This window comes from Pseudomonas sp. IT-196MI5 (assembly GCF_949767415.1).
Lineage (GTDB): Bacteria > Pseudomonadota > Gammaproteobacteria > Pseudomonadales > Pseudomonadaceae > Aquipseudomonas.
In genome coordinates, this window is record NZ_CATKPZ010000022.1 from 56,512 (window position 1) to 112,059 (window position 55,548).

At 59.3% G+C, this 55,548-nt stretch carries 56 protein-coding genes, 1 other RNA gene and 1 riboswitch (2 of these 58 cut by a window edge); of the genes, 37 read left to right on the forward strand and 20 right to left on the reverse strand.

Translation table 11 applies throughout. From position 1 onward, the window contains the following. Together ACM6IK_RS14630 and upp are read right to left on the reverse strand one after the other, a co-directional pair. Positions 1-604, reverse strand: the 5' portion of a protein-coding gene (locus tag ACM6IK_RS14630) for a uracil-xanthine permease family protein (protein WP_414874906.1). The gene continues 671 nt to the left of window position 1, outside the view; 604 of the gene's 1,275 nt are visible here — the first part of the coding sequence; it begins with the start codon at positions 602-604; the stop codon falls past the left edge of the window. Positions 605-606: 2 nt separating this feature from the next. Then, positions 607-1,245 (reverse strand): uracil phosphoribosyltransferase, encoded by a 639-nt coding sequence (upp, locus tag ACM6IK_RS14635; protein WP_108214877.1) that lies wholly within the window; start codon positions 1,243-1,245, stop codon positions 607-609. Positions 1,246-1,420: 175 nt separating this feature from the next. On the opposite strand from upp, the gene ACM6IK_RS14640 reads away from it, so the two are divergent. From ACM6IK_RS14640 to ACM6IK_RS14655, 4 genes are all read left to right on the forward strand, one after another. After that, a complete protein-coding gene (locus ACM6IK_RS14640; RefSeq protein WP_008045996.1) occupies positions 1,421-1,978 on the forward strand; it encodes a hypoxanthine-guanine phosphoribosyltransferase in 558 nt (185 codons plus the stop codon). 3 nt (positions 1,979-1,981) lie between these two features. Then, positions 1,982-2,455: a WbuC family cupin fold metalloprotein gene (locus ACM6IK_RS14645; protein WP_218426678.1), complete on the forward strand. Its 474-nt coding sequence runs from the start codon at positions 1,982-1,984 to the stop codon at positions 2,453-2,455. A 169-nt stretch (positions 2,456-2,624) separates the two neighbouring features. Beyond that, positions 2,625-3,110: a hypothetical protein gene (locus ACM6IK_RS14650; RefSeq protein WP_414874907.1), complete on the forward strand. Its 486-nt coding sequence runs from the start codon at positions 2,625-2,627 to the stop codon at positions 3,108-3,110. A 63-nt stretch (positions 3,111-3,173) separates the two neighbouring features. Beyond that, positions 3,174-3,461: a PA4642 family protein gene (locus ACM6IK_RS14655; protein ID WP_414874908.1), complete on the forward strand. Its 288-nt coding sequence runs from the start codon at positions 3,174-3,176 to the stop codon at positions 3,459-3,461. 67 nt (positions 3,462-3,528) lie between these two features. On the opposite strand, the gene mqo is transcribed toward ACM6IK_RS14655, so the two are convergent. Beyond that, positions 3,529-5,037: a malate dehydrogenase (quinone) gene (gene mqo, locus ACM6IK_RS14660; RefSeq protein WP_414874909.1), complete on the reverse strand. Its 1,509-nt coding sequence runs from the start codon at positions 5,035-5,037 to the stop codon at positions 3,529-3,531. A gap of 738 nt (positions 5,038-5,775) precedes the next feature. Beyond that, positions 5,776-6,015: a hypothetical protein gene (locus ACM6IK_RS14665; RefSeq protein WP_414874910.1), complete on the reverse strand. Its 240-nt coding sequence runs from the start codon at positions 6,013-6,015 to the stop codon at positions 5,776-5,778. A 204-nt stretch (positions 6,016-6,219) separates the two neighbouring features. On the opposite strand from ACM6IK_RS14665, the gene ACM6IK_RS14670 reads away from it, so the two are divergent. Next, complete coding sequence (locus ACM6IK_RS14670) at positions 6,220-6,804, forward strand: YajG family lipoprotein (protein WP_414874911.1); 585 nt, start codon at positions 6,220-6,222, stop codon at positions 6,802-6,804. A 123-nt stretch (positions 6,805-6,927) separates the two neighbouring features. Here ACM6IK_RS14670 and ACM6IK_RS14675 read toward each other — a convergent pair whose 3' ends face one another. Then, positions 6,928-7,134: a hypothetical protein gene (locus ACM6IK_RS14675; RefSeq protein WP_085613384.1), complete on the reverse strand. Its 207-nt coding sequence runs from the start codon at positions 7,132-7,134 to the stop codon at positions 6,928-6,930. Positions 7,135-7,324: 190 nt separating this feature from the next. Between ACM6IK_RS14675 and ACM6IK_RS14680 the strand changes: the two genes are divergently transcribed. After that, entirely contained in the window at positions 7,325-7,603 is a 279-nt protein-coding gene (locus tag ACM6IK_RS14680; protein ID WP_414874912.1) for a hypothetical protein, read from the forward strand. Positions 7,604-7,784: 181 nt separating this feature from the next. On the opposite strand, the gene ACM6IK_RS14685 is transcribed toward ACM6IK_RS14680, so the two are convergent. After that, positions 7,785-8,951 (reverse strand): 1-acyl-sn-glycerol-3-phosphate acyltransferase, encoded by a 1,167-nt coding sequence (locus ACM6IK_RS14685; RefSeq protein WP_414874913.1) that lies wholly within the window; start codon positions 8,949-8,951, stop codon positions 7,785-7,787. A 140-nt stretch (positions 8,952-9,091) separates the two neighbouring features. Here ACM6IK_RS14685 and ACM6IK_RS14690 point away from each other — a divergent pair, with 140 nt between their 5' ends. From ACM6IK_RS14690 to ACM6IK_RS14705, 4 genes are all read left to right on the forward strand, one after another. Further along, positions 9,092-9,274, forward strand: a complete 183-nt coding sequence (locus tag ACM6IK_RS14690; protein WP_414874914.1) for a CPXCG motif-containing cysteine-rich protein — start codon at positions 9,092-9,094, stop codon at positions 9,272-9,274. 9 nt (positions 9,275-9,283) lie between these two features. After that, a complete protein-coding gene (locus ACM6IK_RS14695; protein WP_007979315.1) occupies positions 9,284-9,544 on the forward strand; it encodes a putative signal transducing protein in 261 nt (86 codons plus the stop codon). 35 nt (positions 9,545-9,579) lie between these two features. Next, complete coding sequence (locus tag ACM6IK_RS14700; protein ID WP_108214888.1) at positions 9,580-10,203, forward strand: SOS response-associated peptidase; 624 nt, start codon at positions 9,580-9,582, stop codon at positions 10,201-10,203. 274 nt (positions 10,204-10,477) lie between these two features. Further along, positions 10,478-11,296 carry a M48 family metallopeptidase gene (locus ACM6IK_RS14705; RefSeq protein ID WP_414874915.1) on the forward strand — a complete coding sequence of 273 codons (819 nt, stop codon included), beginning with the start codon at positions 10,478-10,480 and terminating at the stop codon, positions 11,294-11,296. 164 nt (positions 11,297-11,460) lie between these two features. On the opposite strand, the gene ACM6IK_RS14710 is transcribed toward ACM6IK_RS14705, so the two are convergent. The 3 genes from ACM6IK_RS14710 to ACM6IK_RS14720 all read right to left on the reverse strand — a co-directional run bounded on the left by ACM6IK_RS14710 (position 11,461) and on the right by ACM6IK_RS14720 (position 14,308). Beyond that, complete coding sequence (locus ACM6IK_RS14710) at positions 11,461-12,045, reverse strand: TMEM165/GDT1 family protein (protein ID WP_108214890.1); 585 nt, start codon at positions 12,043-12,045, stop codon at positions 11,461-11,463. Between the two features lie 90 nt (positions 12,046-12,135). Next, a riboswitch (yybP-ykoY riboswitch) is annotated at positions 12,136-12,258 on the reverse strand. 52 nt (positions 12,259-12,310) lie between these two features. Continuing rightward, positions 12,311-13,309 (reverse strand): methyltransferase, encoded by a 999-nt coding sequence (locus ACM6IK_RS14715; protein ID WP_414874916.1) that lies wholly within the window; start codon positions 13,307-13,309, stop codon positions 12,311-12,313. A gap of 33 nt (positions 13,310-13,342) precedes the next feature. After that, positions 13,343-14,308: a 2-hydroxyacid dehydrogenase gene (locus ACM6IK_RS14720; RefSeq protein ID WP_414874917.1), complete on the reverse strand. Its 966-nt coding sequence runs from the start codon at positions 14,306-14,308 to the stop codon at positions 13,343-13,345. A 91-nt stretch (positions 14,309-14,399) separates the two neighbouring features. On the opposite strand from ACM6IK_RS14720, the gene ACM6IK_RS14725 reads away from it, so the two are divergent. The 7 genes from ACM6IK_RS14725 (at position 14,400) to ACM6IK_RS14755 (ending at position 25,077) form a co-directional block, all read left to right on the forward strand. After that, a complete protein-coding gene (locus ACM6IK_RS14725) occupies positions 14,400-15,029 on the forward strand; it encodes a LysE family translocator (protein WP_414874918.1) in 630 nt (209 codons plus the stop codon). Positions 15,030-15,272: 243 nt separating this feature from the next. Continuing rightward, positions 15,273-16,955: a fatty acid--CoA ligase gene (locus ACM6IK_RS14730; RefSeq protein WP_414874919.1), complete on the forward strand. Its 1,683-nt coding sequence runs from the start codon at positions 15,273-15,275 to the stop codon at positions 16,953-16,955. 339 nt (positions 16,956-17,294) lie between these two features. Next, positions 17,295-19,199 (forward strand): DUF1302 domain-containing protein, encoded by a 1,905-nt coding sequence (locus ACM6IK_RS14735; protein WP_414874920.1) that lies wholly within the window; start codon positions 17,295-17,297, stop codon positions 19,197-19,199. A gap of 28 nt (positions 19,200-19,227) precedes the next feature. Next, the gene (locus ACM6IK_RS14740) at positions 19,228-20,592 is read left to right on the forward strand and encodes a DUF1329 domain-containing protein (RefSeq protein ID WP_414874921.1); all 1,365 of its coding nucleotides are present in this window, start codon (positions 19,228-19,230) and stop codon (positions 20,590-20,592) included. Positions 20,593-20,766: 174 nt separating this feature from the next. Beyond that, entirely contained in the window at positions 20,767-23,505 is a 2,739-nt protein-coding gene (locus ACM6IK_RS14745; protein ID WP_414874922.1) for a LuxR C-terminal-related transcriptional regulator, read from the forward strand. A gap of 86 nt (positions 23,506-23,591) precedes the next feature. Continuing rightward, positions 23,592-24,233: an MBL fold metallo-hydrolase gene (locus ACM6IK_RS14750; protein WP_414874923.1), complete on the forward strand. Its 642-nt coding sequence runs from the start codon at positions 23,592-23,594 to the stop codon at positions 24,231-24,233. A 103-nt stretch (positions 24,234-24,336) separates the two neighbouring features. After that, positions 24,337-25,077 (forward strand): OmpA family protein, encoded by a 741-nt coding sequence (locus ACM6IK_RS14755; protein ID WP_414874924.1) that lies wholly within the window; start codon positions 24,337-24,339, stop codon positions 25,075-25,077. Between the two features lie 268 nt (positions 25,078-25,345). Here ACM6IK_RS14755 and ACM6IK_RS14760 read toward each other — a convergent pair whose 3' ends face one another. Next, positions 25,346-25,780, reverse strand: a complete 435-nt coding sequence (locus ACM6IK_RS14760) for a YhcB family protein (RefSeq protein WP_108214899.1) — start codon at positions 25,778-25,780, stop codon at positions 25,346-25,348. A 144-nt stretch (positions 25,781-25,924) separates the two neighbouring features. Here ACM6IK_RS14760 and ACM6IK_RS14765 point away from each other — a divergent pair, with 144 nt between their 5' ends. From ACM6IK_RS14765 to zapE, 3 genes are all read left to right on the forward strand, one after another. After that, a complete protein-coding gene (locus ACM6IK_RS14765) occupies positions 25,925-26,554 on the forward strand; it encodes an alpha/beta hydrolase (RefSeq protein ID WP_414874925.1) in 630 nt (209 codons plus the stop codon). A gap of 24 nt (positions 26,555-26,578) precedes the next feature. Beyond that, the gene (locus tag ACM6IK_RS14770; protein ID WP_414874926.1) at positions 26,579-27,934 is read left to right on the forward strand and encodes a tryptophan--tRNA ligase; all 1,356 of its coding nucleotides are present in this window, start codon (positions 26,579-26,581) and stop codon (positions 27,932-27,934) included. A gap of 90 nt (positions 27,935-28,024) precedes the next feature. Beyond that, positions 28,025-29,119 (forward strand): cell division protein ZapE, encoded by a 1,095-nt coding sequence (gene zapE / locus ACM6IK_RS14775; protein ID WP_414874927.1) that lies wholly within the window; start codon positions 28,025-28,027, stop codon positions 29,117-29,119. Between the two features lie 90 nt (positions 29,120-29,209). On the opposite strand, the gene ACM6IK_RS14780 is transcribed toward zapE, so the two are convergent. The 5 genes from ACM6IK_RS14780 to ACM6IK_RS14800 form a co-directional block, all read right to left on the reverse strand. Further along, on the reverse strand, positions 29,210-30,193 hold the full coding sequence (locus ACM6IK_RS14780; protein ID WP_414874928.1) for an asparaginase: 984 nt from the start codon (positions 30,191-30,193) through the stop codon (positions 29,210-29,212). Between the two features lie 77 nt (positions 30,194-30,270). After that, the gene (locus ACM6IK_RS14785; RefSeq protein WP_414874929.1) at positions 30,271-31,464 is read right to left on the reverse strand and encodes a hypothetical protein; all 1,194 of its coding nucleotides are present in this window, start codon (positions 31,462-31,464) and stop codon (positions 30,271-30,273) included. A gap of 16 nt (positions 31,465-31,480) precedes the next feature. Further along, complete coding sequence (locus ACM6IK_RS14790; protein ID WP_277531667.1) at positions 31,481-32,368, reverse strand: nitrilase family protein; 888 nt, start codon at positions 32,366-32,368, stop codon at positions 31,481-31,483. A gap of 208 nt (positions 32,369-32,576) precedes the next feature. After that, positions 32,577-34,523, reverse strand: a complete 1,947-nt coding sequence (locus tag ACM6IK_RS14795; protein ID WP_414874930.1) for a flavin monoamine oxidase family protein — start codon at positions 34,521-34,523, stop codon at positions 32,577-32,579. Positions 34,524-34,729: 206 nt separating this feature from the next. Continuing rightward, on the reverse strand, positions 34,730-35,650 hold the full coding sequence (locus tag ACM6IK_RS14800) for a GlxA family transcriptional regulator (protein WP_414875254.1): 921 nt from the start codon (positions 35,648-35,650) through the stop codon (positions 34,730-34,732). A 221-nt stretch (positions 35,651-35,871) separates the two neighbouring features. Between ACM6IK_RS14800 and ACM6IK_RS14805 the strand changes: the two genes are divergently transcribed. Continuing rightward, positions 35,872-37,008, forward strand: a complete 1,137-nt coding sequence (locus ACM6IK_RS14805; RefSeq protein WP_414874931.1) for an acyl-CoA dehydrogenase family protein — start codon at positions 35,872-35,874, stop codon at positions 37,006-37,008. Positions 37,009-37,111: 103 nt separating this feature from the next. Here the strand turns inward: ACM6IK_RS14805 and ACM6IK_RS14810 are convergent, their stop codons facing one another. Continuing rightward, entirely contained in the window at positions 37,112-38,152 is a 1,041-nt protein-coding gene (locus ACM6IK_RS14810) for an NADP(H)-dependent aldo-keto reductase (RefSeq protein WP_414874932.1), read from the reverse strand. Positions 38,153-38,397: 245 nt separating this feature from the next. On the opposite strand from ACM6IK_RS14810, the gene rplM reads away from it, so the two are divergent. The 7 genes from rplM to ACM6IK_RS14845 all read left to right on the forward strand — a co-directional run bounded on the left by rplM (position 38,398) and on the right by ACM6IK_RS14845 (position 43,286). Beyond that, on the forward strand, positions 38,398-38,826 hold the full coding sequence (gene rplM, locus ACM6IK_RS14815) for a 50S ribosomal protein L13 (RefSeq protein WP_007917032.1): 429 nt from the start codon (positions 38,398-38,400) through the stop codon (positions 38,824-38,826). Between the two features lie 14 nt (positions 38,827-38,840). Continuing rightward, entirely contained in the window at positions 38,841-39,233 is a 393-nt protein-coding gene (gene rpsI, locus ACM6IK_RS14820; protein ID WP_003205364.1) for a 30S ribosomal protein S9, read from the forward strand. Positions 39,234-39,501: 268 nt separating this feature from the next. Beyond that, the gene (gene petA / locus ACM6IK_RS14825; RefSeq protein WP_223548530.1) at positions 39,502-40,095 is read left to right on the forward strand and encodes a ubiquinol-cytochrome c reductase iron-sulfur subunit; all 594 of its coding nucleotides are present in this window, start codon (positions 39,502-39,504) and stop codon (positions 40,093-40,095) included. Beyond that, entirely contained in the window at positions 40,095-41,306 is a 1,212-nt protein-coding gene (locus ACM6IK_RS14830; RefSeq protein ID WP_008016686.1) for a cytochrome b, read from the forward strand. The genes petA and ACM6IK_RS14830 overlap by 1 nt, the downstream gene beginning before the upstream one ends. Next, on the forward strand, positions 41,306-42,088 hold the full coding sequence (locus ACM6IK_RS14835) for a cytochrome c1 (protein ID WP_414874933.1): 783 nt from the start codon (positions 41,306-41,308) through the stop codon (positions 42,086-42,088). The genes ACM6IK_RS14830 and ACM6IK_RS14835 overlap by 1 nt, the downstream gene beginning before the upstream one ends. A 150-nt stretch (positions 42,089-42,238) precedes the next feature. Further along, positions 42,239-42,856 carry a glutathione S-transferase N-terminal domain-containing protein gene (locus ACM6IK_RS14840; RefSeq protein WP_060539471.1) on the forward strand — a complete coding sequence of 206 codons (618 nt, stop codon included), beginning with the start codon at positions 42,239-42,241 and terminating at the stop codon, positions 42,854-42,856. Positions 42,857-42,872: 16 nt separating this feature from the next. Then, positions 42,873-43,286 (forward strand): ClpXP protease specificity-enhancing factor, encoded by a 414-nt coding sequence (locus ACM6IK_RS14845; RefSeq protein ID WP_085715923.1) that lies wholly within the window; start codon positions 42,873-42,875, stop codon positions 43,284-43,286. Between the two features lie 166 nt (positions 43,287-43,452). Here the strand turns inward: ACM6IK_RS14845 and ACM6IK_RS14850 are convergent, their stop codons facing one another. The 4 genes from ACM6IK_RS14850 to ACM6IK_RS14865 form a co-directional block, all read right to left on the reverse strand. Further along, positions 43,453-44,031, reverse strand: a complete 579-nt coding sequence (locus ACM6IK_RS14850) for a BON domain-containing protein (protein ID WP_108214909.1) — start codon at positions 44,029-44,031, stop codon at positions 43,453-43,455. Further along, on the reverse strand, positions 44,028-44,621 hold the full coding sequence (locus ACM6IK_RS14855) for a phosphoheptose isomerase (RefSeq protein WP_007972584.1): 594 nt from the start codon (positions 44,619-44,621) through the stop codon (positions 44,028-44,030). The genes ACM6IK_RS14850 and ACM6IK_RS14855 overlap by 4 nt, the downstream gene beginning before the upstream one ends. Positions 44,622-44,725: 104 nt before the next feature. Further along, positions 44,726-45,088 carry a YraN family protein gene (locus tag ACM6IK_RS14860; RefSeq protein WP_108214910.1) on the reverse strand — a complete coding sequence of 121 codons (363 nt, stop codon included), beginning with the start codon at positions 45,086-45,088 and terminating at the stop codon, positions 44,726-44,728. Then, a complete protein-coding gene (locus ACM6IK_RS14865; protein WP_414874934.1) occupies positions 45,088-46,899 on the reverse strand; it encodes a penicillin-binding protein activator in 1,812 nt (603 codons plus the stop codon). The genes ACM6IK_RS14860 and ACM6IK_RS14865 overlap by 1 nt, the downstream gene beginning before the upstream one ends. Positions 46,900-47,076: 177 nt before the next feature. Here ACM6IK_RS14865 and rsmI point away from each other — a divergent pair, with 177 nt between their 5' ends. The 9 genes from rsmI to mraY form a co-directional block, all read left to right on the forward strand. Beyond that, a complete protein-coding gene (gene rsmI / locus ACM6IK_RS14870; protein WP_414874935.1) occupies positions 47,077-47,982 on the forward strand; it encodes a 16S rRNA (cytidine(1402)-2'-O)-methyltransferase in 906 nt (301 codons plus the stop codon). Positions 47,983-48,057: 75 nt separating this feature from the next. Next, an RNA gene (gene rnpB / locus ACM6IK_RS14875) (RNase P RNA component class A) lies at positions 48,058-48,411 on the forward strand. 452 nt (positions 48,412-48,863) lie between these two features. Next, positions 48,864-49,319 carry a division/cell wall cluster transcriptional repressor MraZ gene (mraZ, locus tag ACM6IK_RS14880; protein WP_090286131.1) on the forward strand — a complete coding sequence of 152 codons (456 nt, stop codon included), beginning with the start codon at positions 48,864-48,866 and terminating at the stop codon, positions 49,317-49,319. Beyond that, complete coding sequence (gene rsmH, locus ACM6IK_RS14885; RefSeq protein ID WP_411741905.1) at positions 49,316-50,263, forward strand: 16S rRNA (cytosine(1402)-N(4))-methyltransferase RsmH; 948 nt, start codon at positions 49,316-49,318, stop codon at positions 50,261-50,263. The genes mraZ and rsmH overlap by 4 nt, the downstream gene beginning before the upstream one ends. After that, positions 50,260-50,553, forward strand: a complete 294-nt coding sequence (gene ftsL / locus ACM6IK_RS14890) for a cell division protein FtsL (RefSeq protein WP_057398001.1) — start codon at positions 50,260-50,262, stop codon at positions 50,551-50,553. Before rsmH ends, ftsL begins: the two co-directional genes overlap by 4 nt. Next, complete coding sequence (locus ACM6IK_RS14895) at positions 50,553-52,292, forward strand: peptidoglycan D,D-transpeptidase FtsI family protein (protein WP_414875255.1); 1,740 nt, start codon at positions 50,553-50,555, stop codon at positions 52,290-52,292. The genes ftsL and ACM6IK_RS14895 overlap by 1 nt, the downstream gene beginning before the upstream one ends. After that, positions 52,292-53,755 (forward strand): UDP-N-acetylmuramoyl-L-alanyl-D-glutamate--2,6-diaminopimelate ligase, encoded by a 1,464-nt coding sequence (locus tag ACM6IK_RS14900; RefSeq protein WP_414874936.1) that lies wholly within the window; start codon positions 52,292-52,294, stop codon positions 53,753-53,755. The genes ACM6IK_RS14895 and ACM6IK_RS14900 overlap by 1 nt, the downstream gene beginning before the upstream one ends. Then, entirely contained in the window at positions 53,748-55,115 is a 1,368-nt protein-coding gene (locus tag ACM6IK_RS14905; protein WP_414874937.1) for a UDP-N-acetylmuramoyl-tripeptide--D-alanyl-D-alanine ligase, read from the forward strand. The genes ACM6IK_RS14900 and ACM6IK_RS14905 overlap by 8 nt, the downstream gene beginning before the upstream one ends. After that, positions 55,115-55,548, forward strand: partial view of a phospho-N-acetylmuramoyl-pentapeptide-transferase gene (gene mraY, locus ACM6IK_RS14910; RefSeq protein ID WP_108214916.1) — the start only. It continues 649 nt past the right edge of the window; the window shows 434 of its 1,083 coding nt (coding positions 1-434); its start codon is at positions 55,115-55,117; the stop codon falls past the right edge of the window. The genes ACM6IK_RS14905 and mraY overlap by 1 nt, the downstream gene beginning before the upstream one ends.

The following is a 55,548-nucleotide window of genomic DNA, read 5'->3' on the forward strand; positions in this document are numbered from 1 at the left end:
TATCGACCACGCCGAAGTAGAACGCCATGCCGAAACCGACCAGCACGCCGGAGATGATCGGCACCAGGCGGAAGATGCCCTTGCCGAAAACCGCGACGATCAGTGTGGTCAGCAGCGCCGGCATCGAGATCATCATCGCCGTCTGGTAATGAATCAATTCACTGCCGTCGCCGGCCTTGCCCATGGCCATGTTGGCGGCAATCGGCGCCATGGCCAGGCCGATCGAGATGATCACCGGTCCGATCACTACCGGCGGCAGCAGGCGGTCGATGAAACCGGTGCCTTTGATCTTCACCGCGAAGCCGAGGAAGGTGTAGACGAAACCCGCCGCCATCACACCGCCCATGGTCGCGGCGAGGCCGAATTGGCCCTTGGCGAGAATGATCGGGGTGATGAAGGCAAAGCTCGATGCCAGGAACACCGGCACCTGACGCCCGGTGACGATCTGGAACAGGATCGTCCCCAGGCCGGCCGTGAACAGCGCCACGTTCGGGTCAAGGCCGGTGATCAGCGGCATCAACACCAGGGCACCGAAGGCCACGAACAGCATCTGTGCGCCGGACAGCACCGTGCGCCAGAGCGGATCGTTGAACTCTTGCTGCATGCTCACGCGTCCTTCTGCTTGGTGCCGAAGATCTTGTCACCGGCATCGCCAAGCCCTGGGATGATGTAGCCGTGTTCGTTCAGTTTTTGATCAATGGAAGCGGTGTAGATGATCACGTCCGGGTGAGCTTTCTCTACGGCGGCGATGCCTTCTGGCGCGGCGACCAGCACCATGGCGCGGATGTCCTTGCAGCCGGCTTTTTTCAGCAGGTCGATGGTGGCTACCATCGAGCCGCCGGTGGCGAGCATCGGGTCGATGATCATGGCCAGGCGTTCGTCGATTTCCGGTACCAGTTTTTCCAGATAGGTGTGGGCTTCGAGGGTTTCCTCGTTACGGGCCACGCCGACGGCGCTGACTTTGGCGCCCGGGATCAGGCTGAGTACGCCTTCGAGCATGCCGATGCCGGCACGCAGGATTGGCACCACGGTGATTTTCTTGCCAGCGATTTTCTCGACCGACACAGTGCCGCACCAGCCTTCGATATCGTAGGATTCCAGCGGCAGGTCTTTGGTAGCTTCATAGGTCAGCAGGGCGCCGACTTCCTGAGCGAGCTCACGGAAGTTCTTCGTGCTGATGTCTGCGCGGCGCATAAGGCCAAGTTTGTGACGGATCAGCGGGTGGCGGATCTCATGGATGGGCATGGTGAAAGGCTCCGGCGGCGGGCAAAAAAACCGGTCTAGATTAATCTATCCGAGGGTGTTGTCCTATAGACATGCAGTACGTTAGTCCACAAAGGCTTGATCTGGCCTCGCTTGATGCGTACCTTTGCCCGCTTTTCCGAATCCGTCCCTCCCCTCAACCCCCCTGGAGAGCGCCATGTCCGCTGATCTCGAGCATATCCGTCAAATCATGCGAGAGGCTGACTGCCTGTACACCGAAGCTGAAGTCGAGGCGGCCATCGCCCGCGTCGGTGCACAAATCAACGATCAACTGGCGGACAGTAACCCGGTGGTGTTCTGCGTGATGAACGGCGGGCTGATTTTCTCCGGCAAGCTGCTGACCTATCTGCACTTCCCGCTGGAAGCGTCCTACCTGCACGCCACTCGCTATCGCAACGAAACCAGCGGCGGCGACCTGTTCTGGAAAGCCAAGCCGGAAGTGTCCTTCATCGACCGTGATGTGCTGATCATCGACGACATCCTCGACGAAGGTCACACCCTGGGCGCGATCATCGACTTCTGCAAACACGCTGGCGCACGTAAAGTGCATACCGCTGTGCTGATCGACAAAGACCACGACCGCAAGGCCCGTCCGGATCTCAAGGCCGATTTCGTCGGTCTGCCGTGCATCGATCGCTACATCTTCGGTTACGGTATGGACTACAAAGGCTACTGGCGTAACGCCAACGGGATTTTCGCCGTTAAAGGAATGTAAGACATGGATACGCCTCGCTTTCTGGATCAGACCTTGTTCGCCGAGCTGGCCGGGAAAGCCGCGGCCAATCCTCGTGGGCGTCAGCATCACAACTTCCATCAGATGGAAGACGCATGCCATCGCATGGCGGTGGGGCTGCAGCCGTCCACATATATCCCGCCTCACCGGCATTTGGGCGACAACAAGGCCGAAACCCTGTTGGTCCTCAAGGGCCGGCTGGGCGTGTTGATCTTCGATGAGACCGGTGCGGTGCTGAGCAAGACCGTGCTGCAGGCCGGTGGCGACTGTGTTGGCGTGGACCTGCCTACGGGCGTGTTCCATGGCCTGGTGGTGCTCGAAGCCGACAGCCTGATGTTCGAGTGCAAGGCGGGTCCCTATCGTCCGGTCGGCGAAGGTGAGCTGGCTCACTGGGCGCCGCGTGAAGGCGAACCTGGTGTGGCCGAGTATCAGGCCTGGATGCGCGCGCAGTTCGATTGAACGGTACCCTGTGGGAGCGAGCTTGCTCGCGATGGCTATGTCACTGACACATTGATGCTGGATGTGCCGACGTCATCGCGAGCAAGCTCGCTCCCACAGTGGTTTCTATGCACTGAACCACTTCCTTCAGCCCATGGTAAAGTGCCCGGCCCCGATTCCGGAACCTGTCATGAGCCGTTTGATCCGCTGCTGTGCCGCCCTGTTGCTGACCTTCAGCCTGCCCCTGGCCGCCGCGCCGGCGCCCATGCATGCGCAGTTTCTGCCGCCTGATGACCTGACCCTGCGTGACAGCGAGCCTGAGCAGCAGCAACTGATGCAGGTCACCGATTATTCGGTGGTGGTCGGTGCCCAGCGTCAATCCAATCAACAGCCGATTCCGGTCACGTCGCCTTTAATGATTCGTCTCAAGGGCAAACCCTTGAACAAGGGCGCCACCATCAGTCAGGTGCTGGTCAACTTCGATGGTGAAAGCAAAAGCCTGAAGAAGCCGGTCTACGACGACAAGAGCAAAACCCTGACCCTCTATTACCCGCTCGCTCAATACCGCGTGGTGATCGATTTGCTGCGCAATGACACGGTGTACTGTCAGTTTCTCAGCTACGCCAATGGGCATGTCTGGGCTGATCTGCACACCGGCAGCACTCGTCCGCGTTGAGCCTTGTGCCTGCGCAGGGGTAAACTGCCCGCCCCGTGTAATGTCTGCGAGCTGGAGTCGGCAATGCGTAAAGATAAAAAACAAGTGATTGGTGACGAGATCGGCGATGAGCAGATCAAGTTGTTCCTCGATTTCGAACCGGTCGACGCGACTTCTCCGTCCCTGCACAAACTGGTCAAGGCCTACCGTGGCCTGCGCATCGACGATTTCGAGCGTTTCCTGACGTTCTTCGTCGAAGCGGGTTACGACGTGAATGGCAAGGATGAGCACGGCAATGACTTCGTCGCCCTGATCAAGGATCAGCGCAATGCTGCCGAGTACATCGAGCTGATCAACAGGGCTCGCGGTTAAGATCTTTTAAAGGCACAAAAAAACGCCCCGCCCTCAATGAGGACGGGGCGTTTTTCATGCGGCCGAATCAAGCGTAGCTTTCGGTCTCGTTACTGGCTTCAACCAGTTCCAGCGCGACGTTGTTGTGTGCATTGATCTTGCGATACAGCGCAGCGTCGGTTTCCAGAACCTTTTCCCGGGCCGGGAAGATTTCGGCCAGTTTGGTGGCCCATTCGCCCTTGGCTTTGCCCGGGAAGCATTTTTCGATCAGCTCAAGCATGATCGAAACGGTCACCGAGGCACCTGGCGAAGCGCCGAGCAGTGCCGCGAGGGAACCGTCCTTGGCCGCGACCAGTTCGGTACCGAATTGCAGGACGCCGCCTTTTTTCGGGTCTTTCTTGATGATTTGCACCCGTTGGCCGGCCACTTCCAGGCGCCAGTCTTCGGCTTTCGCTTGCGGGTAGAAGCGACGCAGGGATTCCAGGCGCTGCTCCATCGACTGCATCACTTCGCTGACCAGGTACTTGGTCAGGTCCATGTTGTTTTTTGCCACGGACAGCATCGGCCCGATGTTGCCGGCACGAACCGACATCGGCAGATCCATGAAGGAACCGTGCTTGAGGAACTTGGTGGTGAAGCCGGCGTAGGGTCCGAACAGCAGGGACTTCTTGCCTTCGACCACGCGGGTGTCCAGGTGCGGTACGGACATTGGCGGCGAACCCACGGCAGCCTGGCTGTAGACCTTGGCCTGGTGGTGCTTGACCACTTCCGGGTTGTCGCAACGCAGCCACTGGCCGCTGATCGGGAAGCCGCCGAAGCCTTTGCTCTCTTCGATACCAGAGGCTTGCAGCAGCGGCAGTGCCGCACCGCCCGCGCCGAGGAAGACGAATTTTGCATCGACTTCACGGGTGTTGCCGCTGTTGACGTCCTTGATGCTGACGGTCCAGCCACCGTTGCTGCGCTTGAGGCCGGTCACGCGCTTGCAGTACTTGACCTGGGCATCGGGTGCGCTGGTCAGGTGCTTGAGCAACTGATTGGTCAGGGCGCCGAAGTTGACGTCGGTGCCATTGATCACGCGGGTCGCGGCGAGGGTTTCGCCAGGATCGCGGCCAGGCATCATCAGCGGCATCCACTCGGCCATCCTGGCCTTGTCTTCGGTGTATTCCATGTCCGCGAAGGCGTGGTGCTTGCTCAGCACCTTGAAGCGTTCCTTGAGGAAAGACACGCCACTTTCGCCCTGCACGAAACTCAGGTGTGGCACCGGGCTGATAAACGATTTGCACGAGCCGAACGTGCCTTTCCTGGTCAAATACGACCAGAACTGCTTCGACACCTCGAACTGGGTGTTGATGTGCACGGCTTTCTTGATGTCGACGGTGCCATCGGCGGCCTGCGGCGTGTAGTTGAGCTCACACAGCCCGGCGTGGCCGGTACCGGCGTTGTTCCACGGGTTGGAACTCTCCGCGGCACCGGAATCCATCAGCTCGACGACTTCCAGCTTGATCGCGGGGTCGAGCTCTTTGAGCAGTACCGCCAGGGTGGCACTCATGATGCCGGCCCCAACCAGTACTACGTCGACTGCTTCGTTATGCGCCATTTAACGCGTCTCCAAAATCTGCAGCACCAAATTGTCGGCATGGCTGCCAGGCGTTCCGGGGCGTGTCAGTGATGCCCCTGGTTCTCTTGGCAGTGTCGCCATGTCCGAATCTTCGCAATTTATCGCAACTTCGACGGACGCTACCTGCCGGGCCTATGAGCCATATGAACTCATTTCAGCGCGCGGGAGGCAATTCGACTTATGGTCGATACATCCGTTTGTGCAACCAAATCCGTAGCGGACAGGCTTCAGGCTCCGGTTTTCGAGGAGTACTCGGTCCTGTGTCGTTGGGCTGTTGTAGACGCTAATGGTGCATGTTCAGACGCAAAACTATTCATTTGCTCGCCACACTCTTGTGAAGTTGTGAAAACCCGTTTTTTTCACGCTCTTTTGAAGACGTGAACCTCAAAAAGGGCTGTCCCAGCCTGGCACCGTGCCCGGATGAAATTGCCGCCATGGGATACAAGGCAGGCAAAACGGGCAGACAGCTCAGTGACCGAGCGTAATGACAGCTCTGCAGATTCGCGAAAAGTGGAGGTTTTGCTCAACAAAACAGCAAGCGCGCCAGCTTCACTCGATCTGTGTGGGCGGCTCTCTGTGGGCGGTGCGGGGTGTCAATACAAGCGCATTGACGATGCTGCGAGGCCCGATCAGGAGACGTCCTTATAATCGGGGGGAGATTGTATCTAAGAAACGCAGGGAAATGGTCGTGTTTAATGACTTTTATTAGGTGTTTGGTCAGGTCGTCATCAGATGCTGCGCACGTGAGCGTGGCTGTTGCTGTTGCGAAACGACGCGGGCGCCGGCCGGCAGCGGCTGATTCAGCCAGTTCAGGCGGATTTCTTCGATTTCAACCCAGCCATCGCCCATGGGCTGGAGACTGCACTGTTTGAAGGCCTGGCAGTGGCCATTGCGGTCGAGCAGGGCGAAGCAGCGATGCAGTGGGCGTGGCGCGAACAGAGAGATCAGATGGCGCATGGTGAAGTACCGTGTGGGTGACTGCCGATAAGATTGCCTTCAGGTCATTACGTGCAAGTGTATGAGTAGTGACACCTGTGTGACAGGAACCGCATCCCCCAGGGGGTGTCAGAGATTTCATCAAACACTGTGAGGTGCTGGTTCCCCGCAGTGGCGCACCGCTATACTGCCGGCCTGTTTGTGCCTGATTCTGGAGAGAAGAGCATGTTGCAACGCCTGTTGTTCGGTTTGATCACTGTGACCAGTTTGACCCTGGTTGGCTGCGCCCACAGCCCGCAACAACTGAGCCCGGAACCGAAGCTGACCGCCCAGTTGGCCCCGGTCGGCCATGGCCAGCCTGTCGTGGTACGTGTAGTGGACGGTCGTCCGTCGCCGACACTGGGCACCCGTGGTGGCCTGTACCCGGAGACCAGTGCGATCACCGTGCAGGGCGCGCAGATCCTGCCGAAGCTGCAGGCCCAGGCTGAAGCTGCCGTGCGTCTGTTGGGCTTTACCCCGACGAACAATGCCATGAATGCACCGCAACTGACCGTGACCCTGACGGAGTTGAAGTACCAGTCGCCCAAGGAAGGCATGTACGTGACCGAAGCCACCATCGGCGCGACGTTCCGCTCCGATGTACAGAATGCCAATCGTCGCTACAGCGGCCGTTATGGTTCGTCCCTGGATCAGCGCTTCGGTATGGCGCCGAACCAGGAGACCAACACCAAGCTGGTCAGCGATGTGCTCAGTGATGCATTGACCCGCCTGTTCAAGGACCCGACCGTGGGTCAGATTCTCGGCGAGTAATGCGAGCCATGTAGGAGCGAGCCTGCTCGCGATGGTCGTTAACGATTACGCGGGGAATCTGATACCCCGCGGCGTCTTCAAGTCCATCGCGAGCAGGCTCGCTCCCACAGGAGATCGGGGGTGTCAGGCCGCTTGTGAGTAAAAATCCAGCACGCTCACGCCCGTCAGCAAATCCGTTTCCGGCAAGTCCGCATGTTGATGCCCACCCAGGGCGCAATACACCAGCCAATGGCGGTCCTGAACGTTGAAGGCGAGGCTGCCGACGAGGGCTTGCTGTTCGTCGCTGGGGCTGATGAGGTAAAGACGATCCTGGTTTTCGGCGTGGAGCATGACGTGGTCCCTGTCGGTTTCGAGGTGCGCATGGTCGCCGATACAGATGACGACGCCGTGACGCAGGACAGTCATTGATCAATTGCTTTGTTATTTGTCGGAAACAGAGGGCAGGCGCGCAGGCTTTCGGTAGAATCCGCGCCGCGGTCGCCGGTCCGGCACCTGCCACCTGTTTGACTTGAGGTTTGTGATGTCGCTGCACTTGATGACGCTGTTTACCGCCCATCCCGCCAAATTGATCAATCTGCTGGCCTTGCTCTTTGCCTTCCCGGGCGGTTGGCTGCTGCACGCTACCCGTCGTCGTGAAATGCGCGCGATGGCCAGCCTTCAGTCACAGCGCCAGAGCAGCCCCAACGTAGAGCCCACGCTGGACTGGGCGACCTTGCGCATGAACCGGTTTTTCTACATCTTCGGTTTTGCCTGCATGGGGATGGCGCTGCTGGTGTCGTGGATCAGTACGCAAGTCTGAGGCTGAAGTAAACCTGTGGCGAGGGGGCTTGCCCCCGTTCGGCGGCGAAGCCGTCGTCAATTCAATAGAAACGCAGTGTCAGGAAGAAAACCATTTCTGGTTTTAGGGCTGCTTCGCAGCCCAACGGGGGCAAGCCCCCTCGCCACAAGTCGGCGCCGTTTTTATATCCAGTGAAAGCCGCTTACAGCGGCAACCCTGCCTTCACCCGGTACTGATTGCGCACCGGCGTCGCATATTGCAGCACCAGGAACGGACGATGCTCTTCAGGGCAGGCGTCCAGGCGACGTTGCCATTCTTCCCGGGCCTTGGCCAGCTCCTCGGCCGGGAACACCTCGGCGGCTTTTGGCACCTGCAACTGCGGATCGGCGTCTTTCCACTGTGCGTACGCCAGGTAGTGCACCGGGAACAAGCGATAGCCGCTGAGGATTTGCCTGTCCATCTCGACCGCCAACTGCTTGGTGTCTTCGAACCGTTCGGTGATCGGTGCGGCAAAGTTCACATGCACCCGACCCTTGTAGCCGGTGATGCCCTTGGCGATGCTCACGTCATCCTCGCCGGGTACCTTGGTGTAGCTGCCGCTGGTGGCGCGGATGTAAAGCTCGCGGGCTTTGGCCTGATCGCAGGGGTCGTATTCGTAGCTGATCGACACCGGGGTCAGGTTCAGCGACTGGATGACCTCGCCGAAGGGCTCGTCCTTGCGGCTCATGTGGAACATCTTGAGGATCGCCGATTCGGTACGGTCGTCACCGTCCTTGGCGCGGCCCTCGGCCTGGGCAATCCAGATCGAGGCGCAATCGTTGCGGATCGAATGGTTGATGTACGCCGACAACAGTTGATAAGCCGCCATTTTCTCCCGGCGTCCGCTGATCGAACGGTGCACGATGAAGCTCTTGTTCAGGCGCATCAGGTCGCTGACGAAAGGCTTTTGCAGCAGGTTGTCGCCAATGGCGATGCGCGGGGTCGGCAGGCCGGCGTGGTACACGGCATAGTTGACGAAGGCCGGATCCATCACGATATCGCGGTGGTTGGCGATAAACAGGTAGGCATTGCCGGACTTGAATTGCTCCACCCCGGTATAAGTGACACCGTCGGTGGCGCGCTCGATGGTGTGGTCGACGTAAACCTCGACTTTGTCCTGTAACGTGGCCACGGAGGTAATGCCGGCAAACTCACGGCGCAACCGATGGGCTATAAGAGGTTTGAGTGCCCAGCCTAAAGCGCCGGCGAAACGCGGGAAGCGGAAGTGGGTGAGGATATCTAGAAACGCCTTGTCGCCGAGCAGCCGTGCCAGCACTGCCGGGACTTCGCTGTCGTCGTAAGGTCGGATGGCATCGAATTCGCCCATCATGCTCTCTTGTTGGAAACGGCTAGGGTAAGTAAAGGTTTTGATCGAAAAACCGGCGGGGTACGGTCTGAAAAAGAAGCCAGACAAAAATAGCCCTGCAAATAGACCGGCGATTATACGCACAAGTCACCTGGGAGACCGCGATGCTGGAAACTGCGCAATATGAATGTCCGTACTGTGGTGAAGAAGTCGAGACCACGGTGGATCTGTCCGGCGGGGATCAGACGTATATTGAAGACTGTCAGGTGTGCTGCCGGCCGATAACCTTCGTGTTGCAGGTACATGAAGAGGAGTGGCATCTCGAAGTGTTCAGTGAAAACGACTGAGGGGCATGTATGCAGCGCATCTACGATCCGGAGAACCTGATGGAAGGCGAGTTGCTGCAAGGCATGCTCGCCAGCGAGGGCATCGAGGCGCATCTGGTGGGCCGTGATTTGCTCGGTGGCAGCGGCGAGTTGCCGATCTATGGCCTGCTCGGGCTGTCGGTCGAGAACGATCAGGCTGAATACGCCCGGGAGCTGATCACCGCGTACAATGCCGCGCTGCCGCTGTCCGGCGATGAACCGGACAGCTTTCCCGGCACGCTGGTCTGTTAGGCTGGCGTTCGTTTGATCAAGAGCCGTGTTGCCCCATGTGTGGACGTTATGCCCTGTTTCGCTGGAATCCCGCCTTCGCGGCGCTGCCCGGTTTTCCCGCCGACCAGCAGGCGCAGTGGAACATTTCCCCGAATGATTCGGTGTTGATGCTGCGGGCCGGGCCTGACGGCCAGCGTACGCTGGCCCGCGCCCGCTGGGGCCTGACGCCACCCTGGCTGACCGATCTGTCCCGCACCCCGGCCCACGCCCGCGCCGAAACCGTCGCCGAACAGCCAATGTTTCGCCAGGCCTTGCGCGAGCGCCGCTGCCTGTTGCCGGCCAACGGTTTCTACGAATGGCGCGGCACGACGCGCAAGCGCCCGTACTGGCTGACACCGGGGGAGGGCTCGTCATTGTTCTTTGCGGCGATCTGGGAGGCGTATCCGGTGCAAGAGCAGGTTTGGCTGAGTACCGCCGTGATTACCCAGCCGGCGGCAAGCCAGCGGAGGCCGTTGATTCTGGATGAGGCGGGGCAGGCTGCGTGGCTGGACCCCGAGACGCCATTGCATGTTTTGCAAGGATTGCTGGCCAGTGAGCCCGCTGCGTTGCGCGAGCGGGTATTGGCCAACATGGTGAATGATCCGAAGCTCAATGGTCCGGAGTGTCTGACGCCGGGTTGATGTGTTGGCTGCGCTGACGCCTTCGCTGGCAAGTCGGATCGCCGCACCGCAGCTCCTACAGGGTGCTGCGGCGCAAGCAAATCCATTGTAGGAGCTGGCTTGCCAGCGAAATTGAATCAATGCGCGACGTGATCGGCTGCGGGTTTTCGCCGTATGTGAATTTTTTCTACGGCGATGAGAGCTTTGTCCGAATTGTGCGTCTTACGTCCGTTGTATCTAGCATCGTTACATTTCCACGCCTAGGATACGCGGCATGTTTTCAGGGAATTTTTTGATGAACAAGATTTTGGTTGTCAGTGCACTGGGCGCAGCGCTGCTGCTCACCGGTTGTCAGTCGGTCAATACCACCAGCGGCGGTGCCGTGGGCGTTGAGCGCAAGCAGTACATGTTCAGCATGTTGTCCTCGCAAGAGGTCGACCAGATGTACGCCCAGTCCTATCAGAAGACAGTGGGCGAAGCGTCCGGCAAAGGTGTGCTGGACAAGACCAGCAATGAAGCCCGGCGGGTTCAGCTGATTGCCGACCGGCTGATTGCCCAGGCGCCGACGTTTCGTCCGGACGCGGCTCAGTGGAAGTGGGAAGTCAACCTGATCAAGAGCGATGAGCTCAACGCCAACTGCGGCCCTGGCGGCAAAATCATCTTTTACACCGGCCTGATCGACAAGCTGAAACTGACCGACGATGAAATCGCCGCGATCATGGGCCATGAAATCGCCCACGCCCTGCGTGAGCACGGTCGTGAAGCGATGTCCAAGGCTTACGGCATCGAAATGGCCAAGCAGGGCGCCGGTGCCTTGTTGGGATTGGGGCAGGACACCATGGCCCTGGCCGATACTGTGGCCAACTACGGCATGACCTTGCCCAACAGTCGCGCCAATGAAAACGAAGCGGACCTGATCGGTCTGGAACTGGCGGCCCGCGCCGGCTACAACCCGAATGCCGCGATCACCCTGTGGAACAAAATGAGCAAGGTTTCGGAAGGTGCGCCACCGGAGTTCATGAGCACTCACCCGGCGTCGTCGAGCCGTATTGCGGCGTTGCAGGCGGCGATTCCGAAGGTCATGCCGCTTTATGAGCAGGCCAGGAAGTCCTGATGTTTATGCGGTGAGGCCGCTACCGCCATCGCGAGCAAGCTCGCTCCCACAGGGTTATTTGTAGAGTACAAAATTTGTGTACGACATAAATCACTGTGGGAGCGAGCTTGCTCCGGGCGGCGTTCCGACGATGAACGATAACGCGGTCTATCGACGCTATCGCGTCAAACCCACCCGCTGCTCTGCATCGCCTTGTACACCGCGACAATCGCCAGGACGAAGAACGCCGACGCCGCCAGTCGACGGATCAGGGTCAATGGCAACTTGTCCGCGGCAAAGTTACCCGCCAGGACCACCGGTACGTTGGCAATCAACATGCCGAGGGTGGTGCCGATGATCACCAGCCACAGCTCCGGATATTGCGCAGCCAGCATCACGGTCGCGATCTGCGTCTTGTCGCCGATTTCCGCCAGGAAGAACGCGATCAGCGTGGTCAGGAATGGCCCGAACTTGCGGGCGGTGCTGGCTTCGTCGTCATCCATCTTGTCCGGCACCAGGGTCCACAAGGCCGTCGCGGCGAAGCTCGCGGCGAGGATCCAGTGCAGCATCGTATCCGAGAAGAAACTGCCGACCCAGGCGCCTATCGCACCGGCTGCAGCGTGGTTGGCCAGGGTCGCAGCGACGATACCGGCGATGATCGGCCAGGGCTTGCGGAAGCGGGCAGCGAGAATGAGCGCGAGCAGTTGCGTCTTGTCGCCGATTTCGGCCAAGGCAACGATTGCGGTAGGTACGAGTAGTGAATCCAGCATCAGGGGTTTTCCTAAGGGGCGGGTCGACACGGCTATGACACGTACAGCCTTCCCGCCCCGGGTAAGGTGTTCGTGTCATAGGTCTTGTCAAACCCTGCGATCCATCTGATGTGGATGTTTGGGTCGCATGCGCCATGGTCTTTTGACCAAGTATGTTGACGCATGCCGGACGAGCGTGGCGCTCGTGGGAGACTACTCCCCTAGGACGGAGCGGATTCTGCCTTTGCAAAACCCATTCGGCAAGCCTTCTTTTTCAAAAGAAGTACTATCCGCGTTTGGCCCGGTAGATTCGGAAACCCTGTCCTTCGGCCTTGATCGCACACACGCCAAGATGCTCTTCGATCAGCGGTTGATACTTCAGGAAGCTGTTCGCTACCAGGCGAAGTTCGCCACCGTTTTTCAGATGTTTGGCCGCTTTTCGCAGCAAGTTCTCCGTTGCGAAATAGTCGGTGTGCACCCCGACATGGAACGGCGGATTGCTCAGGATCGCACTCAACCCCATGGGCGCGGCGTCGATTCCGTCACCGGTAATCACCTCGGCTTCCAGACCATTGGCCGCCAGGGTCAGACGACTGCTGGCAGCGGCAAAGGCATCCACATCCAGCAAAGTGACCTGGTTGTGCGGGTAACGACGTTTCACCGCCGCGCCCAAGACCCCTGCACCGCAGCCGAAGTCCAGCAGGTGACCGCTCGGCAGTTTGTCCAGGTGTTCCAGCAGCAGCGCGCTGCCGCGATCCAGGCGACCATGGCTGAACACCCCCGGCAGGCTGATGACCTTCAGCGGGCCTTCGGCCAGCGGCAGTTCGTACGTCTGCGCCAGGCTCTCCAGCGGTTTGGCTTCAGGCGCGTTGGCTACGGTGACCAGCCAAAGCTGGCAGTGGCGTGCGCTGTCGAGTTTGCGTGGCTTGCCGAACGGGTTGAGTTGTTTGGCGGCACCTTCGATGCCGCTTTTTTTCTCGCCGACCAGGTACAGCTCGCGACCAGCCAGCCGCGAGGCGAGGGCGTTGAGAATGTAATCGGTCAGGTCCTTGGCCTTGGGCAGAAACACCACGGCGGTCTCGAACGCACGCTCGGGCGCATTCACGCCAAAATGGCTGCGCTCGGCGAAACGGGCGTCCAGCGCGGCCTGATCGCCGGCGTGCCAGCACCAGCCGTGAGCGTCGGGCAGACGGCCCAGCAAGTCGTCGGCGGGCAAACCGGCCAACAACACCGAACCCTGGAATAACTCGGCCTGACGAAGCAGTACTTCACTGCGCGGATCCATAACTGCTCCCGTGAAAAAAAGTGCCGCAGTTTATCAACTGACGACCCGCAGCGCCTTACCGCTGAAGTATCCCTGTGCATTTTCGGTCACTTGACCGACGATTCGCTGGCGCGCTTCGCGGCTGCCCCAGGCGTTGTGCGGGGTGACGATCAGGCGCGGAATATCGTGGGCCAGCAGCGGATTGCCGTTGACGGGAGGCTCGACGCTCAGCACGTCCGTGGCAGCACCGCCCAGATGGCCGTTGCGCAAGGCGTCGGCCAGCGCCTGTTCGTCGATCAGACCACCGCGTGCGGTGTTGACCACAAATGCACCGGGCTTCATCGAGGCCAGTTCAGGGGCACCGATGAAGTGGCGGGTATATTCGTTGAGTGGGCAGTGCAAGGTCAGGGCATCGACCTGTGGCAACAGTTCATTCAGCGGCAAGCGGTCCGGCCGGGCGGGGCGCCCGGGAATTTGCCCCAGCAGAACGCGCATGCCGAAGGCTTCGGCCAGCCGTGCGACTGCGCCGCCCAATTCGCCGTGGCCCAGCAGTCCAAGGGTTTTGCCTTCGAGTTCGACAATCGGGTAATCCAGCAAACAGAACTGTTTGGCCTGCTGCCAGCGGCCTTCGCCGACGGCTTTTTGATAATCGGCCAGGCGTGTGGCCAGGTTGAGCAGCAACATGATCGTGTGCTGCGCCACCGATGGCGTACCGTAGCCCTGGCAGTTGCACACGGTAATCCCGTGGGCGCGGGCGGCGGCGAGGTCGACGTTGTTGGTGCCGGTGGCGGTGATCAGGATCAGCTTGAGATCAGGGCTGGCGGCCATGGCGGCGGCATCGATGACAATTTTGTTGCTGATGGCGACGGTGGCGCCCTTGAGGTGATCGATGACTTGATCGGGCAAGGTCTGGACGAACAGCTGCAAATCGCTGAAACAACTGCGCAGCGGATTGAGGTCAAGGTCGCCGAGGTCCAGGGACGGGTGGTCGAGGAAAACGGCGCGGCGAGTGTTCGTCATCAACTGTACCTTTTGTGCATTGAACTGAAGGCGTAATCTGCCGAGCCTACCAGATGGAATAAATAGTTACGCTTGGCCTGAAGGAGCCCTCATGTACTGGACAGAGTTCTTGACCGTTGCCCTGATTCACCTGCTGGCCGTGGCCAGCCCCGGCCCGGACTTTGCCGTGGTGGTGCGTGAGAGTGTGACCCACGGTCGCCGCGTGGGCACCTGGACCGCTCTGGGTGTGGGGACGGCGATTTTCCTGCACGTGGGTTATTCGTTGTTGGGTATCGGCCTGATCGTGTCCCAGTCGATCGTGCTGTTCAATGCCTTGAAGTGGGCCGCCGCCGCTTACCTGCTGTACATCGGTTACAAGGCACTGCGCGCGCAACCGGCCAAGCCTGTGGCGGACGATCTGCACAAGGAAGCCGGCGAGCGCACGGCCCGTGGTGCCTTCACCTCGGGTTTCGTCACCAACGGACTCAATCCGAAGGCCACGCTGTTCTTCCTCTCGCTGTTCACCGTGGTGATCAACCCGCAAACACCACTGGCCGTACAAGCCGGTTACGGGGTTTACCTGGCGGTGGCGACGGCAACCTGGTTCTGCCTGGTGGCGATGTTGTTCAGCCAGCAGCGCGTACGCGCCGGGTTTGCGCGCATGGGTCACTGGTTCGACCGGACCATGGGCGCGGTACTGATTGCGATTGGCGTGAAGCTGGCTTTTACCGAGATGCATTGATCAATCACACATCCCGCAGGAGTTGCCGAAGGCTGCGATCTTTTGATGTTGCTTTTTCAGGATCAAAAGATCGCAGCCTGCGGCAGCTCCTACAGTTCCTGTCATGAAAGTCCATGAGTGATGGCGCAGCGCCAGTATTTGCGCGGCTCTGCAAATCATTCCTTTGGCTGATTTGGCTGACGATCAAGGGCACTACAGTGCGTACTTTCAGTCACGACCGTGCAGTCAGAAAAAGGGATTCTTATGTTGCAGACTCGCGTTATCCCCCCGGCCGAAGGCGCTTACCAGTACCCGCTGTTGATCAAGCGGCTGCTGATGTCTGGTCCCCGTTATGAGAAAACCCGCGAGATCATCTACCGCGACAGGCTGCGCTACAGCTACCCGACCCTGATCGAACGGGTGGCCCGCCTGGCCAACGTGCTGACAGCGGCCGGGGTCAAACCCGGGGATGCCGTGGGGGTGATGGACTGGGACAGCCATCGTTACCTGGAATGCATGTTCGCTATCCCCATGATCGGTGCGGTGATCCATACCATCAACGTGCGCCTGTCGCCGGAACAGATCCTCTACACCATGAACCACGCCGAGGACCGCTTCGTGCTGGTCAACAGCGAGTTCGTCGGTCTCTACAAGGCCATCGAAGGGCATCTGACGACGGTCGACAAAACCCTGTTGCTGACTGACCTGCCGGAAAAAACCGCGGACCTGCCGAACCTCGTCGGCGAATACGAACAACTGCTGGCCGCGGCGAGCCCGCAATACGACTTCGAGGACTTCGACGAAAACTCGGTCGCGACCACGTTCTACACCACCGGCACCACCGGCAACCCCAAGGGCGTGTACTTCACCCATCGGCAACTGGTGCTGCACACCATAGGGGTGTCGACCATCATGGGCGCGATCGATAGTGTGCGCCTGCTGGGCACCAACGACGTGTACATGCCGATCACCCCGATGTTCCACGTCCACGCCTGGGGCTTGCCGTATGTGGCGACCATGCTCGGGCTCAAGCAGGTGTATCCCGGCCGCTATGACCCGGAGTACCTGGTGGAATTGTGGCGCAAGGAGAAGGTCACGTTCTCCCATTGCGTGCCGACCATCCTGCAGATGGTCCTCAATGCCAAGGCCGCGCAGAATGTCGACTTCGGCGGCTGGAAAATCGTCATCGGCGGCAGCGCCCTGAACCGCACCCTGTATGAGGCGGCCAAGGCCAAGGGCATTCAGTTGACCGCCGCCTACGGCATGTCGGAAACCGGGCCGCTGGTGTCGTGCGCGCACCTCAACGACGAATTGATGGCCGGTACCGAAGACGAACGCACCACTTACCGGATCAAGGCCGGTGTGCCGGGGCCACTGGTGGAGGCCGCGATCGTCGACACCGAGGGCAACTTCCTGCCTGCCGACGGCGAGACTCAGGGTGAACTGGTGCTGCGTGCACCGTGGCTCACCGAGGGCTATTTCAATGAACCCCAGAAGGGCGCGGAGCTCTGGGCCGGCGGCTGGCTGCACACCGGCGACGTGGCGACCCTGGACAGCATGGGCGTGATCGACATTCGTGACCGGATCAAGGACGTGATCAAGACCGGTGGCGAGTGGATTTCCTCCCTGGACCTCGAAGACCTGATCAGCCGTCATGAAGCGGTACGTGAAGTAGCAGTGGTGGGAATCCCCGATCCGCAGTGGGGGGAGCGGCCGTTTGCCCTGCTCGTGGTTCGTGAGGGGTACGTAATCGGAGCCCGGGAACTCAAGGAACACCTCAAGCCGTTTGTGGAGCAGGGGCACCTGAGCAAGTGGGCGATTCCGAGCCAGATCGCGCTTGTTACTGAAATTCCCAAGACCAGCGTCGGCAAACTCGACAAGAAGCGTATTCGTGTCGACATCACCGAATGGCAGGCCACCAACAGTACCTTCCTCTCGACGCTTTAAGCGCCTCCCGGCGTGCCCGAAAGAGCACGCCGGCCCCACCAAGCAAGCGCTTGGCTTGTCAAATCGATTTTTTCAGCCATCCTTGCCGTGCCGACGGGTGTCGGACTGGCGGAAGGACTGTTCCAGAGTGGCTGGCAGCTGCAAATCACACTTTAGAGGGATCAAGCACAACTACCTGCTGGCTATAGTCCGTTCCAGGATTTTTAAGAACGGAGCAACCGCACGAACCGGGGCGATGCATCTTTGGAATGACTTTGGGACGCCATGGCTCCCGGTTATCCACAGCGTTTTTAGAAGTGCTCATTGCCATAAAAATAAAATGCACATGGAGTAGCGTCGATGACATCAGTAAACCAGTTCTGGCGCCGGGCGAAACTGCCCCTGGCTGTCAGTCTTGCCTCTACGCTCGCCGGGCCAGCATTCGGCGTCAGTTTCAACGTCGGTGAAATCGAAGGTCAGTTCGACTCATCCCTGTCGATTGGTGCCAGCTGGTCTACTCAGCAGCCGAACAAGAACCTCATCGGTGTCAACAACGGCGGCAAGGGTTTGTCCCAGACCTCTGATGACGGTCACCTGAACTTCAAGAGTGGGGAAACCTTCTCGAAGATCTTCAAGGGCATCCATGACCTTGAACTGAAATACGGCGATACCGGTGTTTTCGTCCGAGGCAAATACTGGTACGACTTTGAATTGAAGGACGAAAGCCGTCCGTTCAAGGACATCAGTGACGACGGTCGTAAGGAAGGCGCCAAGTCTGCCGGCGGCCAGATCCTCGACGCCTTCGTCTACCACAACTACTCCATTGCCGATCAGCCAGGCTCCGTGCGTCTGGGCAAGCAGGTCGTAAGCTGGGGTGAAAGTACCTTCATCGGTGGTGGCATCAACTCGATCAACCCGATCGACGTGTCCGCGTTCCGTCGTCCGGGTGCCGAGATCAAGGAAGGCCTGATCCCGGTCAACATGTTCTATGTGTCCCAGAGCCTGACCGAAAACCTCTCGGCGGAAGCGTTCTATCAAATTGAATGGGACCAGACGGTCGTCGACAACTGCGGCACGTTCTTCTCCCAGCCGGACATCGTTGCCGACGGCTGCAACGACAACCTGCGTGTGCTGAACAAGCGCTCACAAATTCCGGCCATTGCCCTGGGGCCTTTGGCCGCCAATGGCGTTGACGTCAACGAAGAAGGTGTTCTGGTGCGCCGTGGCGGCGATCGCGATGCCCGTGACAGCGGTCAGTGGGGCGCGTCCTTCAAGTACATGTTCGATCCGTTGGATACCGAGTTCGGCGCCTACTTCATGAATTACCACAGTCGTGCGCCGATCTTCAGCGCTACCGGTGCGTCGCAGTCGGTCTACAACACCGCAGGGTCGCTGAGCGGTGGACCATTTGCCCGGCTTGCGCCGTTGCTGGTGGCCGGTAATTCGCAATACTTCATCGAATACCCCGAGGACATTCGTCTGTATGGCTTGAGCTTCTCCACCACCCTGCCTACCGGTACGGCGTGGAGCGGTGAGATCAGCTACCGTCCGAACGCGCCAGTGCAGCTCAACTCCACCGACATCCTGTTCTCCGGCATACGTCCTTTGGGCAATAACAACCCGAACAATCCGTTGACCAATGCATCGCTGCTTACCGGTGTACCGGGTCAGGACCTGCACGGGTATCGTCGCAAGGAAGTCACCCAGTTCCAGACCACCCTGACGCACTTCTTCGACCAGGTCATGGGCGCCAGCCGTCTGACCCTGGTGGGTGAAGTGGGCGTGACCCACGTTGGCGGCCTGGAAAGCACCTCCGACGTTCGTTATGGCCGCGATCCGGTGTATGGCCCGGGTGAGTTGCCAGCCACTGGCGCGCTCGATACCTGCGTGGCGCTCAACTCCAGCACCATCAACGGTGCCGGCCCGGGTACGCCGACCAACAACCTCAGCCGCAACTGCACCAACGAAGGCTTCACCACCCCGACTTCGTGGGGCTACCGCGGTCGTGCCATCTGGGAATACAACGACGTGTTTGCCGGTGTGAACCTCAAGCCGAACGTTGCCTGGTCCCATGACGTGAGCGGTTACTCCCCTGGCCCTGGCGGCAACTTCGAGGAAGGCCGCAAAGCGGTGAGCCTGGGTGTCGACGCCGAATACCAGAACACCTACACCGCGAGCCTGGCCTACACCAACTTCTTCGACGGCAAGTACACCACCGTGGATGACCGCGACTTCGTTGCGCTCAGCGTCGGCGTGAACTTCTAAGCACTGAATTTTCAGGACGAACATACATATGAAAATAACAAAGAGTCTGTTCCATGCCGGTGTTCTCGGGCTTTCACTGCTGGCGACCAGTGTCCTGGCGGCGGTTCCCCAGGCCGAGGCCGACAAACTGGGCAAGAGCCTGACCCCGATGGGTGCCGAAATGGCGGGCAACGCCGACGGTTCGATCCCGGCCTGGAAGCCGATGGCGAAGAACGCCGGTACGGTCGACAGCAAAGGTTTCCTGTCCAATCCGTTCGCCAGCGAAAAACCGCTGTTCACCATCACGGCGCAGAACGTCGACCAATACAAGGATAAGCTCGCCCCGGGCCAGTACGCGATGTTCAAGCGCTACCCGGAAACCTTCAAGATGCCGGTCTATCCATCCCATCGCGGTGCCACCGTGCCGGATGACGTGTTCGCGGCCATTAAGCGCAACGCCACCAACACCAAGCTGGTGTCCGGCGGCAACGGCCTGGAGAACTTTGAAACCGCCATTCCATTCCCCATTCCCCAAAGCGGCGTTGAAGTCATCTGGAACCACATCACCCGCTATCGCGGGGGCAGCGTGACCCGTCTGGTGACCCAGGCCACACCGCAACCGAATGGCTCGTATAGCATGGTGTACTTCCAGGACCAGTTCGTGTTCCGCGACAAGATGAAGGATTACGACCCGAAAAACCCGGGCAACATCCTGTTCTACTTCAAGCAGAAAGTGACCGCGCCGGCACGTCTGGCCGGTGGTGTACTGCTGGTGCACGAAACCCTCGACCAGGTGAAGGAACCGCGTTCGGCGTGGGTCTACAATGCTGGTCAGCGTCGTGTGCGTCGTGCCCCGCAAGTGTCATATGACGGTCCGGGTACGGCTGCCGATGGCCTGCGTACTTCCGATAACCTGGACATGTTCAACGGTGCACCGGATCGTTATGACTGGAAGCTCGAAGGCAAGAAAGAGATGTACATCGCCTCCGACAGCTACAAGCTCGACTCGCCAACGCTCAAGTACGACGACATCATCAAGGCCGGTCACATCAACCAGGACCTGGCTCGTTACGAGTTGCGTCGTGTGTGGCATGTGGTTGCAACCCTGAAGGAAGGTCAGCGTCACATCTACGCCAAGCGGGACTTCTACATCGACGAAGACACCTGGCAAGCAGCGGTCATCGATCACTACGACGGTCGCGGGCAACTGTGGCGCGTCGCCGAGGCCCATGCCGAGAACTACTACGACAAGCAAGTGCCGTGGTATGCCCTCGAAGCCCTGTATGACCTGCAATCGGGTCGTTACCTGGCGCTGGGCATGAAGAACGAAGAGAAGTCGGCTTATGACTTCGGCTTCACTGCCACCACCAGCGACTTCACCCCGGCCGCCTTGCGTCAGGATGGTGTTCGCTAAGGTGAACTGAATAGAGGCCGCATCCTCTGAAAACGCCCCGACTGGTTCGGGGCGTTTTTTTGTTTGTAGACTTTTTGTAGCCATTTGTAGCAACTACCTTCATTCCCTATCCGTTTACGGCTAGTCTGCGGACATCTGCAACGCCGCCACCCGCAATTCAAACAAGAGCCGGCTATGACTGATTTGTCTACATCCCCAGGTTCTGCAAACGTTGCTGTCGCGACATTCGACGGGCGCTTCTTCCGCCCGCCGTTGCCCGATGGCCATGTATTGCGTCCACGTTTGTGCGAGCGCCTGGGTGCCGGGCTCGGTGGCAGGTTGTTGCTGGTCAGCGCACCCGCAGGGTTCGGCAAGAGTTCGTTGGCGGTGGAGTTTTGTCAGGGGTTGCCAGCGCACTGGCAGAGTCTCTGGCTGGGGTTGAGCCCGCGCGACAGTGACCCGGGGCGCTTTCTCGAGCGCCTGCTGGAAGGTCTCCAGGACTATTTCCCGCATCTGGGCAGGCAATCGCTCGGGTTGTTGAAAATGCGCCAGCGTCATCAGCCGTTCGCGTTCGAAGAATGGCTGGACGGCCTGCTTGACGAACTGGCCGTGCACCTGTCTACAGCGACGCCATTACTGCTGGTGCTGGATGATTACCATCTGGCCCAAGGGCCGGTGCTGGACCGCTGCCTGCAGTTTTTCCTCAATCATCTTCCCGATGGCTTGCTGGTAATGGTCACCAGTCGCCAACGCCCCGACTGGCACCTGGCGCGGCTGCGGCTGTCACGGCAATTACTTGAGTTGCATGAACAGGATCTGCGCCTGACCCACGACGAAGCCTTGAGCCTGCTCGACCGGCACAGCAGCTCCTTGCGCGGTGAGGCACTGGAAAACCTGATCCAGCGCAGCGAAGGCTGGGTCGCGGGGTTGCGCTTCTGGCTGCTGGCCGCCTCGGAGGCAGGCACCGATGGCGCGCTGCCGCAATCGTTGCACGGCGGGGAAGGGCTGATCCGCGATTATCTGCTCGAAGAAGTCATCGATTGCCTGCCTGCCGAGGTCCAGTCGTTCCTCTACGACACGGCACCCCAGGAACGCTTTTGCAGCGAACTGTGCGACGCCGTTCGCGACGCCCATGACAGCGGGGAGATCCTGCGCTTCCTGCTTGCCCACCAGGTGTTCCTGGTGCCACTGGACGAGCATGGCCATTGGTATCGTTACCACCACCTGTTTTCCGATCTGTTGCGCACACGGCCTGCTTCCCAGTCGATGGTACCGGCCGCCAGCCTGCACCTGCGTGCCTGCCGCTGGTTCAATGCCCAGGGCCTGCTCGATGAGGCCGTGGAGCAGGCCCTGCGTGCCGGTCACCTGGACGTCGCGGCGAACCTGGTGCAAAACCTCTCCGAAGAGCAACTGCTGGCCGAGCAGAACGTCGGCATGTTGCTGCGCTGGAAAATGGACTTGCCTGACAGCTTGCTGATCAGCACGCCGCGACTGATTGTGCTCTATAGCTGGGCGTTGGGGATGGCTTGCCAACTGGATGCCGCAGAGGAGCTGGCCAGCCATTTGAGTCGCTTCCTGCCCGCTCCGTCGGCCACCGCCCAGAAGTCCATGCTGGCTCAATGGCTGGCGTTGAGCGGCATCATTGCCCGTGGGCGCGGCAATCGCGAACTGACGCTGCGGTACTGCCGCGAAGCGTTGGAAAGTCTTCCATGCAAGCGGTATGGCCAGCGCCTGATGTGCCTCTCGACCCTGTCCAACCTGGCGATTGCCGACGGTGATCTGTGGCGGGCGCGGGGGCTGAACCGCGAATCGCTGGAGCTGGCGCAACGGGTCGGCAACCCGTTGTTCGAAGCACTGGCGCACTACGACCGCGCCCGGGTGCTGCAAGCGCGCGGGGAAATCTGTCGGGCGCTGGAGGAGGTCCGTCAGGGGATGCAACGCCTGCAGAGCTTGTCTGCGCAGCGGCTGTATGCAGTTCGAGCCCGGCTGACCTTGTATGAAGGCTTTCTGCTGGCCCTGCGCATGCAGCCGCAGGCGGCGCGGCTGCGATTGCAGGCCGGTTTGAGCGAGGCGCGCGCCTGTCGTGATATCAGCGTGCTGATTGGCCACTGCGTGATTGCCAGGCTGGAAGGCAGCAGCGGCGAGTTCGCCAAAGCCTTTGCCGAACTGGCCGAAGCCGAGCGGCTGATGCACATCTGGGATGTGCCACCCATTTACTACCTGGCCATGATCACCTTGGTCAAATGTGAACTCTGGCTAGCCCAGGGGCGCACCGATCTGGCCGAAGCCTGGCTGTCGCGCCTGGGGCAGACCTATAACGGCGAAAACGGGGCGGCACCACCGGAATTCCACCCGCAATTACCCCTGCATATCGAATTGCAACAAGCCTTGCTCGACGTCATCCAGGGCCAACCGATGCTGGCCGAAGGGCGTTTGAATGCGCTGCTTGAACATGGCCAGCAAAGCGGTCGGCAGATGCTCAGTACCATGGCATTGACCCAGAAAGTGGCGTTATTGCTGGGTAGCGGGCGGGAGCCGGAAGCACGCAAGGCACTGGCTCAGGCGCTGGACGCCGCTGGCGGAGGCGTGTTGCAACCCTTTGAGGGCCTGCTGGCCGAGCACCCGGACTGGCTGCGTGGGCAGCTTCAAAGCTGTCCGCCAACCCCCGTTTCCCTGAACCTCAGTGAAAAACTGCCGGCATTGGTTGCTCGTCCCGGACTGGAGTCCTGCGCAGCCGCGGAGCAGCTCAGCACCCGGGAAATGGCGGTCCTGCGATTGATCGCCCAAGGCTGTTCGAACCAGGAAATCAGCGATCAGCTGTTTATCTCCCTGCACACGGTCAAGACTCACGCCAGCCACATCAACAGCAAGCTTGGGGTCGAGCGGCGCACGCAGGCGGTGGCGCGGGCCAAGGAGCTGGGGGTTTTGGGTTAAGGATTCTTCACGTTACCCATCGTGGCCATTGGCTGAATACTCAAGTGTGCGAAAATCCCTCGTCCCCGTTTATCGAGCAGGCCCCGATGTCCCAGCAACCCAGCCTCATCCGCGAAACCTTCCCCGTCGGCCCTTTGCAGTGCAACTGCACGATCATCGGCGATCCGGTGACGAAAAAGGCCATCGTTGTCGATCCGGGTGGTAATCATGAACTGATCCTGGCGCGTCTCGATGCTTTGGGGCTGAAAGTGGTGAGCATCATTCACACCCACGCCCACCTCGATCATTTCCTGGCTTCCGGTCAACTCAAGGAGAAAACCGGCGCGACCCTGCATCTGCACAAGGAAGACCAGTTTCTGTGGGACAACCTGGAAATGCAGTGCCAGATGTTCGGCGTTCCTTATACCCCGGTGCCGTCCCCGGACCGCTGGCTGGCCGATGATGAAGAACTGGCCTGCGGCTGCGGCGTGGCGTTGCACACGCCGGGTCATACGCCGGGCTCCATGAGCTTCTGGTTTTCCGAGGCCAAGCTGCTGATTGCCGGTGATACGCTGTTTCGTCGCGGCGTCGGGCGCACGGATTTGTGGGGGGGCGACCAGGCGACCATCGTGCGTTCGATCAAGCAGCGGCTGTACACCCTCGACGAAGACGCAACCGTGGTAACCGGGCATGGTCCGGATACTCGTCTGGGCGACGAAATGCGCGAGAACCCCTTTGTTCGGGGCTGATTTGTAACATTCGGAATTTTTACCCGTTAACATGATCCAACGCCCGCAAAGGCTGATGCCTTGGTCCGTTGCACCACAGAATGCAAAAAAGTAGGAGCTTTACATGTTCACCACGCGTCGTTTGATTATTGTCGCTACAGCTGTGGCCGTTTTGTCCGGTTGTGCCTCGCCTAACCCATACGGCGGTCAGGGCCAGGCTCAGGGTCAGGCGGATAGCGGCTCCGAAGGCATGAGCAAGACCGCGAAATACGGCGGCCTCGGCGCTCTGGCCGGTGCGCTGGCCGGTGCTGCCATCAACCACGATAACCGTGGCAAGGGCGCACTGATCGGTGCTGCAGTGGTTGGTGCTTCCGCCGCCGGCTACGGCTACTACGCCGATCAGCAAGAGAAAAAGTTGCGCGCCAGCATGGCTAACACCGGTGTTGAAGTGCAGCGCCAGGGCGACCAGATCAAGCTGATCATGCCGGGCAACATCACGTTCGCGACCGATTCGGCGAACATTGCCCCAGGTTTCTATCAGCCTCTGAACAACCTGGCGGGCTCGCTGAAAGAGTTCAACCAGAACCAGATCGAGATCATCGGTTATACCGACAGCACCGGCAGTCGTCAGCACAACATGGACCTGTCCCAGCGTCGCGCCCAAAGCGTGGCAACCTACCTGACCTCGCAAGGTGTCAGCGGTGCAAACCTGAGCGCTCGTGGCGCCGGCCCGGATAGCCCGGTTGCCAGCAACGCCGACGTCAATGGCCGCGCGCAGAACCGCCGTGTCGAGGTCAACCTCAAGGCGATTCCGGGTCAGCAGTATGGTGCTCAGCAGCAAGGTACGGTTCAGCAGTATCCTTGATCGTCTGATTGAACCCCTGGCGTAAAAAGGCCCGCCCGATTCTAAACAGATCAAGCGGGCTTTTTTGTATCGTCAGTTCTGGCCCCTTCGCGGGCAAGCCCGCTCCCACAATTGATCTTCGACATACACAAATTCTGTGATCAAAGAAGAACCCTGTGGGAGCGAGCCTGCTCGCGATGGGGCCAGTACGGGCAAAGAAGAGTTCAGGCAACAAAAAGCCCCCGGACAATCACGTGTCCGGGGGCTTTTTGTATCGCGCGAAAGCGGCTTACTTCTTCAGGCCGTAATGCTCATCGAGCATGCCCGGCGAGTTCGGGGCTTTCGGTGCGTAGTCGCGTGGCGGCTCCTGATTGCGTGGCGGCGTCAGGCGTTCCCGTGGAGCCTGCGCTGCATCGGCATGCAGGGAGGCCAGCAGGCGTTGGCGAGTCTGTTCGTCCAGGGCCAGGCGGTTGGCACCCTCGGCGAGATGGTCCTGCACTTCCTGATAGCTCTGAGTCAGCTTCTTGACCAGTGTCGCGGTGCTGTTGAAGTGGGTCACCACCTCGTTCTGATAACTGTCGAAACGTTCCTGAATATCGTCCAGCTGACGCTGCGTGCGGTTAGGCGCGGCATTCGGCGCAAGGCGAGCGATCAGAAACCCAATGGCGACACCCACAACCAGGGCAAGAGTCGGTAACAACCAAACTAAGAGCGAGTGTTCCACGAGTCCTTCCTCTATAAACGGCTTTGCTTTACGTTAACGGCTCGAACCTGCGCTGTATACCGCGATTCACTCGCAATAGACAGCCACAGACAAATTGCTAGACGAGTCGACCTTATTCGAGGTCACGGAGTTCCTTCCTTGCTTATGCGTGAAACCCCTGTAGTGATTGACGGCCCGGTCGGGCAACTGGAAGCCCTGTATCTTGATAATGAAGATCCGCGCGGCATAGCACTGATCTGCCATCCAAACCCGGTGCAGGGTGGCACTATGCTCAACAAAGTGGTCTCGACCCTGCAGCGCACCGCGCGTGATGCCGGTTTGATCACCCTGCGTTTCAACTATCGTGGCGTTGGTGCCAGCGAAGGTACCCACGACATGGGCACCGGTGAAGTCGATGATGCCCAGGCTGTCGCCGAATGGTTTCGCGCCAGACACCCGGCATTGCCGCTGACCCTGTTCGGTTTCTCCTTCGGCGGTTTTGTTGCCGCAAGTCTCGGCGGACGCCTCGAGGCCAGGGGCGAGCAGCTCAAGCACCTGTTCATGGTTGCGCCGGCGGTCATGCGCCTCGGCGACCAGGATCAACTGCCGCAGCACGGCGAACTGACCCTGATTCAGCCGGAAACCGACGAAGTGATCGATCCACAAGTCGTATACCAATGGTCCGACAAGCTCGAACGTCCCCATGAGCTGCTGAAAGTGGCAGAATGCGGACACTTTTTTCATGGCAAGCTGACCGATCTCAAGGATCTGATCCTGCCGCGTCTCTCGAATTGATTGCAGTCTGACAAGCGATTACCCATGACGACTCGTACCCGTATCCTCACCGGCATCACCACCACCGGCACGCCGCACCTGGGCAACTATGCTGGCGCCATCCGCCCGGCGATCGTCGCCAGCCGTGACAGCAATGCCGATTCGTTCTACTTCCTGGCCGACTATCACGCCCTGATCAAGTGCGATGACCCGCTGCGCATCCAGCGCTCGCGTCTGGAAATCGCCGCGACCTGGCTGGCCGGTGGCCTGGATGTCGACCGCGTGACCTTCTACCGCCAGTCCGACATCCCGGAAATCCCTGAACTGACCTGGCTGCTGACTTGCGTTGCGGCCAAGGGCTTGCTCAATCGCGCCCACGCCTACAAGGCTTCGGTGGACAAGAACGTCGAGACCGGCGAAGACCCGGATGCCGGTATCACCATGGGCCTGTACAGCTACCCGGTGCTGATGGCCGCGGACATCCTGATGTTCAACGCGCACAAGGTGCCGGTCGGTCGTGACCAGATCCAGCACGTGGAAATGGCGCGGGACATCGGTCAGCGCTTCAACCACCTGTTTGGCCAGGGCAAAGAGTTCTTCACCATGCCCGAGGCGTTGATCGAAGAGAGCGTCGCCACGTTGCCGGGCCTGGATGGCCGCAAGATGTCGAAGAGCTACGACAACACCATTCCGCTGTTCTCAAGCGCCAAAGAGATGAAGGACGCGATTTCGCGGATCGTCACCGACTCCCGCGCGCCGGGCGAAGCCAAGGATCCGGACAATTCGCACCTGTTCACCTTGTTCCAGGCGTTCGCCACCCCGGCACAGTCCGACGAATTCCGCAGCGAACTGTTGCAGGGCCTGGGTTGGGGCGAAGCGAAGAATCGTCTGTTCCAGCTACTGGACAACGAATTGGGCGAGTCCCGCGAGCGTTATAACCTGTTGATCGAGCGTCCGGCGGATCTGGAAGACATCCTGCAACACGGCGCGAAAAAGGCCCGGGCGGTGGCAACACCGTTCCTCAACGAACTGCGTGAAGCGGTGGGCCTGCGCTCCTTCGTTGCCCAGGCTCAAGTGGCGGCGACCACCAGGAAGAAAGCTGCAAAAACTGCACGTTTTGTCAGCTTCCGCGAAGACGACGGCAGTTTCCGCTTCCGTCTGCTGGCCGCCGATGGCGAGCAACTGCTCCTGTCGCGCAACTTCGCCGATGGCAAGACCGCAGGTCAAGTGACCAAACAGTTGCAGTCAGGTCAGGCATTGGACGTTCGCAGTGAAGCACAATGCTTCAGCGTCTGGCTCGAAGGTCAGTGCGTTGCCGACAGTCCGACCTTCGCCGACAGCGCCGCACGCGACGCGGCCATCGAGGCCTTGCGCATTGCCCTGACACCGATTCAGGAATAATCAACGGCTCGGCCCGACCAAGGGCCGATTGCCATTCCTGCGGGCCGTCGCTACAGTGTCGGCCCGTTTTTGTTGCCTTGCTAACGAATTATGACGCCCCTAGAACGATATCAAGCTGATCTGAAACGCCCGGAATTCTTCCATGATGCTGCGCAGGAAACCGCCGTGCGTCATTTGCAGCGCCTGTACGACGACCTGGTCGCGGCCGAGCAAAACAAGCCGAGCCTGCTGGGCAAGTTGTTTGGCAAGAAGGATCAGACCCCGGTCAAGGGCCTGTATTTCTGGGGCGGCGTAGGTCGCGGCAAGACTTACCTGGTGGACACCTTCTTCGAAGCGCTGCCCTTCAAGGAAAAGACCCGTACGCACTTCCACCGCTTCATGAAGCGCGTGCACGAAGAGATGAAAACCCTGGGCGGCGAGAAAAACCCGCTGACCATCATCGCCAAGCGTTTCGCCACCGAAGCCCGGGTGATCTGCTTCGATGAGTTCTTCGTGTCCGACATCACCGACGCCATGATCCTCGGCACCCTGATGGAGGAACTGTTCAAGAACGGCGTGACCCTGGTCGCGACTTCGAACATCGTGCCGGACGGCCTGTACAAGGACGGCCTGCAACGCGCGCGCTTCCTGCCGGCCATTGCGCTGATCAAGCAGCATACCGAGATCGTCAACGTCGACAGCGGCGTCGACTATCGACTGCGTCACCTGGAACAAGCCGAGCTGTTCCACTATCCGCTCGACGCAGCCGCCAACGAAAGCCTGCGCAAGAGCTTCCGTGCGCTGACACCGGAATGCACGGCAGCGGTCGAAAATGACGTGCTGATGATCGAAAACCGTGAAATCCGTGCCCTGCGCACCTGCGATGACGTGGCCTGGTTCAACTTCCGCGAACTGTGCGACGGCCCGCGCAGCCAGAACGACTACATCGAACTGGGCAAGATCTTCCACGCCGTGTTGCTCAGCGATGTCGAGCAGATGAGCGTCACCACCGACGACATCGCCCGACGCTTCATCAACATGGTCGACGAGTTCTACGACCGTAACGTGAAGCTGATCATTTCTGCCGAAGTCGAGCTCAAGGATCTGTACACCGGCGGTCGCCTGAATTTCGAGTTCCAGCGGACTCTGAGTCGTCTGCTGGAAATGCAATCCCACGAATTCCTGGCTCGGGCGCACAAGCCGTAGGACAGTTCGGGAAATAAAAGAGGCCTGCACATGCAGGCCTTTTTTGTCAGCGAAAATCCTCCGCCCACAGGTTTGTACATTGTTTTGAAGTCAAATGCCTTCGTGGAGGTACTGCGCAAGCTCGTGCTGCCGTTGGCAACCAAGCAGCAGCCAAAGCAGAATTCTGGCTTTGCGCGGACATAGGAAACCCGCCATCAATGCCCCCTTGCGGATCAAGTCCATTTCACCACCGTCAAAACCGTAAGAGGCACGTGCGGTGGAGCCGGAGCCGGTTCGGGTCGCAATGATAACGGGGATTCGTTCGGCAATATGCTCAATCATTGTCGCCCAGCGCTGCGAGATGTGGCCGGCGCCGAAACCGCCGATCACCAGCCCGTCGTAATCGAGTGCGAGAATATTTTCCAGTAGCAGGGTGTCGGCCGAAAGTGAGGCCTCAAGCAGCGCAACCTTCTGTGTGGTCTGTTGCGGCAACGGTAACACCGTGCGTGGCCCCGGCGGGCGCAGGTAGCGAACACGGTCTTCCAACAGTAGGCCCGCGGGCCCCACGACCGGAGAGGAAAACGCCTGCAATGCCAGCGAATCGGTTTTGCGTACGCTGCACGCGTGATGAATCTGTCCGTTCATCACGACCTGGACACCGCGCTGCCGGCTGTTCTGCGCCAAGGCAACGCGACATGCATCCAGCAGATTGGCCGGCCCATCGGCACCTGGTTGCGCTGCGGAACGCATGGCACCGGTCAGCACCAAGGGGGTGTCGTAGGGCCACAGGTAATCCAAAAACACCGCGGCTTCTTCGAGGGTGTCGGTGCCCTGGGTTATCACGACCCCAACGGCGCCCTGTTTGACCTGAAACTCAGCCCAGGACAATACGTTCAGCAAAAACTCGAAATCCAGAGAGGCACTGGGCAGCAGGCCGAGGGTCTCGACGGTGACTGCGGCCAGTGTTGTCAGTTCCGGTATGGACGTCAGCAGGACTTCGCCGCCGATGGTCGGGATGACGCCTTCACCGGCATTGCTCGCTTGCATGCTTACCGTGCCGCCAAGTGCCGCGATGGACAGTTTGGGCAGGTCCATGGGATACCTCGCTTGTTTGTAATGAAAAGTGGCTGTATCCGCTTTTGAGGCCGCGATACAGCCGAATGGTTGGGGCATTAATCAGCGATCAGAAAACCGATCAGCGGCACGATCAGCAGCGTACTGATGGCCATCGACAGTACATTGGCGATGTAGGCGTGCATGTCGGCCGGTAATTTCCTGGCAATCACGCAGGCCAGAGGTGGTGCGAGCAATGCCCCCAGCAGTGCACTTGAGACGATAATCTGCCAGCTGCCGCCATAGGCCAGGATCGCCGCGGGCACCACTGAAACCAGCGGGATGTAAGTGGGATACCAGCCGCGCAGCATCCATTGTTTACGCCAGATCAGTACGCCGATGGCCGAGGCCAATGCCTGCGCGCCGATGATGTGCAGCAACAGGCCCGATCCGTACGCAGGGCTTGAAGGGTTCAAGCTGTACGCCAGCAATGCCCCCAGTATCAGGCCAAGGCTGGCCAGCTCATTGCCGAAGAACGGTGCTTCGGAAAAGTCCGCCAGAATCCGCCGCAGGCTCCAGATGACGCCATAGTCGGGCGCCTTGGCGGTGGCAATCGAGGCGGGTGGCGTTTGCGATGACCTGGATTTCACCAGGTTCGGCCAATAGCGGCAAAACAGAAACGCCAGGACACTGGCAACCGCCATGCCCAGCACATTGCCGATCACCGCAGGCAAGGCCAGCGGTTGGCACACGTAGTTGACGATCAGCAGGCACATGGGCGTGACGAGTACCGCGCCCATGAGTGCGCCGTTGATCGTGACCTTCCAGCCTCCGCCAAACATCAGCACCATCGCCGCTGGCAGCGAGACGAATGCAACGAATGTGGGTTGCCAGGTTGTGGCTGTCACCGTCCAGCCCCACAGCAGATTGCTCAGCAGCAGCCCGAGCAACGAACTGGTGACCAGCCAGGGCCAAAGTCCCGTTCCATAGGAGATGGCAAACCCTTGCCAGGACTTCCCCGTTCGATTCGCCCAGTAAGCCAGATAAGCGCCCGCCAGCAGGCCGATCGAGGCGAACTCGTGCTTGTAGAAAGCCACCTCGCTGATGTCGCCTAACACCCAGCGCAACCAGGCACTCGGTTCGGGTAGCAGCGATACCATGTCGCCGTACCCGGGCCAATGCGCTCCCCAGAAAGTCCGGTTGCTGAAAGAAAGCCAGGCGATCAGCAGTGTCGCGCCGATCATTAGCAGGACGACGGCTGTATCAATCGGTGATTTGCGCGATGGTTGGTTTCTGTCGGTTGTAACTTCCATGGGATAGGCCTCCTGATCAACGTGGGAGGCAAGGGTGTTGGGTGTAGCCGAGCATCTGATCGTAAAGATCGGCTCGGCGATCGCGATGCAGATCGTTCAGGTTGTTCCAGATGGGCGCACTGCGGGAGCTGGTCAGGTCGACATCGGCAAACAGGATTTCCTGCCTGTCTGCCGATGCCACGGCGCCAATCGGCCAGCCGTTGGTTCCTGCAATCAACGAGCAACCCAGGTAGCGCGCGCCGCGCTCCTCGCCGATACGGCTGGCGGCGGCGATAAACACGTTGTTGACGTGAGCGGCGGTCATCGTCAGATACGATGCCATGCACTTACCGGCATCGTCGAACAGCGGCGGCGGTGTCCAGACCCAGTTGTTCAGGCTGCAAATGATGTCTGCGCCTTGCTGGGCGAGGATTCGCGGAACTTCCGGAAACCAGATGTCCCAGCAGATCAATAGCCCGATGCGGCCGATCGGTGTGTCGAAAACCGGGAAACCCAGGTCGCCGGGGGTGAACCAGAGCTTCTCCAGATTCCACAGATGGGCTTTGCGGTACTTGCCGATAAATCCGTCTGGTCCCACCAGAACGCCGGTGTTGAAGAGTCGCATGCCGTCGCGTTCGGCCAGACCGGCCACGAGGTAAACGTTGTGTTCGCGGGCGAAGTCGATCCAGCGCTGCACGCTTGGCCCGTCGGGAACCGCTTCGGCGTGGGCGAAGGCATCCTGTCGATTGCTGAAGAAATAGCCGGTATTGGAAAGCTCGGGCAGAACGATGAGATTCGCACCGCCGTTTACCGCTTCAAGCGCCAATTCCAGGCTGCGACGCAGATTACCTACACATTTCTCGATGCCGACTTGTGGGTCGAATTGCACGACTGCAACACGAACAGGGCTTGTTGGCTCAGTCATTCCGTTGTTCCTCTTTTTATTGTTTTTCAAACTGTTAAATCGCGTGTGTATAAGAGGGGAGTCAGGAATGGGGTGTAAGTCAGCTACTTCCGTTTCGGCCGTAGTCCTTTTCCGAAAGTGGATCAGAGTGATGTTTGGTGGCAGTGGGCAGCCGACGCGAGAGGTAGAGCCATGTATTGCGTGCATGGCTCTGGAGCGGGGGGTGTGATCAGATCTTGACTTGGTAGTGCGGGTAGTCGCTCAAGGAAAATCCGCCATTGAAGGTCGCGGCGGTTTTGTTGCAGATATGAATCACTGCATCGACAGCACCGCGAAAACATGGCTCCGTCCAACCTGCATCGACGGAAAATGACTCGCCGGACAAATACAAGCCTGATACATGAGCAAGGTCCCGGTTGTACTTCATCAGGCCGACGGCATCGTAGTAGGTGCCCGGTCGGTAAAGCTTGGCACAGCCCAGAGCATTTTTATCAGTGATCCAACGCTGAACCACTGCTTGATCGATGCTGATGTAGGGAGAGACTTTTTCCTGGACGTTGGCAGAGTTCATGAGTATGCGATCCAGCTCTTCGGCGCATTTTGATACCAACTCTTTATCGCTGAGTGAGGCGAGCTTGGTTGCGTCATCTTCCCAGGTATAACTCAGCAGGATGCAGTCATAGCTGTAATTGTCGTTGTAGCGGTAGGTATAGACATCGTGGATAAAACTGTCGGTTACGATGGCTTGCGGGATGTTTTTGTTTTTCGAGAGAAATGATTTTTTCAGTGGTGCAAACACTTTGCAGCTAGTTTCCCAGTGTGCGGTTTTGTAGGCGTTAATCGTCTCGAAAGGCAGCATCTCCCGGGTGAAATTTTCGAGCTTGATTCGAGTTTCAATCAGCCAGGAGGGTAGTGTCATGATGACCGAGTCAAAATCATCAAATTGCTTCTGGATTCGCTCGGGTTGACTGTGTTTCCAGTTGTAATAGACGCGTATTTTTTGATTGGTCAGCTTTTCCAGTTTTGTGACGGATGAGTCGGTGAGAAGCCCATTGCTTCTTTCGAGGCAATGTTCGTAGAAGGACTTTCCGGTTTCGTCGGTTTTCACAAACAGCAGGCATTCGTCCAGCGCGGCGAGGCCGATGTAGCGGGGCCTGTCGAAACTCTGCCCCATTGAGTCAAAAACGGCTTCGCTATTCAGGTAGGGCGAATCCAGTGGATCGCCGTTTGAGTCCACTCGACCATGGATCAGTTGCAATTGGCTGCTGAAACCGAAAATTGCGGTACGCAGAGGGTAGAGGCAGCAGACGTCGTAAAAAGCTCCCCAGCTACCGTCACCTATACCTATCGCGTAAAAAATTGCGGACTCTTGCGCAGACATTCCCATTCCGCCGAAATCCCCGGGTGAGCGGTCATCCCAAGCTTCCAGCGCTGGCATGCTGACCAGGTCGCGGAACGAGACACTCTCGTATTTTTCAACGATGGAAGCCCAAATGGCTTCCCATCCCTGGCTCGCATAGAGCTCAGCAACGTGGCGGGTCATGCGATCGGCAAAGGCTTTCCACTTGGAATAAACCTTTTGCAATTCATCGCCGGGAGGCGGTGTGACACCGTCTTCGTTTTTCCATATCAACATTTGCGGGGCCGATCCGCCGCCCATGCTGCCCTCCCGGAGATAGATACCTGTCGAGTTAACCCATTGGCTACCGGGGTTGGCGAAGTCTGAAAACGCCAATTCAAATTGATTGGCGTAGTAAGCCATCAGCGACCGACCTTCTGTCGGTGGCTCATCCGCCCGGTTGAAAAAGGGCATGCGCATGGCGCCCATTTCAAACGGTGTATGGCTTGCTGCCGAGTTTCGGCTACCGGGAACAGTCAGATGCCTGCCGCCGATGCGTCTGGATTGTTCGATGAGGGTGATATGGGTAAAGCCGCAGCGATAGAGTTCTCTGGCGGCGGTCAGGCCAGTGACGCCGGCGCCGATGATGCAGATTTTATGTTGCGGGTCAGTTGCCCTGGCGATGCCGTTTTCCTGTTCTACCAGGGCACGATAGTCAAAGCACAAATCCGGCGGATTGGGAAAGCGAGCCGCCCATTTGTTTTTAGCTGATCGCTTTGTTCGGGCGGCCTCCTTGGCGATGTATGAAGGGTAGTTGTAGCTTGATCCGATAGTCATGGTTGATCTTCCCTGATGGTGTTTGCAGGGAAGATGTTGAGGTTTTTTAAGGGGCTGCGTCTGTGGGCAGGGTTGGGTTCTCCGGCGCTCTGTATTCCTCTTTTTGCGTAGGAAAATGCACAGCGAAAGAACTGCGTGGCCCGCGCAAGATTCAATGTGGAAGCGAGCAGGCTCCTCCCACATGGGATTTGTTTGAGGCCTGAGGCCTACGCTGCCTGCTGAAACTGCTGCCGATACTGATTCGGCGACAGTTCGGTGTGCTGGCGGAACAGCCGGGCAAAGAAGCTCGCATCGTCGTAGCCGACTTCGTAACTGATGGTCTTGATGCTCTTGCGGCTGGCGGACAGCAAGCCCTTGGCGGTTTCGATGCGCAGGCGTTGCAGATAATGCAGTGGCTTGTCGCCGGTGGCGGTCTGGAAGCGGCGCATGAAGTTGCGGATGCTCATGCCGTGTTCGCGGGCGACGTCTTCGAAGCGGAATTTGTCGGCGAAGTGTTCTTCGAGCCAGTGCTGGATCTGCAGGATGATCACGTCCTGGTGCAGCTTCTGGCCACCAAACCCGATGCGTCCAGGCGCGTAGCTGCGCTGCACCTCATACAGAATGTCCCGCGCTACGGCCTGGGACACATTGGCGCCGCAGAAGCGCTCGATCAGGTAAATGTACAGATCGCACGCCGAGGTGGTGCCGCCAGCACAGTACAGGTTGTCGGCGTCGGTCAGGTGCTTGTCCTGATTGAGTTGAACCTGGGGGAAGCGTTCGGCGAAGGCATTGAAGAAGCGCCAGTAGGTGGTCGCTTCCTTGCCGTTGAGCAGCCCGGCTTCAGCGAGCCAGAACACGCCGGTGGCTTCGCCGCACAGTACGGCACCGCGCGCATGCTGCTGGCGCAACCAGGGCAGGACTTGCGGGTAACGTTTGCAAAGGCTGTCGAAATCGTCCCAGAACGCAGGAAGAACGATGATGTCGGCGTTTTCCAGCCCGCCATCCACCGGAATCAGCACGTCGCTGAAGGTGTTGACCGGTTTGCCATCGGGGCTGACCAGGCGGGTTTCAAACGCCGGTGTCAGGCCCTGGCCCAGCTGTTTGCCGTAGCGCAGGCTGGCGAGGTGGAAGAAATCCTTGGCTTGCATGAGGGTGGAAGCGAAAACCCGGTCGATGGCCAGGATACTGACGCGCCGCAGGGGCGTGGAGGCTTGGATAGACATAATTCAACTTTATTTTTATAGGGGGAAGTGGTCACCAGACGGCTGGATCGTCTTATTTTTTGTCGGATGTGTCCAGTGTCCTGTATCGGAGGCGAGGCTTAGGCTCTGAAGATCAATTCCTTCTAATTACAAAGAAAAGGTGTCGCATGATCCCCAGAACCCTGTTCAGTTCCGAGCACGAGCTTTTCCGCGACAGCGTGCGAACGTTCCTCGAAAAAGAGGCGGTGCCGTTCCATGGGCAATGGGAAAAACAAGGCTATATCGACCGCAAACTGTGGAACAAGGCAGGGGAGGCGGGGATGCTTTGCTCACACTTGCCGGAAGAGTACGGCGGCCTGGGGGCGGACTTTCTCTACAGCGCGGTGGTGATCGAAGAAGTGGGGCGACTTGGCCTGACCGGCATCGGCTTTTCCCTGCACTCGGACATCGTGGCGCCGTACATTCTGCATTACGGTAGTGAGGCGCTGAAGCATGAATACCTGCCGAAACTGGTGTCTGGCGAGATGGTTACCGCGATCGCCATGACCGAGCCGGGCGCCGGTTCCGATCTGCAAGGGGTGAAAACCACGGCCGTGCTCGATGGCGATGAATACGTGATCAACGGTTCCAAGACCTTTATTACCAACGGCTACCTGGCCGACCTGGTGATCGTCGTGGCCAAGACCGATCCGAAGGCCGGTGCAAAGGGCACCAGCCTGTTTCTGGTGGAGGCCAATACGCCGGGCTTCGAAAAGGGTAAGCGCCTGGAAAAGGTCGGGATGAAAGCCCAGGACACCTCGGAGCTGTTCTTCCAGGACGTGCGTGTGCCCAGGGAAAACCTGCTGGGCCAGGCCGGGATGGGCTTTGCCTATCTGATGCAGGAGTTGCCCCAGGAGCGCCTGACGGTGGCCATAGGTGGGCTGGCTTCAGCGGAAGCGGCGCTGCAATGGACGCTGGACTACACCCGCGAGCGCAAGGCATTCGGCAAGTCGATCGCGGATTTCCAGAATACCCGGTTCAAGCTGGCGGAGATGGCCACGGAAATACAGATCGGCCGGGTTTTTGTCGACCGCTGCCTGGAGCTGCACCTGCAAGGCAAGCTCGATGTGCCGACGGCGGCGATGGCCAAGTACTGGGGCACCGACCTGCAATGCAGGGTGCTCGACGAGTGTGTGCAGTTGCACGGTGGTTACGGGTTCATGTGGGAGTACCCGATCGCGCGGGCATGGGCGGATGCGCGGGTGCAGCGGATTTATGCCGGGACCAATGAAATCATGAAGGAGATTATTGCGCGGTCGCTTTGATTGGCGCTGACCGCTAGTCCGTCATCGCGAGCAGGCTCGCTCCCACAGGAGATCACAATAACCTGTGGGAGCGAGCCTGCTCGCGATTGGGTCTATGAATCAATCAAGGCGCCGGATTCGGATGATCGTTGTGAATCGCCTCGATCCCTTCCAGTACTTCCTCCGACAGCTTCAAGTCGAAACTGGCAATGTTGCTCTCCAGTTGCTCCATCGTGGTCGCGCCAATAATGTTGCTGGTCACGAACGGCTGCTGCGTCACGAACGCCAGGGCCATTTGCGCCGGGTCCAGGCCGTGCTCGCGAGCCAGTGCTACGTAACGGCTGCAGGCCGCTTCCGACTGCGGGTTGAAATAGCGGCTGAAGCGGCTGTAGAGGCTCAGGCGACCTTTTGGCGGGCGGGCACCACCTTCGTATTTGCCTGAAAGGAAACCGAACGCCAGCGGCGAGTAGGCGAGCAGGCCGCATTGCTCGCGGATGGCGATTTCCGCCAGGCCGACTTCAAAGCTGCGGTTGAGCAGGTTATACGGATTCTGGATCGACACCGCGCGCGGCCAGCCTCGGGCTTCGGCCAGGGCCAGGAAGCGCATGGTGCCCCATGGCGTCTCGTTGGACAGACCGATGTGGCGGATCTTGCCGGCGCGGACCTGCTCGTCCAGCGCTTCGAGGGTGTCCTCCAGCGGGGTCAGGTTGGCTTCGATCTTGTGCTTGTAGCCGAGTTGCCCAAAGAAATTGGTGCTGCGCTCCGGCCAGTGCAATTGATACAGGTCGATGTAATCGGTCTGCAGGCGCTGGAGGCTGGCATCCACCGCTTCGGTGATGTGCTGGCGGTTGTGGCGCAGGTTTTTGTCACGGATGTAGTCGATGGTGTTGCCGGGGCCGGCGATCTTGCTGGCCAGGATCCAGTCGCGGCGGTCGCCGCGGCTTTTGAAGTAATTGCCGATGTAGCGTTCGGTGGTGGCGTAGGTTTCGGCCTTGGGTGGTACCGGGTACATCTCGGCGGTGTCGATGAAGTTGATCCCGGCGCCCTTGGCCCGCTCAATCTGGGCGAAGGCGTCTGCCTCGCTGTTTTGCTCGCCCCAGGTCATGGTGCCGAGGCAGAGGGCACTCACGTTCAGATTGGTTCGGCCTAGCTGGCGATAGTCCATCGGGTGCTCCTTGGGCAAAACATTCATAAAAGCAGGTTGAATTATTTTTCGCAATCTGCATAATTGCGCACCTCTTTCTGCAGTGGAAGTGATGCGCCGCCGCCGAAGAATCTTGCCGTTGAACGGACGCGCCGACCCGAGCCCCCGAAAGCGTCTGTATCCGGCTGCCTTTGACTTGTCAAAGTACGCACTATTCAGTAAGATCCGCCGTCTAATTTACAGGGCGGCCCCTGAGGCTATAAAGAATGAAAACTTTTACTGCTAAACCGGAAACAGTAAAGCGCGACTGGTTTGTCGTCGACGCTGCTGGTCAGACCCTGGGTCGTCTGGCCACCGAAATCGCGAGCCGTCTGCGTGGCAAGCACAAGCCTGAGTACACTCCTCACGTTGACACCGGCGACTACATCGTCGTAATCAACGCTGAGCAGATCCGTGTTACCGGTGCTAAAACCACTGACAAAATGTACTACTCCCACTCCGGTTTCCCGGGCGGCATCAAGTCGATCAACTTTGAAAAGCTGATCGCCAAGGCCCCTGAGCGCGTGATCGAGACCGCGGTTAAAGGCATGCTGCCTAAGAACCCGCTGGGTCGCGACATGTACCGTAAGCTGAAAGTCTATGCGGGCGCTGCACACCCACATACTGCTCAGCAGCCCCAAGAACTGAAGTTTTAACGGAATAGTACATTATGTCGGCGACTCAAAATTACGGCACTGGCCGTCGCAAGACCGCAACCGCACGCGTTTTCCTGCGTCCGGGTACTGGTAACATCTCCATCAACAACCGTTCGCTGGATAATTTCTTCGGCCGCGAAACTGCCCGCATGGTAGTTCGTCAGCCGCTGGAATTGACTGAGACTGTCGAGAAGTTCGACATCTACGTCACCGTGATCGGCGGTGGTGTAAGTGGTCAGGCTGGCGCAATCCGCCACGGCATCACTCGCGCTCTGATGGACTACGACGAGACTCTGCGCGGCGCCCTGCGTAAAGCCGGCTTCGTAACCCGCGATGCTCGTGAAGTTGAACGTAAGAAAGTCGGTCTGCGTAAAGCGCGTAAGCGTCCGCAGTACTCGAAGCGTTAATTCGCTTTCACGTTCAAAAAAGAACGCCCAGTTTCCTCACGGAGCTGGGCGTTTTTTTTGTGTCTGCGATTTATCGAAGAATTGCGCTGTGACAACTTGCCACATCCGCAGACGCCCTATACTACAAGGCTTGGGGGTGATGGGCTCCGGTAATTACCTTGTCAGAATTGGGGCTTTTCATTACCATTCGGCAAAATTTTTATAAGTACATAGATTTACTTAGTAGACGCCTGATTTAACAGGCCACAAAGCTGATGGAGAGGACTGAATGAGCAATGACGGCGTGAATGCAGGCCGGCGTCGCTTCTTGGTAGCAGCCACATCCGTGGTGGGTGCTGCAGGAGCGGTGGGGGCTGCGGTCCCGTTCGTGGGGTCATGGTTTCCCAGTGCCAAGGCGAAAGCCGCAGGTGCACCGGTGAAAGTGAATGTCAGCAAAATCGAGCCAGGCCAGCAGATGATTGCTGAGTGGCGCGGCCAGCCGGTGTTCATCGTCCGCCGTACACCGGAAATCCTGGGGAATCTGAAGAAGATCGAGGGCCAGCTCGCTGACCCGACCTCCAAGAACTCGACGCAACCGACTTACGTTGATCCGGAAATCCGTTCGATCAAACCCGAGGTTCTGCTGCTGATCGGTATCTGCACGCACCTGGGTTGCTCGCCGACCTTCCGTCCTGAAGTGGCACCTGCGGATCTGGGTAAAGACTGGGTGGGTGGCTATTTCTGCCCTTGCCACGGTTCCCACTACGATCTGGCTGGTCGCGTCTACAAGTCGCAACCTGCGCCTTTGAACCTGCCAGTTCCCCCGCATTCCTATGAGACCGATGAAATTATTATCATTGGCGTCGATACGGAGAAAGCGTGATGAGCAAGTTCATGGATTGGGTTGATGCACGCTTTCCCGCTACCAAGATGTGGGAAGACCATCTCAGCAAGTATTACGCTCCGAAGAACTTCAACTTCTTCTATTTCTTTGGCTCCCTGGCGCTGCTCGTTCTGGTCAACCAGATCGTTACCGGTGTCTGGCTGACCATGAGCTACAACCCGTCGGCGGAAGAGGCGTTCGCTTCCGTCGAATACATCATGCGTGACGTCGAGTACGGCTCGATCCTGCGTCTGTTGCACTCCACCGGCGCTTCGGCGTTCTTCATCGTGGTCTATCTGCACATGTTCCGTGGCCTGCTCTACGGTTCGTACCAGAAGCCGCGTGAGCTGGTGTGGGTCTTCGGCATGCTGATCTACCTGGCGCTGATGGCTGAAGCCTTCATGGGCTACCTGCTGCCGTGGGGCCAGATGTCCTACTGGGGTGCCCAGGTAATCATCTCGCTGTTCGGTGCGATCCCGGTCATCGGCAACGACCTGACCCAGTGGATTCGTGGTGACTACCTGATTTCCGGTATTACCCTGAACCGCTTCTTCGCCTTGCACGTGGTTGCCCTGCCGATCGTTATCCTGGGTCTGGTGGTGCTGCACATCCTGGCGTTGCACGAAGTCGGTTCGAACAACCCGGATGGCGTGGATATCAAGAAGCACAAGGACGAAAACGGCATACCGCTGGACGGCATTGCCTTCCACCCGTACTACACCGTGAAAGATATCGTCGGCGTGGTGGTGTTCCTGTTCATCTTCTGCTCGATCGTGTTCTTCTTCCCGGAAATGGGCGGCTACTTCCTTGAAAAGCCGAACTTTGAAGTGGCGAACGCCTTCAAGACCCCAGAGCACATCGCTCCGGTCTGGTACTTCACCCCGTTCTACGCCATCTTGCGTGCGATTCCGGACAAGCTCCTTGGTGTGATCGCCATGGGCGCGGCCATTGCTGTGCTGTTCGTCCTGCCGTGGCTGGACCGTAGTCCGGTCAAGTCGATGCGCTACAAGGGCTGGCTGAGCAAGATCTGGCTCTGGGTGTTCTGCATCGCATTCGTGATCCTGGGTGTGCTGGGCGTATTGGCCCCAACCCCTGAGCGTACGTTGCTGTCGCAGGTATGTACCTTCCTGTACTTCGCCTACTTCATTCTGATGCCTTTCTACACCAGGCTCGAGAAGACCAAACCGGTTCCGGAAAGGGTGACTGGCTGATGAAAAAACTATTTGCTGTATTGATGCTTGCTGCGCTGCCAGTGTTCGCTTTCGCAGCCGAGCACGGTGGCCCGGAGCTTGAAAAAGTAGACATCGACGTTTCCGATAAAGCAGCCATGCAGGATGGCGCACGTACGTTCGCCAACTACTGCATGGGTTGCCACAGTGCCAAGTTCCAGCGCTATGAACGAGTTGCCGACGACTTGGGCATTCCCCATGAGTTGATGCTGGAGAAGCTGATGTTCACTGGCGCCAAGATCGGCGACCACATGAGCATCGGCATGCAGCCAGCGGACGCCAAGGCCTGGTTTGGCGCCGCGCCGCCGGACCTGACCCTGGTTGCCCGTGTTCGCGGTACTGACTGGCTCTACGGTTACCTGAAGTCGTTCTACGAAGATCCGTCGCGTCCATGGGGTGTGAACAACAAGGTCTTCCCGAACGTGGGCATGCCAAACGTCCTGGCTGGCCTGCAAGGTCGCCAGGTGGTTGGTTGCAAACAGGTTCAGATCGTCGACGGCGGCAAAAAGCAATTTGATCCGCTGACCGGTACGCCATTGACTCATGAAGCGTGCGATCAACTGACCATCGTGCCGAAAAGCGGTGCTCTGACTGAAGAGCAGTTCGATGAGAAGGTCAAGAATCTGGTAACCTTCCTGGCTTACTCGGCTAACCCGGTTAAGCTGCAACATCAGCGCATCGGTACGTACGTATTGTTGTACCTGGCGTTCTTCTTCGTCTTCGCTTACCTGCTCAAGCGCGAATACTGGAAAGACGTGCACTGATAAAGCTTCAAGCTATTGCTGTTAATCGCGCGCGCCCAAGGGCGCCTCTGAAGATGTAGCGAGCCTGGTTATCCAGTCGTTACGGGAGGCGCCCTCTGGGCGCGCTCGTTTTTCCGCGTTCGATAATTTCTACAAGCGAGGAGGATCGCCATGGGCGTGACCAATCGGTTGGCCTGTTACTCCGACCCCGCCGACCACTATTCCCACCGAGTGCGCATCGTACTGGCAGAGAAGGGTGTCAGCGCCGAGATCATTTACGTGGAAGCTGGACGTCAGCCACCTAAACTGATTGAGGTGAACCCTTACGGCAGCTTGCCCACCCTGGTCGATCGCGACCTGGCGTTGTGGGAGTCGACTGTGGTGATGGAATATCTGGATGAGCGTTACCCGCACCCGCCGCTACTGCCGGTTTATCCCGTGGCGCGTGCCAACAGTCGCCTGCTGATACACCGCATTCAGCGAGATTGGTGTGGTCTGGTGGACCTGATTCTGGATTCGCGGACCAAGGAAGCGGCCCGTGCCGTGGCTCGTAAAGAGTTGCGCGAAAGCCTGACGGGTGTGTCACCGCTGTTCGCCGACAAGCCGTTTTTCCTCAGTGAGGAACAAAGTCTGGTGGACTGCTGCCTACTGCCAATACTCTGGCGATTGCCGATCCTGGGTATAGAACTGCCGCGGCCGGCCAAGCCGCTGCTTGATTATATGGAGCGCTCGTTTGCGCGTGAGGCTTTCCAGGCGAGTCTGTCTGGTGTCGAACGCGATATGCGCTAAGGCTTAAGGAGCCGCTATGAACTCCAGTCGACCTTATCTGGTCCGCGCGCTCTATGAGTGGATTGTGGACAACGATTGCACCCCGCACATGCTGGTCAATTCCGAGTATCCGTCGGTACAGGTGCCTCAGGGGTTTGCCAGTGACGGACAAATCGTCCTGAACGTATCGCCGCAGGCCGTGCGCCACTTGCACATGGATAACGAGGCGGTCAGTTTCGAGGGGCGCTTTGGTGGAGTGCCGCACACCTTGTACGTGCCTATTGCATCGATCCTGGGTATCTACGCCCGGGAGAATGGTCAGGGCATGGTGTTTGATCTGGAATCGCCGATGGGCGAGGACGAAGAGATCGAGCCGGATGACGATCTTCCACCACCTGACAGTGAGCCGCCGCGTCCAAGCGGTCGACCCAGTTTGAAGGTGGTGAAGTAATAAAAAAAGGCGATCCGAGAGGATCGCCTTTTTTATTACTTCACCACCTTCAAACGATGTAGGAGCGAGCTTGCTCGCGATGGACGTGAACGATGACGCGGGCTGTCTGAATGAGCGCATTCACCGGACGTTTTTCGCGAGCAGGCTCGCTCCTGCAGGATGGGGTTCAGTCGATGTACTCAAACAACTTCACAATCTTCTGCACGCCGGAAACACCTTGCACCAGGTTGGTCGCCTGCGCAGCTTCCTGTTTGGTCAGCAGGCCCAGCATGTAGACGATGCCGTTTTCAGTGACGATCTTGATGCGCGAGCCAGGGATGTTCGCATCGGCGAGCATCTGGGCCTTGATCTTGGAGGTCAACCAGGTGTCGTTCTGACGAGCCAGGAAGCTGGAGGGTGGCAGGATCTGCAGTTCGTTGTGCACCTGCTTCACGCGCTGGACCGCGGCGGCGGCCTGTTCGGCCTTGGCCTTGAGGTCTGCGCGTGGCGTTTGCCCGGCGAGCAGCACGACGCCGTTGAAGCTGGTGACGACGATGTGCGAGTCCTTATCCAGGGCCGGGTCAGCCTTGGCGATGTTCACGCCAACCTTGGTGTCGATCAGGGAGTCGTCGATCTTGCTGCCCAGTGTGCGGGTGCCGCGGTCATCTTCAATCGGTGCTTCACGGCTGGCAGTCACCACCGAGGTGCAGCCACTGATGCCGAGGCACAGGGTCAAGGCCAGTAGGCCAAGGCGATTAGGGGTCATTCTTCACTCCCGAACAATTGGCTGTCGATCAAGTCGCAAAGGCAATGGATCGCCAGCAGGTGGACTTCTTGAATACGAGCGGTGACGTTGGCCGGTACGCGAATCTCGACGTCCTCGGGCAACAGCAGCGACGCCATGCCGCCGCCATCACGTCCCGTCAATGCTACGACAATCATTTCGCGATCATGTGCGGCCTGGATCGCTTGAATTATGTTGGCCGAGTTGCCGCTGGTGGAGATAGCCAGCAACACATCGCCCGGTTGGCCGAGTGCGCGGATCTGCTTGGAGAAGATTTCGTTGTAGCTGTAGTCGTTGGCGATCGAGGTGATCGTCGAGCTGTCGGTCGTCAGGGCGATGGCCGGCAGGCTCGGACGCTCGCGCTCAAAGCGATTGAGCAGCTCGGACGAGAAGTGCTGGGCGTCGCCGGCAGAGCCGCCGTTACCACAGGAAAGCATTTTTCCTTCGTTGAGCAGGGCGTTGACCATGACCTGGCTGGCTTGCTCGATGTGCGGTGCAAGTACTTCCATCGCCTGTTGCTTGGTGTCGATACTGGCCTGAAAAAGCTGGCGAATTCGGGATTGCATGTCCATCTGTGTGACCTTAAGTGGCGCGGCTGTTCGGCACATGAATGTGCAGCCCGCAAAGCAAAGAGCAAAAGTGTTCGGTGATAGTGTCCGGTTCGCACTGCCGGCGATCAGCCGTCGAAGGCATTCTGTAGCCAGTTCAACTGATCGAGGTGGCTGTCGATGGCAATCACGTCGAAGCGGCAAGGGGAATTGGCCCAGCGCGACTCGCGCTGAAGAAAATATTGCGCGGCGAAAATCAGTTTTTGCCGTTTGCGCTCATCGATGCTGTCGAGCGCGCCACCCCATTGAGTGTTTTTTCTGTAGCGGACTTCAACGAATACTACTGTATCGCCATCTAGCATGACCAGATCAAGCTCGCCGCGTTTGCACGACCAGTTCTGCGCCAGCAGGCGCAGACCCTGTTGTTGAAGATGCTCGAGCGCATGGCGCTCGGCATCCATGCCGCTTTGCTGGCGTGACCTGTCAGGCATCAGCGAGTGGTATCCGGCAGGCGCTGGACCTGGCCATTGGCGAACTCGGCCCATGGCAACTGGCGCACGACCCGCTGGCTTTGAGATATGCCAAGGCTGCCCGATTCACCGTTGATGCGGCTGTCCGGCAGAGACTTGAGTTGGCCCAGGCGCGGTGCCAGGCGATAAGCGTCCACACCCATGGCATACAGGCGCCCCAGGCTGCCGGCGGCTTGCGGCCACTGGGCGGTGACCTGGCGGCGCAGCGGGTCGTTGGCGTCCAGCAACCATGGCGTTTCGCAGAAGCGGATGCCATTCATGTCGTTGTACTGGTTGACGTCGCCGCTGGCGCTGAACACGTGAGAGGTGGCGTAGACCGGCACATCGCCTGCGTACTGGAAGTTCAGGGTCGGCTTGATCTGCTGGGCCTGTTGTGGTGTTGCCGCGAGGAAGATGAACTCGATGTCCTGGCGGCGCGATGGCTGGGCAGCGACTTGCGAGCCAACGGTGCTTTGCAGGCTCTTGGCGCGACCTTCGCTCTGACGCAGCTGGAACATGTCGGCAATCTGCTGGGCCAACTGAACCGGTTGATCGACGCGTTCGGTGGCGACGATGGTGCCGCCATTGGCTTGCCAGTCCTGACTGAACGCCTTGAGTACGCGGTCGCCCCACTCACCCTTCGGCACCATGATGGCGGCGCGGTGCAGGCCGTCGGCGCGAGCGCGGCGCGACACTTCACGGGCTTCGTCTTCAGCGGCAAGACCGAACTGGAACAACTGCGCCGGACCCTGATCGCCTTCGCTGTAGTTCAGCGCGAGCGTGGTGATCGGCAATTGCGGGCGAGCGCTCAGCTGTTTGACCAGCGGCTTCTCCAGTGGGCCGACGACCAGTTGCACGCCATCGGCCTGGGCCTTGCGGTAGAACTCGTCCATGGAGGTCAGGCGCGAGCTGTCATAGAACTCGATGGCGGGTGGTTTCTGCCCGGCCTGTTGTGCCTGGTAGTGAGCAGCCATGAAGCCGTCGCGCAGTGCTTTGCCGACCGAGGCCAATGGACCGTCCTGAGGCAGCAGCAGGGCGATCTTGTTCAGGGGCTGGCTGGCCAGTTCCTTGAGTTGGGTCAGTGGCTGCGGCAATTGAATGGCTGCCGGGTGTTTCGGATTCTTCGCGCGCCAGTTGTCGATGGCGGCCTGTTGCTGCTCCAGGGTGCCGGCGGATTTCACGGCCAGCGCCAGGGCCATCCAGCCGCCGAGATCGTCGGTGGTGTTCGGTTGCAATTGCTCGGTCGGCAGCGAAGCGATCAGCGTCCAGATAGCTTCGTGGTTTTTGCTCGCGGCTTCACCTTCTAGCATCGGTGCGATGAAAATGCGCTCTCGAGCAGCGGCGAGGGTCTGGCCATCCGCTTCAAGGGCGCGGGCGTGAACGGTGCCGGTGCGGACCTGTTGCTCTGCGGGCAGTTCGTTCAAGCGTTGCATGCTCGGATGGCTCAAGGCCGTCAGCGCGGCCTTGGGCTGGTTGCGGGTCATGGCCAGTTCAGCCGCCAGAGTGTTGGCGAAAATCTGTTGGCCGGGCTTGAGCTGCTCGGTCGGAACCTGTTGCAGGATTTGCGCGGATTGGCCGGCATTGCCCTGGCGATAGGCCAGGTCGGCAGCGCTCAAGCGCAGCAAGGCCGCATCTTCCGGCGATTTGCTTTGGGAAGCCTTCTCAAGCAGTTGCTCGATACTGGCATCCGGTGTCCGTGGAAGTTCGCCAAGGCTGGAGGAGGGCGAGCTGGCGCAAGCCGCCAGCAAGGCAGCGAGGCAGAGGGCGGATAACAGCCGCAGGCAAGCGATCATGTAAGCGTTCCTGATACTCGATCAAATTAGCGTGGAATTGTACCCAAGCACTGGCCGGGGCGCGATGTTACTGGTGTGAATCGATCAATTTAGCAGGTGTAAATGTTGCGCCAGCGCACAAAAAGTCGCCGATGGCTCCTTTGCTTGCGCGTATCGTGCGCCTCGCGACGCGTTACAATGGCGACTTTTACCGATCATGAGGTGTGCGCTTTGACTGCTCCAGGTGCTTTGAATTCCGCTGCTGGCTCGCTTTATGTGGTGGCGACGCCCATCGGCAACCTGGATGACATCAGTGCGCGGGCGCTGAAGATCCTGCGTGAAGTGGCCTTGATTGCCGCGGAAGACACCCGCCATTCCCAGCGCCTGATGCAACACTTCGGCATTGCGACGCCATTGGCGGCCTGCCATGAGCACAACGAGCGGGATGAAGGCAGTCGCTTTATCACTCGCCTGCTTGCCGGTGACGACGTGGCGTTGATCTCCGACGCCGGGACGCCGCTGATTTCCGATCCGGGTTATCACCTGGTGCGGCAGGCCCGGGCTGCAGGCATCAATGTGGTGCCGGTTCCAGGTGCCTGCGCGTTGATTGCAGCGTTGTCGGCGGCGGGGCTGCCTTCCGACCGCTTCATTTTCGAAGGTTTCCTCCCGGCCAAGGCGGTGGGGCGGCGGGCGCGTCTCGAGCAGGTAAAGGAAGAGCCGCGCACCTTGATCTTCTACGAGGCTCCGCATCGCATCCTTGAATGCCTGCAAGACATGGAGCTGGTGTTCGGTCCCGAGCGTCCGGCGCTGCTTGCCCGTGAGTTGACCAAGACGTTTGAAACCCTCAAGGGCCTGCCAATGGCTGAGCTGCGCGAGTTTGTCGAGTCGGACAGCAACCAGCAGCGCGGCGAGTGCGTGGTGCTGGTGGCGGGCTGGTCCGCGCCGGAGGAGGAAGGTGCCGTCAGCAGCGAGGCGATGCGCATCCTCAACCTGTTGCTCGAAGAAATGCCGCTCAAGCGAGCGGCAGCTTTGGCGGCGCAAATCACCGGCGAGCGAAAGAATGTGCTGTACCAGATCGCGCTGGATCAGCAGAAGGGCGAGTAAAACCCGACGCACAGGCGTGCTCTATGGCGCTTGGTGCTTGTTCTTCGGGCGCTCTGCCGGTAACCTTCGCGGCGGAGAGTCGATCGGACAGTCGCTGCCCCCTATGAAAATTAGGGGGGGGAGGAAAGTCCGGGCTCCATAGGGCGAAGTGCCAGGTAACGCCTGGGAGGCGCGAGCCTACGGAAAGTGCCACAGAAAATAACCGCCTAAGCGCTTCGGCGCCGGTAAGGGTGAAAAGGTGCGGTAAGAGCGCACCGCACGTCTGGCAACAGTTCGTGGCTAGGTAAACCCCACTTGGAGCAAGACCAAATAGGGTCCCAAGGCGTGGCCCGCGCTGGGACCGGGTAGGTTGCTAAAGATGTCCAGTGATGGCCATCGTAGACGAATGACTGTTCAAGACAGAACCCGGCTTACAGATCGACTCTCCACCTTTTTTTCTCCTCTCTGCTGTAAGTTATTAGGCAGAGTGTGTCGGTGGTAGCAATTTCCCTCCTTGCACAGTCGTCAGGAGAAGCGGTTTTGTGATATCGATTAGCCCTCGCTTGTAGCGATCGCATAAACTCCACGAAGCACCGGTTTCCCTCCTTACACAATCGTCAGCAGAACCTCTTTTGTAATACCAAAAAAATCTTACTCTTAATAAAACACTTTAACTTCCGAACGCAGCCTTCTGTGCTGATTCAAGTTATTGGGTGGATTCATCTGTCGGATTTTCGTTGCCTCTCCGTTAATGCTCCTAAATCTCAGTTCTGTAAGGCTTTTCCTTTAATCCGCGCCTTGACGGTGTGGTGGGGGCATTCCTATAGTGTGCGTAAGTGGCGGAAAGTGGCATGAAGTGGGTTTTTTGAACTCAAAACGCTAGAATTTGGAGAAACGCTGACGTGTTTCGCGGAGCCAACGCTATCAGTCTCGATGCAAAGGGCCGTCTCGCAATGCCGAGCCGGTACCGTGACGAGCTCGATTCGCGGAGTTCCGGGCAGTTGATCGTCACGATCGATGCCGTTGATCCATGTTTGTGTGTTTACCCCCTCGATGAGTGGGAAATTATTGAAACCAAACTGCGCGCACTGCCTTCGCTTCGCGAAGAGAACCGTCGCCTGCAACGTTTACTGATTGGTAATGCCGTCGACCTCGAGCTCGATGGCAGTGGTCGTTTTCTGGTTCCGCCGCGTCTTCGTGAATATGCCAGGTTGGATAAGCGCGCGATGTTGGTAGGCCAACTGAACAAGTTCCAATTGTGGGACGAGGATGCCTGGAACGCGGTTTCTGCCGCGGACCTGGCTGCCATTCAACAACCGGGCGCTATGCCTGATGAACTGCGTGATTTGATCCTGTGACTATTGATAGCGGCTTTAACCACATCACCGTACTGCTTGACGAAGCCGTCGAGGCTCTCGCCGTACGTCCTGATGGCTGCTATCTGGACGGCACGTTCGGACGCGGCGGACACAGCCGGTTGATCCTCAGTCAGCTCGGTCCCGATGGTCGGTTGCTCGGATTCGATAAAGATCCACAAGCGATTGCCACCGGGCAAACGCTAGCGGCCGAAGACGGCCGCTTTGTCGTTGTGCAGCGCAGCTTTGCCGAGCTCGGTTCGGAAGTCGCCGAACGCGGTCTGGCCGGCAAGGTCAGTGGCGTTCTGCTGGATCTGGGCGTGTCTTCGCCACAGCTCGACGATCCTGAGCGCGGTTTCAGCTTCCTCAATGACGGTCCACTGGACATGCGCATGGATCCGTCCCGTGGCATCAGCGCCGCCGAATTCGTCAACACCGCGCCCGTGGAAGAAATCGCCCGGGTGTTCAAGGAATATGGCGAAGAGCGTTTCTCCGGTCGCATGGCCCGAGCAGTGGCCGAGCGCCGCGACATCAAGCCATTCGAGCGCACCGGTGACCTGGCGGAAGTCCTGAAGGTCGCCAACCCGGCGTGGGAAAAGGGCAAGAATCCCGCAACCCGTGCGTTCCAGGGCCTGCGTATTCACGTCAACAACGAATTGGGCGATCTGGAAGCCGGCCTCGAAGCCGCCCTGGAGTGCCTGGAAGTGGGCGGTCGTCTGGTCGTCATCAGCTTCCACTCGCTGGAAGACCGCATCGTCAAACTGTTCATGCGCAAGCTGGTGAAAGGCGAAGCCGACAACCTGCCGCGCAACCTCCCGGTTCGGCATGTCGCCTTCGAACCGAAAATCAAAGTCCATGGCAAAGCGCAGACGGCCTCCGACGCCGAACTCAAAGCCAACCCACGTTCCCGTAGTGCTGTCATGCGTGTGGCGGAGAAGCTGCGGTGAGCAAGCTTTTCGCCAAGCCATTGCCCGGCGGAAGCTTCTTCATGCTGCTGCTGTTTGTCGGCGTGCTCATTTCGGCCATTGGCGTTTCCTACAGCGCTCACTGGAACCGTCAGCTATTGAATTCGCTGTACAACGAATTGAGTGTGCGCGACAAGGCGCAAGCCGAGTGGGGCCGGTTGATTCTGGAGCAGAGCACCTGGACCGCCCACAGCCGTATCGAAGTGCTGGCCACCGAACAACTGAAAATGCACATTCCCGGTGCCGCTGACGTGAAGATGGTGGCGCCATGATGAAACTCGAAGGAGCGCTCTTTCCTTGGCGGTTCCGCGTGGTGCTGGGTTTGCTCGGCATCATGGTGGTCGCGATTGCCTGGCGCATCATCGATTTGCAAGTGGTCGACCGTGCCTTCCTCAAAGGTCAGGGCGATGCCCGCAGTGTTCGTCATATTCCGATTCCGGCTCACCGTGGTCTGATCACCGACCGTAACGGCGAGCCCTTGGCCGTGAGTACTCCGGTCACCACCCTTTGGGCCAATGCCAAGGAAATGCAAACGGCCAAAGAGAAGTGGCCAGCGCTGGCGGCTGCCTTGGGGCAGGACCCGAAAGCCCTGGCCGAACGTCTCGAGGCCCAGGCCAGCAAGGAATTCATTTACCTGGTGCGCGGGCTGACGCCTGAGCAGGGCCAGGCCGTGCTCGACCTGAAGGTGCCAGGTGTCTATGGCATCGAAGAGTTCCGGCGGTTTTATCCTGCCGGCGAAGTCACCGCCCATATGGTCGGGTTTACCGACATCGACGATCACGGTCGTGAAGGCGTCGAACTGGCCTACGACGAATGGCTGGCCGGGGTCCCTGGCAAGCGTCAGGTGATCAAGGACCGGCGTGGCCGGCTGATCAAGGATGTCCAGGTCACCAAAAACGCCAAGGCCGGCAAGCCCTTGGCGTTGTCCATTGACCTGCGCCTGCAATACCTGGCCAACCGCGAATTGCGCAACGCGATCATCGAGAACGGCGCCAAGGCCGGCAGTCTGGTGATCATGGACGTGAAGACCGGCGAGATTCTCGCAATGGTCAACCAGCCGACCTACAACCCGAATAACCGTCGCAACCTGCAACCGGCGATGATGCGCAACCGCGCGATGATCGACGTGTTCGAGCCGGGTTCGACCATGAAAGCGATCTCGATGAGCGCTGCGATCGAAACCGGCCGCTGGAAACCGAGCGACACCGTCGAGGTGTATCCGGGCTCCTTGCAGATTGGCAAGTACACCATCAAGGACGTATCCAAGACCGAAGGCCCGGTGCTCGACCTGACCGGCATCCTGATCAACTCCAGTAACGTCGGCATGAGCAAGGTTGCCTTCGACATTGGCGGCGAAACCATTTTCCGTCTCGCGCAGAAAGTCGGCCTCGGCCAGGACACCGGCCTGGGCTTCCCGGGCGAGCGCGTCGGCAACCTGCCGAACTACCGCGAGTGGCGCAAGGCAGAAACCGCCACGCTGTCCTACGGCTACGGTATCTCCGTGACCGCAATCCAGCTGGTCCACGCCTTCTCGGCCCTGGCCAACAACGGTCGCCTCGCACCACTGACTTTGATCAAGACCGACAAGGCGCCGCAAACTACCCAGGTGTTGCCGGAGGCCGTCGCGAAAACCATGCAAGGCATGCTGCAACAAGTGATCGAAGCCCCGCGCGGCGTATTCCGTGCGCAGGTGCCGGCGTATCACGTGGGCGGCAAGTCGGGTACTGCGCGTAAAACCTCGGTTGGCACCAAGGGCTACGCCGAGAACTCCTACCGTTCGCTGTTCGCCGGCTTCGGCCCGATGAGCGATCCGCGTTACGCCATCGTGGTGGTGATCGACGAGCCGACCAAGGCCGGTTACTTCGGTGGTCTGGTTTCCGCGCCGGTGTTCAGCCGCGTGATGTCGGGCACCCTGCGCCTGATGAACATTACGCCGGACAACCTGCCACCTACTCAACAAGCGAACGCAACACCGGTCGTTCCGCTGAAAGCCAATGGAGGGCGCGGCTGATGTCTCTGAGCCTGAACAAGATTTTCCCTCACGCCGGCCACGATCTGCTGATTCGCGAACTCGCCCTGGACAGCCGTAATGTGCGCGCAGGTGATTTGTTCCTGGCCGTCCCGGGCGGGAAGTTCGATGGGCGCGCTCATATTGCCGACGCCTTGCAACGCGGCGCGGCTGCGGTGGCCTATGAAGTAGAAGGCGCCACGATCCTGCCGATCACTGAAGTGCCGCTGATTCCGGTCAAGGGCCTGGCGGCTCAACTGTCGGACATCGCCGGGCGTTTTTATGGCGAGCCGAGCCATCACCTGAACCTGGTGGGCGTTACCGGCACCAACGGCAAGACCAGCGTGACGCAATTGGTCGCCCAGGCACTGGACCTGCTCGGCCAGCACTGCGGCCTGGTCGGCACACTCGGTACCGGTTTCTACGGCGCGCTCGAAAGCGGCCTGCACACCACGCCGAATCCGATTGCCGTGCAAGCGACCCTGGCGGACCTGAAGAAGGCCGGGGCCAAAGCCGTGGCGATGGAAGTGTCTTCCCATGGCCTGGACCAGGGGCGCGTGACGGCATTGGCCTTCGATGTGGCGGTGATGACCAACCTGTCCCGCGATCACCTGGATTACCACGGCACCATGCAGGTCTACGGCGAAGCCAAGGCCAAGCTGTTTGCCTGGAATGATTTGAAATGCCGCGTGGTCAACCTCGACGACGAATTTGGTCGGCAACTGGCCGCCGACAAGCGCGAGTCGCGGCTGATTACCTATAGCCTGGAAGATTCCAGCGCCTACCTGTATTGCCGTCAGGCGCAATTCGACGACGAAGGTGTGCGCGCCACGCTGGTCACGCCACAGGGCGAGCACCTCTTGCGCAGCACCTTGCTCGGTCGCTTCAACCTGAGCAATGTCCTGGCGGCGGTCGGCGCGTTGCTCGGACTGGATTACGCACTGGACGAAATCCTCAAGGTGCTGCCAGAGCTCGAAGGCCCTGCCGGGCGCATGCAGCGTCTGGGCGGTGGCTCGCAGCCATTGGTGGTGGTCGACTACGCCCACACCCCGGATGCGCTGGAAAAAGTACTGCTGGCCCTGCGTCCACACGCCAAAGGCCGGTTGCTGTGCCTGTTCGGCTGTGGCGGCGACCGCGATCGCGGCAAGCGACCATTGATGGCCGAAGTGGTCGAGCGCTTGGCCGATGGCGTGCTGGTGACCGATGACAATCCGCGCACTGAAGATCCATCGGTGATTTTCGATGACATCCGTGCCGGTTTCACGGCTATGGATAAAGTGGAGTTCGTTGCCGGTCGCGGTCAGGCGATTGCCCGGTTGATCGCCAGTGCCTCGGTGGATGACGTGATTGTCCTGGCCGGTAAAGGTCACGAGGACTATCAGGAAATCAACGGCGAACGCCATGCCTTTTCCGATCTGGTCGAGGCCGATCGTGCCTTGACCGCGTGGGAGGTGGCCCATGCTTAAGGCATTGAGACTGAGTGAACTGACCGGTGCGCTGAATGCTCGCCTGGTGTCTGCCGATGCCAGCTTCGATGGTGTCAGTATCGACAGTCGTGCAATCAAGCCGGGTCAGCTGTTTATTGCCCTGGCCGGTCCGCGTTTTGACGGTCATGACTATCTCAATGAAGTCGCCGCCAAGGGCGCCGTGGCTGCGCTGGTCGAGCGTGAAGTCGCCGACAGCACGCTGCCGCAATTGCTGGTCAGCGACACTCGCCAGGCCCTTGGCCAGTTAGGCGCGCTGAATCGCGCCGCCTACACCCATCCGGTCGCGGCCATTACCGGTTCCAGCGGCAAGACCACGGTCAAGGAAATGCTTGCGAGCATCCTGCGCACGCGCGGCGCAGTGCTGGCGACTCGTGGCAACCTGAACAACGACCTTGGCGTTCCGCTGACCCTGCTCGAACTGGCGCCGGAACATACCGCTGCGGTGATCGAGCTGGGTGCCTCGCGCCTGGGCGAAATTGCCTACACCGTGAGCATGACCAAACCCCATGTGGCCGTTCTCAATAACGCCGGGACCGCCCACGTCGGCGAGTTCGGCGGTCCGGAAAAAATTGTCGAAGCCAAGGGCGAGATTATCGAAGGGCTGGATGCCGATGGCGTCGCCGTTCTCAATCTTGACGACAAGGCGTTCGGTATCTGGAAGGTACGCGCCGGTGACCGCAAAGTGCTGACGTTTGCGTTGAACAACGCCAGCGCCGATTTCCATGCCAGTGACCTGGCCACCGATGCTCGCGGCTGCCCGGCGTTCAACCTGCGCAGCCCTGAAGGTGTGGCGCGCGTTCAACTGAACCTGCTCGGCACCCACAACGTCGCCAATGCCATGGCCGCCGCCGCTGCCGCCCATGCCCTGGGTGTGTCGCTGTCCGGTATCGCCGCCGGCCTTGGCGCGGTGCAACCGGTCAAGGGTCGCACCGTTGCGCAATTGGCCAGCAATGGCATGCGCGTGATCGATGACACTTACAACGCCAATCCCACCTCCATGTGCGCTGCCGTTGATATACTGGCCGGCTTTTCCGGTCGCACCGTCCTGGTGCTCGGGGATATCGGCGAGTTGGGCGAATGGGCGGAGCAGGGGCACCGCGACGTGGGCGAGTACGCCCGTGGCAAGGTTTCTGCGCTGTACGCCGTCGGGCCAATGATGGCTCACGCCGTGAACGCATTCGGTCCACAGGCTTTTCACTTCAGCACGCAGGCTGAGCTGATCAAGGCCCTGGGCGCCGAACAAGACACAAACACCACCATTTTGATCAAGGGGTCGCGCAGCGCTGCGATGGAAAACGTCGTCGCCGCCTTGTGCGGGTCCAGTCTGGAGAAACATTAATGCTGCTGCTGCTAGCGGAGTATCTGCAACAGTTCTACAAAGGCTTCGCGGTCTTCCAGTACCTGACCCTGCGCGGGATCCTCGGTGTACTGACCGCGCTGGTTTTGTCGCTGTGCTATGGCCCGTGGATGATCCGCACCCTGCAGAACCGTCAGATCGGTCAGTCCGTTCGCAATGACGGCCCGCAGTCGCACCTGTCAAAGTCGGGTACCCCGACCATGGGCGGCGCACTGATTCTGTCGTCCATCGGTGTCAGCACCCTGCTTTGGGCTGACCTGAGCAACCGCTACGTCTGGGTCGTACTGTTGGTGACCCTGCTGTTCGGCGCCATCGGCTGGGTCGACGACTACCGCAAGGTCATCGAGAAAAACTCCCGCGGCCTGCCAAGCCGCTGGAAGTATTTCTGGCAGTCGGTATTCGGTCTGGGCGCAGC

Bases quoted from the DNA above. Each gene is read 5' to 3' on its own strand.
- ACM6IK_RS14730 (WP_414874919.1), top strand. From the start codon at position 15,273: ATGTTGCAGACTCGCGTTATCCCCCCGGCCGAAGGCGCTTACCAGTAC.
- ACM6IK_RS14745 (WP_414874922.1), top strand. From the start codon at position 20,767: ATGACTGATTTGTCTACATCCCCAGGTTCTGCAAACGTTGCTGTCGCG.
- ACM6IK_RS14665 (WP_414874910.1), bottom strand. From the start codon at position 6,015: ATGCGCCATCTGATCTCTCTGTTCGCGCCACGCCCACTGCATCGCTGC.
- ACM6IK_RS14850 (WP_108214909.1), bottom strand. From the start codon at position 44,031: ATGACCCCTAATCGCCTTGGCCTACTGGCCTTGACCCTGTGCCTCGGC.
- ACM6IK_RS14680 (WP_414874912.1), top strand. From the start codon at position 7,325: ATGTCGCTGCACTTGATGACGCTGTTTACCGCCCATCCCGCCAAATTG.
- ACM6IK_RS14725 (WP_414874918.1), top strand. From the start codon at position 14,400: ATGTACTGGACAGAGTTCTTGACCGTTGCCCTGATTCACCTGCTGGCC.
- ACM6IK_RS14905 (WP_414874937.1), top strand. From the start codon at position 53,748: ATGCTTAAGGCATTGAGACTGAGTGAACTGACCGGTGCGCTGAATGCT.
- ACM6IK_RS14695 (WP_007979315.1), top strand. From the start codon at position 9,284: ATGCAGCGCATCTACGATCCGGAGAACCTGATGGAAGGCGAGTTGCTG.
- ACM6IK_RS14785 (WP_414874929.1), bottom strand. From the start codon at position 31,464: ATGGAAGTTACAACCGACAGAAACCAACCATCGCGCAAATCACCGATT.
- ACM6IK_RS14865 (WP_414874934.1), bottom strand. From the start codon at position 46,899: ATGATCGCTTGCCTGCGGCTGTTATCCGCCCTCTGCCTCGCTGCCTTG.
- ACM6IK_RS14765 (WP_414874925.1), top strand. From the start codon at position 25,925: ATGCGTGAAACCCCTGTAGTGATTGACGGCCCGGTCGGGCAACTGGAA.
- ACM6IK_RS14715 (WP_414874916.1), bottom strand. From the start codon at position 13,309: ATGGATCCGCGCAGTGAAGTACTGCTTCGTCAGGCCGAGTTATTCCAG.
- upp (WP_108214877.1), bottom strand. From the start codon at position 1,245: ATGCCCATCCATGAGATCCGCCACCCGCTGATCCGTCACAAACTTGGC.
- ACM6IK_RS14750 (WP_414874923.1), top strand. From the start codon at position 23,592: ATGTCCCAGCAACCCAGCCTCATCCGCGAAACCTTCCCCGTCGGCCCT.
- ACM6IK_RS14690 (WP_414874914.1), top strand. From the start codon at position 9,092: ATGCTGGAAACTGCGCAATATGAATGTCCGTACTGTGGTGAAGAAGTC.
- ACM6IK_RS14645 (WP_218426678.1), top strand. From the start codon at position 1,982: ATGGATACGCCTCGCTTTCTGGATCAGACCTTGTTCGCCGAGCTGGCC.
- ACM6IK_RS14830 (WP_008016686.1), top strand. From the start codon at position 40,095: ATGAGCAAGTTCATGGATTGGGTTGATGCACGCTTTCCCGCTACCAAG.
- ACM6IK_RS14790 (WP_277531667.1), bottom strand. From the start codon at position 32,368: ATGACTGAGCCAACAAGCCCTGTTCGTGTTGCAGTCGTGCAATTCGAC.
- ACM6IK_RS14700 (WP_108214888.1), top strand. From the start codon at position 9,580: ATGTGTGGACGTTATGCCCTGTTTCGCTGGAATCCCGCCTTCGCGGCG.
- ACM6IK_RS14650 (WP_414874907.1), top strand. From the start codon at position 2,625: ATGAGCCGTTTGATCCGCTGCTGTGCCGCCCTGTTGCTGACCTTCAGC.
- ACM6IK_RS14835 (WP_414874933.1), top strand. From the start codon at position 41,306: ATGAAAAAACTATTTGCTGTATTGATGCTTGCTGCGCTGCCAGTGTTC.
- ACM6IK_RS14740 (WP_414874921.1), top strand. From the start codon at position 19,228: ATGAAAATAACAAAGAGTCTGTTCCATGCCGGTGTTCTCGGGCTTTCA.
- ACM6IK_RS14720 (WP_414874917.1), bottom strand. From the start codon at position 14,308: ATGACGAACACTCGCCGCGCCGTTTTCCTCGACCACCCGTCCCTGGAC.
- ACM6IK_RS14840 (WP_060539471.1), top strand. From the start codon at position 42,239: ATGGGCGTGACCAATCGGTTGGCCTGTTACTCCGACCCCGCCGACCAC.
- rplM (WP_007917032.1), top strand. From the start codon at position 38,398: ATGAAAACTTTTACTGCTAAACCGGAAACAGTAAAGCGCGACTGGTTT.
- mqo (WP_414874909.1), bottom strand. From the start codon at position 5,037: ATGGCGCATAACGAAGCAGTCGACGTAGTACTGGTTGGGGCCGGCATC.
- ACM6IK_RS14800 (WP_414875254.1), bottom strand. From the start codon at position 35,650: ATGCAAGCCAAGGATTTCTTCCACCTCGCCAGCCTGCGCTACGGCAAA.
- ACM6IK_RS14845 (WP_085715923.1), top strand. From the start codon at position 42,873: ATGAACTCCAGTCGACCTTATCTGGTCCGCGCGCTCTATGAGTGGATT.
- ACM6IK_RS14705 (WP_414874915.1), top strand. From the start codon at position 10,478: ATGAACAAGATTTTGGTTGTCAGTGCACTGGGCGCAGCGCTGCTGCTC.
- ACM6IK_RS14675 (WP_085613384.1), bottom strand. From the start codon at position 7,134: ATGCTCCACGCCGAAAACCAGGATCGTCTTTACCTCATCAGCCCCAGC.
- ACM6IK_RS14895 (WP_414875255.1), top strand. From the start codon at position 50,553: ATGAAACTCGAAGGAGCGCTCTTTCCTTGGCGGTTCCGCGTGGTGCTG.
- ACM6IK_RS14685 (WP_414874913.1), bottom strand. From the start codon at position 8,951: ATGATGGGCGAATTCGATGCCATCCGACCTTACGACGACAGCGAAGTC.
- ACM6IK_RS14795 (WP_414874930.1), bottom strand. From the start codon at position 34,523: ATGACTATCGGATCAAGCTACAACTACCCTTCATACATCGCCAAGGAG.
- ACM6IK_RS14805 (WP_414874931.1), top strand. From the start codon at position 35,872: ATGATCCCCAGAACCCTGTTCAGTTCCGAGCACGAGCTTTTCCGCGAC.
- ACM6IK_RS14735 (WP_414874920.1), top strand. From the start codon at position 17,295: ATGACATCAGTAAACCAGTTCTGGCGCCGGGCGAAACTGCCCCTGGCT.
- rpsI (WP_003205364.1), top strand. From the start codon at position 38,841: ATGTCGGCGACTCAAAATTACGGCACTGGCCGTCGCAAGACCGCAACC.
- ACM6IK_RS14640 (WP_008045996.1), top strand. From the start codon at position 1,421: ATGTCCGCTGATCTCGAGCATATCCGTCAAATCATGCGAGAGGCTGAC.
- rsmI (WP_414874935.1), top strand. From the start codon at position 47,077: ATGGCGACTTTTACCGATCATGAGGTGTGCGCTTTGACTGCTCCAGGT.
- ACM6IK_RS14860 (WP_108214910.1), bottom strand. From the start codon at position 45,088: ATGCCTGACAGGTCACGCCAGCAAAGCGGCATGGATGCCGAGCGCCAT.
- zapE (WP_414874927.1), top strand. From the start codon at position 28,025: ATGACGCCCCTAGAACGATATCAAGCTGATCTGAAACGCCCGGAATTC.
- ACM6IK_RS14810 (WP_414874932.1), bottom strand. From the start codon at position 38,152: ATGGACTATCGCCAGCTAGGCCGAACCAATCTGAACGTGAGTGCCCTC.
- ACM6IK_RS14855 (WP_007972584.1), bottom strand. From the start codon at position 44,621: ATGGACATGCAATCCCGAATTCGCCAGCTTTTTCAGGCCAGTATCGAC.
- ACM6IK_RS14670 (WP_414874911.1), top strand. From the start codon at position 6,220: ATGTTGCAACGCCTGTTGTTCGGTTTGATCACTGTGACCAGTTTGACC.
- ACM6IK_RS14770 (WP_414874926.1), top strand. From the start codon at position 26,579: ATGACGACTCGTACCCGTATCCTCACCGGCATCACCACCACCGGCACG.
- ACM6IK_RS14780 (WP_414874928.1), bottom strand. From the start codon at position 30,193: ATGGACCTGCCCAAACTGTCCATCGCGGCACTTGGCGGCACGGTAAGC.
- ACM6IK_RS14900 (WP_414874936.1), top strand. From the start codon at position 52,292: ATGTCTCTGAGCCTGAACAAGATTTTCCCTCACGCCGGCCACGATCTG.
- ACM6IK_RS14755 (WP_414874924.1), top strand. From the start codon at position 24,337: ATGTTCACCACGCGTCGTTTGATTATTGTCGCTACAGCTGTGGCCGTT.
- ACM6IK_RS14655 (WP_414874908.1), top strand. From the start codon at position 3,174: ATGCGTAAAGATAAAAAACAAGTGATTGGTGACGAGATCGGCGATGAG.
- petA (WP_223548530.1), top strand. From the start codon at position 39,502: ATGAGCAATGACGGCGTGAATGCAGGCCGGCGTCGCTTCTTGGTAGCA.
- ACM6IK_RS14710 (WP_108214890.1), bottom strand. From the start codon at position 12,045: ATGCTGGATTCACTACTCGTACCTACCGCAATCGTTGCCTTGGCCGAA.